This is a genomic window from Streptomyces sp. NPDC018019, assembly GCF_044327805.1.
In the GTDB taxonomy this organism is placed as follows: domain Bacteria; phylum Actinomycetota; class Actinomycetes; order Streptomycetales; family Streptomycetaceae; genus Streptomyces.
In genome coordinates this window covers 1-56,078 of record NZ_JBIRGD010000040.1, presented here as the reverse complement: position 1 = coordinate 56,078, position 56,078 = coordinate 1, and the positions used below count along the sequence as shown (strand labels likewise).

At 70.8% G+C, this 56,078-nt stretch carries 55 protein-coding genes and 2 CRISPR repeat arrays (1 of these 57 running past the window's edge); of the genes, 31 read left to right on the top strand and 24 right to left on the bottom strand.

What is annotated here, in order from left to right:
* Both ACH4FX_RS39330 and ACH4FX_RS39325 read right to left on the bottom strand, forming a co-directional pair.
* Positions 1–24, bottom strand: partial view of a type II toxin-antitoxin system Phd/YefM family antitoxin gene (locus tag ACH4FX_RS39330; RefSeq protein ID WP_398486315.1) — the 5' end (the start) only. Its footprint begins 321 nt before the window's first position; the window shows 24 of its 345 coding nt (coding positions 1–24); it begins with the start codon at positions 22–24; its stop codon lies beyond the left edge, outside the window.
* Positions 25–129: 105 nt separating this feature from the next.
* Positions 130–441, bottom strand: a complete 312-nt coding sequence (locus ACH4FX_RS39325; RefSeq protein ID WP_398486314.1) for a hypothetical protein — start codon at positions 439–441, stop codon at positions 130–132.
* A 492-nt stretch (positions 442–933) separates the two neighbouring features.
* Between ACH4FX_RS39325 and ACH4FX_RS39320 the strand changes: the two genes are divergently transcribed.
* The 5 genes from ACH4FX_RS39320 to ACH4FX_RS39300 all read left to right on the top strand — a co-directional run bounded on the left by ACH4FX_RS39320 (position 934) and on the right by ACH4FX_RS39300 (position 4,697).
* A complete protein-coding gene (locus tag ACH4FX_RS39320) occupies positions 934–1,566 on the top strand; it encodes an ATP-dependent Clp protease proteolytic subunit (RefSeq protein WP_398486313.1) in 633 nt (210 codons plus the stop codon).
* A 6-nt stretch (positions 1,567–1,572) separates the two neighbouring features.
* Positions 1,573–1,878, top strand: a complete 306-nt coding sequence (locus ACH4FX_RS39315) for a hypothetical protein (RefSeq protein ID WP_398486312.1) — start codon at positions 1,573–1,575, stop codon at positions 1,876–1,878.
* Between the two features lie 780 nt (positions 1,879–2,658).
* On the top strand, positions 2,659–3,132 hold the full coding sequence (locus ACH4FX_RS39310) for a C40 family peptidase (protein ID WP_398486311.1): 474 nt from the start codon (positions 2,659–2,661) through the stop codon (positions 3,130–3,132).
* A 204-nt stretch (positions 3,133–3,336) separates the two neighbouring features.
* Positions 3,337–3,867, top strand: coding sequence for a DUF6328 family protein (locus ACH4FX_RS39305; protein ID WP_398486310.1), 531 nt, complete (start codon positions 3,337–3,339; stop codon positions 3,865–3,867).
* Positions 3,868–4,475: 608 nt separating this feature from the next.
* Positions 4,476–4,697, top strand: a complete 222-nt coding sequence (locus ACH4FX_RS39300; protein ID WP_398486309.1) for a hypothetical protein — start codon at positions 4,476–4,478, stop codon at positions 4,695–4,697.
* Positions 4,698–4,797: 100 nt separating this feature from the next.
* Here the strand turns inward: ACH4FX_RS39300 and ACH4FX_RS39295 are convergent, their stop codons facing one another.
* Positions 4,798–5,226, bottom strand: coding sequence for an ATP-binding protein (locus ACH4FX_RS39295; protein ID WP_398486308.1), 429 nt, complete (start codon positions 5,224–5,226; stop codon positions 4,798–4,800).
* Between the two features lie 298 nt (positions 5,227–5,524).
* On the opposite strand from ACH4FX_RS39295, the gene ACH4FX_RS39290 reads away from it, so the two are divergent.
* Entirely contained in the window at positions 5,525–6,391 is an 867-nt protein-coding gene (locus tag ACH4FX_RS39290; RefSeq protein WP_398486307.1) for a helix-turn-helix domain-containing protein, read from the top strand.
* 27 nt (positions 6,392–6,418) lie between these two features.
* Entirely contained in the window at positions 6,419–6,655 is a 237-nt protein-coding gene (locus ACH4FX_RS39285; protein ID WP_398486306.1) for a DUF397 domain-containing protein, read from the top strand.
* A 137-nt stretch (positions 6,656–6,792) separates the two neighbouring features.
* On the opposite strand, the gene ACH4FX_RS39280 is transcribed toward ACH4FX_RS39285, so the two are convergent.
* Positions 6,793–8,046, bottom strand: a complete 1,254-nt coding sequence (locus tag ACH4FX_RS39280; RefSeq protein ID WP_398486305.1) for an 8-amino-7-oxononanoate synthase — start codon at positions 8,044–8,046, stop codon at positions 6,793–6,795.
* Between the two features lie 146 nt (positions 8,047–8,192).
* Between ACH4FX_RS39280 and bioB the strand changes: the two genes are divergently transcribed.
* The 13 genes from bioB to ACH4FX_RS39215 all read left to right on the top strand — a co-directional run bounded on the left by bioB (position 8,193) and on the right by ACH4FX_RS39215 (position 23,434).
* Positions 8,193–9,542, top strand: a complete 1,350-nt coding sequence (gene bioB, locus ACH4FX_RS39275) for a biotin synthase BioB (protein ID WP_398486304.1) — start codon at positions 8,193–8,195, stop codon at positions 9,540–9,542.
* Entirely contained in the window at positions 9,535–10,845 is a 1,311-nt protein-coding gene (locus ACH4FX_RS39270; RefSeq protein ID WP_398486303.1) for an adenosylmethionine--8-amino-7-oxononanoate transaminase, read from the top strand. Before bioB ends, ACH4FX_RS39270 begins: the two co-directional genes overlap by 8 nt.
* Before the next feature lie 148 nt (positions 10,846–10,993).
* On the top strand, positions 10,994–11,698 hold the full coding sequence (bioD, locus tag ACH4FX_RS39265) for a dethiobiotin synthase (RefSeq protein WP_398486302.1): 705 nt from the start codon (positions 10,994–10,996) through the stop codon (positions 11,696–11,698).
* A 160-nt stretch (positions 11,699–11,858) separates the two neighbouring features.
* Positions 11,859–12,518: a class I SAM-dependent methyltransferase gene (locus ACH4FX_RS39260; protein WP_398486301.1), complete on the top strand. Its 660-nt coding sequence runs from the start codon at positions 11,859–11,861 to the stop codon at positions 12,516–12,518.
* A 221-nt stretch (positions 12,519–12,739) separates the two neighbouring features.
* Positions 12,740–14,002, top strand: a complete 1,263-nt coding sequence (locus tag ACH4FX_RS39255; RefSeq protein WP_398486300.1) for an alpha/beta hydrolase family protein — start codon at positions 12,740–12,742, stop codon at positions 14,000–14,002.
* A 146-nt stretch (positions 14,003–14,148) separates the two neighbouring features.
* Positions 14,149–14,724: a TetR/AcrR family transcriptional regulator gene (locus tag ACH4FX_RS39250; RefSeq protein ID WP_398486299.1), complete on the top strand. Its 576-nt coding sequence runs from the start codon at positions 14,149–14,151 to the stop codon at positions 14,722–14,724.
* A 168-nt stretch (positions 14,725–14,892) separates the two neighbouring features.
* Positions 14,893–15,765: an ABC transporter ATP-binding protein gene (locus ACH4FX_RS39245; protein ID WP_398486298.1), complete on the top strand. Its 873-nt coding sequence runs from the start codon at positions 14,893–14,895 to the stop codon at positions 15,763–15,765.
* 6 nt (positions 15,766–15,771) lie between these two features.
* On the top strand, positions 15,772–18,348 hold the full coding sequence (locus ACH4FX_RS39240) for an ABC transporter permease (protein WP_398486297.1): 2,577 nt from the start codon (positions 15,772–15,774) through the stop codon (positions 18,346–18,348).
* A gap of 122 nt (positions 18,349–18,470) precedes the next feature.
* Positions 18,471–19,361, top strand: coding sequence for an LLM class F420-dependent oxidoreductase (locus ACH4FX_RS39235; protein WP_398486296.1), 891 nt, complete (start codon positions 18,471–18,473; stop codon positions 19,359–19,361).
* A gap of 176 nt (positions 19,362–19,537) precedes the next feature.
* A complete protein-coding gene (locus tag ACH4FX_RS39230) occupies positions 19,538–19,966 on the top strand; it encodes a GNAT family N-acetyltransferase (RefSeq protein WP_398486295.1) in 429 nt (142 codons plus the stop codon).
* A 220-nt stretch (positions 19,967–20,186) separates the two neighbouring features.
* Positions 20,187–21,527 carry a hemolysin family protein gene (locus ACH4FX_RS39225; protein WP_398486294.1) on the top strand — a complete coding sequence of 447 codons (1,341 nt, stop codon included), beginning with the start codon at positions 20,187–20,189 and terminating at the stop codon, positions 21,525–21,527.
* Entirely contained in the window at positions 21,524–22,576 is a 1,053-nt protein-coding gene (locus ACH4FX_RS39220) for a hemolysin family protein (protein ID WP_398486293.1), read from the top strand. The genes ACH4FX_RS39225 and ACH4FX_RS39220 overlap by 4 nt, the downstream gene beginning before the upstream one ends.
* Before the next feature lie 87 nt (positions 22,577–22,663).
* Positions 22,664–23,434 (top strand): SGNH/GDSL hydrolase family protein, encoded by a 771-nt coding sequence (locus ACH4FX_RS39215; protein WP_398486292.1) that lies wholly within the window; start codon positions 22,664–22,666, stop codon positions 23,432–23,434.
* A gap of 171 nt (positions 23,435–23,605) precedes the next feature.
* On the opposite strand, the gene ACH4FX_RS39210 is transcribed toward ACH4FX_RS39215, so the two are convergent.
* Entirely contained in the window at positions 23,606–24,058 is a 453-nt protein-coding gene (locus ACH4FX_RS39210; RefSeq protein WP_398486291.1) for a hypothetical protein, read from the bottom strand.
* A 152-nt stretch (positions 24,059–24,210) separates the two neighbouring features.
* On the opposite strand from ACH4FX_RS39210, the gene ACH4FX_RS39205 reads away from it, so the two are divergent.
* Positions 24,211–26,019 (top strand): thiamine pyrophosphate-dependent enzyme, encoded by a 1,809-nt coding sequence (locus ACH4FX_RS39205; RefSeq protein WP_398486290.1) that lies wholly within the window; start codon positions 24,211–24,213, stop codon positions 26,017–26,019.
* A gap of 42 nt (positions 26,020–26,061) precedes the next feature.
* Here the strand turns inward: ACH4FX_RS39205 and ACH4FX_RS39200 are convergent, their stop codons facing one another.
* Positions 26,062–26,634 (bottom strand): hypothetical protein, encoded by a 573-nt coding sequence (locus ACH4FX_RS39200; RefSeq protein ID WP_398486289.1) that lies wholly within the window; start codon positions 26,632–26,634, stop codon positions 26,062–26,064.
* 692 nt (positions 26,635–27,326) lie between these two features.
* On the opposite strand from ACH4FX_RS39200, the gene ACH4FX_RS39195 reads away from it, so the two are divergent.
* Complete coding sequence (locus ACH4FX_RS39195; RefSeq protein WP_398486288.1) at positions 27,327–29,069, top strand: thiol-activated cytolysin family protein; 1,743 nt, start codon at positions 27,327–27,329, stop codon at positions 29,067–29,069.
* 78 nt (positions 29,070–29,147) lie between these two features.
* Here the strand turns inward: ACH4FX_RS39195 and ACH4FX_RS39190 are convergent, their stop codons facing one another.
* Positions 29,148–29,996 carry a helix-turn-helix domain-containing protein gene (locus tag ACH4FX_RS39190; RefSeq protein ID WP_398486287.1) on the bottom strand — a complete coding sequence of 283 codons (849 nt, stop codon included), beginning with the start codon at positions 29,994–29,996 and terminating at the stop codon, positions 29,148–29,150.
* 75 nt (positions 29,997–30,071) lie between these two features.
* Between ACH4FX_RS39190 and ACH4FX_RS39185 the strand changes: the two genes are divergently transcribed.
* Positions 30,072–30,500, top strand: coding sequence for a nuclear transport factor 2 family protein (locus ACH4FX_RS39185; RefSeq protein WP_398486286.1), 429 nt, complete (start codon positions 30,072–30,074; stop codon positions 30,498–30,500).
* A gap of 422 nt (positions 30,501–30,922) precedes the next feature.
* Here ACH4FX_RS39185 and ACH4FX_RS39180 read toward each other — a convergent pair whose 3' ends face one another.
* The 3 genes from ACH4FX_RS39180 to ACH4FX_RS39170 form a co-directional block, all read right to left on the bottom strand.
* A complete protein-coding gene (locus ACH4FX_RS39180; protein ID WP_398486285.1) occupies positions 30,923–31,468 on the bottom strand; it encodes a site-specific integrase in 546 nt (181 codons plus the stop codon).
* The gene (locus tag ACH4FX_RS39175; protein WP_398486284.1) at positions 31,468–32,106 is read right to left on the bottom strand and encodes a hypothetical protein; all 639 of its coding nucleotides are present in this window, start codon (positions 32,104–32,106) and stop codon (positions 31,468–31,470) included. Before ACH4FX_RS39175 ends, ACH4FX_RS39180 begins: the two co-directional genes overlap by 1 nt.
* Positions 32,107–32,592: 486 nt before the next feature.
* Positions 32,593–32,859 (bottom strand): hypothetical protein, encoded by a 267-nt coding sequence (locus ACH4FX_RS39170; protein ID WP_398486283.1) that lies wholly within the window; start codon positions 32,857–32,859, stop codon positions 32,593–32,595.
* Positions 32,860–33,231: 372 nt separating this feature from the next.
* Positions 33,232–34,178: a CRISPR direct-repeat array (repeat unit 24 nt; unit sequence CATCTCCGCGTGCGCGGAGCGGAC).
* 362 nt (positions 34,179–34,540) lie between these two features.
* On the opposite strand from ACH4FX_RS39170, the gene casA reads away from it, so the two are divergent.
* Genes casA through cas6e form a run of 5 tightly spaced genes read left to right on the top strand, consistent with a single transcriptional unit; the run spans position 34,541 to position 39,559 of the window.
* Complete coding sequence (gene casA / locus ACH4FX_RS39165; RefSeq protein ID WP_398486282.1) at positions 34,541–36,250, top strand: type I-E CRISPR-associated protein Cse1/CasA; 1,710 nt, start codon at positions 34,541–34,543, stop codon at positions 36,248–36,250.
* Positions 36,247–36,852, top strand: coding sequence for a type I-E CRISPR-associated protein Cse2/CasB (casB, locus tag ACH4FX_RS39160; RefSeq protein ID WP_398486281.1), 606 nt, complete (start codon positions 36,247–36,249; stop codon positions 36,850–36,852). Before casA ends, casB begins: the two co-directional genes overlap by 4 nt.
* Positions 36,853–36,856: 4 nt before the next feature.
* Positions 36,857–38,038: a type I-E CRISPR-associated protein Cas7/Cse4/CasC gene (gene cas7e / locus ACH4FX_RS39155; protein ID WP_398486280.1), complete on the top strand. Its 1,182-nt coding sequence runs from the start codon at positions 36,857–36,859 to the stop codon at positions 38,036–38,038.
* On the top strand, positions 38,035–38,814 hold the full coding sequence (cas5e, locus tag ACH4FX_RS39150) for a type I-E CRISPR-associated protein Cas5/CasD (protein WP_398486279.1): 780 nt from the start codon (positions 38,035–38,037) through the stop codon (positions 38,812–38,814). The genes cas7e and cas5e overlap by 4 nt, the downstream gene beginning before the upstream one ends.
* A gap of 19 nt (positions 38,815–38,833) precedes the next feature.
* The gene (cas6e, locus tag ACH4FX_RS39145; protein ID WP_398486278.1) at positions 38,834–39,559 is read left to right on the top strand and encodes a type I-E CRISPR-associated protein Cas6/Cse3/CasE; all 726 of its coding nucleotides are present in this window, start codon (positions 38,834–38,836) and stop codon (positions 39,557–39,559) included.
* A gap of 40 nt (positions 39,560–39,599) precedes the next feature.
* A CRISPR array of direct repeats spans positions 39,600–40,846; the repeat unit is 29 nt; unit sequence GTCCGCTCCGCGCACGCGGAGGTGTTCCC.
* Positions 40,847–40,944: 98 nt separating this feature from the next.
* Here cas6e and cas3 read toward each other — a convergent pair.
* Positions 40,945–43,680, bottom strand: coding sequence for a CRISPR-associated helicase Cas3' (gene cas3, locus ACH4FX_RS39140; protein ID WP_398486277.1), 2,736 nt, complete (start codon positions 43,678–43,680; stop codon positions 40,945–40,947).
* Between the two features lie 245 nt (positions 43,681–43,925).
* Here cas3 and ACH4FX_RS39135 point away from each other — a divergent pair, with 245 nt between their 5' ends.
* Positions 43,926–45,542: a restriction endonuclease fold toxin-2 domain-containing protein gene (locus ACH4FX_RS39135; RefSeq protein ID WP_398486276.1), complete on the top strand. Its 1,617-nt coding sequence runs from the start codon at positions 43,926–43,928 to the stop codon at positions 45,540–45,542.
* A gap of 18 nt (positions 45,543–45,560) precedes the next feature.
* Positions 45,561–46,004 (top strand): hypothetical protein, encoded by a 444-nt coding sequence (locus tag ACH4FX_RS39130; RefSeq protein WP_398486275.1) that lies wholly within the window; start codon positions 45,561–45,563, stop codon positions 46,002–46,004.
* 859 nt (positions 46,005–46,863) lie between these two features.
* Here ACH4FX_RS39130 and ACH4FX_RS39125 read toward each other — a convergent pair.
* A complete protein-coding gene (locus ACH4FX_RS39125) occupies positions 46,864–47,361 on the bottom strand; it encodes a hypothetical protein (RefSeq protein ID WP_398486274.1) in 498 nt (165 codons plus the stop codon).
* A gap of 474 nt (positions 47,362–47,835) precedes the next feature.
* On the opposite strand from ACH4FX_RS39125, the gene ACH4FX_RS39120 reads away from it, so the two are divergent.
* Complete coding sequence (locus ACH4FX_RS39120; protein ID WP_398486273.1) at positions 47,836–48,342, top strand: DUF6083 domain-containing protein; 507 nt, start codon at positions 47,836–47,838, stop codon at positions 48,340–48,342.
* Between the two features lie 394 nt (positions 48,343–48,736).
* Here the strand turns inward: ACH4FX_RS39120 and ACH4FX_RS39115 are convergent, their stop codons facing one another.
* The 12 genes from ACH4FX_RS39115 to ACH4FX_RS39060 all read right to left on the bottom strand — a co-directional run.
* A complete protein-coding gene (locus ACH4FX_RS39115) occupies positions 48,737–49,084 on the bottom strand; it encodes a hypothetical protein (RefSeq protein ID WP_398486272.1) in 348 nt (115 codons plus the stop codon).
* Complete coding sequence (locus ACH4FX_RS39110) at positions 49,081–49,389, bottom strand: hypothetical protein (protein WP_398486271.1); 309 nt, start codon at positions 49,387–49,389, stop codon at positions 49,081–49,083. Before ACH4FX_RS39110 ends, ACH4FX_RS39115 begins: the two co-directional genes overlap by 4 nt.
* A gap of 9 nt (positions 49,390–49,398) precedes the next feature.
* Positions 49,399–49,878, bottom strand: a complete 480-nt coding sequence (locus tag ACH4FX_RS39105; protein WP_398486270.1) for a hypothetical protein — start codon at positions 49,876–49,878, stop codon at positions 49,399–49,401.
* A gap of 21 nt (positions 49,879–49,899) precedes the next feature.
* Complete coding sequence (locus ACH4FX_RS39100; RefSeq protein ID WP_398486269.1) at positions 49,900–50,130, bottom strand: hypothetical protein; 231 nt, start codon at positions 50,128–50,130, stop codon at positions 49,900–49,902.
* Positions 50,131–50,257: 127 nt separating this feature from the next.
* A complete protein-coding gene (locus tag ACH4FX_RS39095) occupies positions 50,258–50,659 on the bottom strand; it encodes a hypothetical protein (protein ID WP_398486268.1) in 402 nt (133 codons plus the stop codon).
* A gap of 347 nt (positions 50,660–51,006) precedes the next feature.
* Positions 51,007–53,010 carry a plasmid transfer protein TraB gene (gene traB / locus ACH4FX_RS39090; protein WP_398486267.1) on the bottom strand — a complete coding sequence of 668 codons (2,004 nt, stop codon included), beginning with the start codon at positions 53,008–53,010 and terminating at the stop codon, positions 51,007–51,009.
* Positions 53,011–53,046: 36 nt separating this feature from the next.
* Positions 53,047–53,193, bottom strand: coding sequence for a hypothetical protein (locus ACH4FX_RS39085; RefSeq protein ID WP_398486266.1), 147 nt, complete (start codon positions 53,191–53,193; stop codon positions 53,047–53,049).
* A complete protein-coding gene (gene traA / locus ACH4FX_RS39080; RefSeq protein ID WP_398486265.1) occupies positions 53,190–53,822 on the bottom strand; it encodes a plasmid transfer protein TraA in 633 nt (210 codons plus the stop codon). Before traA ends, ACH4FX_RS39085 begins: the two co-directional genes overlap by 4 nt.
* Before the next feature lie 92 nt (positions 53,823–53,914).
* Positions 53,915–54,694, bottom strand: coding sequence for a hypothetical protein (locus tag ACH4FX_RS39075; RefSeq protein ID WP_398486264.1), 780 nt, complete (start codon positions 54,692–54,694; stop codon positions 53,915–53,917).
* Between the two features lie 108 nt (positions 54,695–54,802).
* A complete protein-coding gene (locus ACH4FX_RS39070) occupies positions 54,803–55,270 on the bottom strand; it encodes a Pycsar system effector family protein (RefSeq protein WP_398486263.1) in 468 nt (155 codons plus the stop codon).
* Positions 55,267–55,674: a hypothetical protein gene (locus ACH4FX_RS39065; RefSeq protein ID WP_398486262.1), complete on the bottom strand. Its 408-nt coding sequence runs from the start codon at positions 55,672–55,674 to the stop codon at positions 55,267–55,269. The genes ACH4FX_RS39070 and ACH4FX_RS39065 overlap by 4 nt, the downstream gene beginning before the upstream one ends.
* Before the next feature lie 43 nt (positions 55,675–55,717).
* The coding region (locus tag ACH4FX_RS39060) for a hypothetical protein (RefSeq protein ID WP_398486261.1) at positions 55,718–56,078 on the bottom strand (361 nt) is incomplete at its 5' end.

Below are 56,078 nucleotides of genomic sequence, written 5' to 3'. Positions count from 1 at the left end.
TGTCACCGGAATCTCGTAAGCCATGGCTCCAGCTTAGGTCGCGTCCACGACATTCCGGCCAGGGCGGCAGGGGAACGGCCCGGCAGCACTGCCTGGCCGTGTGCGCCGGGCCGCGTACGCCGGGCGCGGTCAGGTGGTGGTCCGGTCGGTGGTGTCGGTGGATTCGCGGCTGCCGCACTTGGCCAGGCCGCGGCTGATCATGTAGCCGATGGTCAGCAGTGTGACGTAGAGCCACGCCTGGTCGGCGGGGAACCGGTCGATGTCGGCGGCGTCGTCGCCGACCACGGCGGAGGCGACCAGCACCGCCACGACGGCGGCGAGGTAGACGAAGAACTCGGTGCTCCGGAACGCGGGTTTGGTCTCCGCGCTCGAACGCCGCTCGGTACGGGCGGCCCGGGACCGGCCGGATTCCGGGTATCCGGCGGATGAAGCGGTAGCCATCGCGTCCTCCTGGACTCGACTCGGCCCGATGGACTCGGGTACGCCCGGCGGGTACCCGGGCGCCCGGGGCGGGAACGGCGGCGCGCGTCAGGGCGGAGACCGCAAGGGCCCCTTTGGCCAGGGGCTCGCGCGCCGGGTGTCACCTCCGTGGGCCGGCGGGGTTTTCCGAGGGACCGGCGGTGCGGTGGAGGCAATCCGGTGCGCCGCGCGCCGGGCCGGTGCCGGGCCGCGCCGGGGAGTTCGGCCGGAACGCTCCCCGGAGGGGAGCCGGTAGGGGAACCGGCCAGGCGGCGGAACACCCGTACCGCCTCACGAGCAGTCAAATCGACCGCTTTCCGCCGGCCCTGACACCCCATGAGGCGTTTCGCTCTCAGCGAGCGTCCGGCACTCCTCCGTCGAAAGCCATTGCCTTCCGCGACGGAAACGTGCTCCCATCAAGCTCTACGTACGTTCTGTACATTCTTTACAGGTGGACAGGGAAGAGGAGTACCCATGAACCGCCCCGAGGCCCGTTACGTCCTGCCGGAGTTCACCGAGCGCACCTCGTACGGGGCCAGGACCATGGACCCGTACTCCAAGCTGCTCAGCGAGCGGATCATCTTCCTCGGCACCCAGGTCGACGACACCGCGGCCAACGACGTGATCGCCCAGCTCATGCACCTGGACTACGACGCGCCCGACCGGGACATCTCCCTCTACATCAACTCCCCCGGCGGCTCGATCACCGCGATGACGGCGATCTACGACACGATGCAGTTCGTGGGGTGCGACATCGAAACCGTCTGCCTCGGCCAGGCGGCCTCCGCCGCCGCGGTGCTGCTGGCGGCGGGCACCCCCGGCAAGCGCCTCGCTCTGCCGGGTGCCCGGATCCTCATCCACCAGCCCTCGATCGACGAACCGGTGCAGGGTCAGACCGACGACCTCCGGATCCAGGCCGACGAACTCCTGCGCTGCCGGGCGCTGCTGGAGGAGCTGCTGGTGAAACACACCGGACGGCCCGCCCGGCAGATCACCGAAGACCTCGAACGCGACAAGATCTTCGACGCCACGGCCGCCGTCGAGTACGGCCTGATCGACGGACTCACCCGCAGCCGCAAGCACTCCACGGCACTGGGCGCGAGGTGAGCCGGGATGCTGCCGCCCGAACTCCCGCCGCTGCCCGCGCTGACACGAGCCGAGGGCGAGTTCATCGACAGCTATCTGGCGGTCCTGGACCTGCTGGGCCGGATCAACCCGGCCCGCGGCACGGACACCTACGGCGGGCTGCGGGCCGCGCAGGCCCTGGTCAGCAAGTCCGTCGCCCTGCGGGACGCGTTGACGCTGATGCACGACCGGGGTGAGAGCGAATTGCACGCCGGGACGCTGGCGCAGGCCCTGCGCGTCCTCGACGGCGAGCGCCGCGCACGCCTCGTCGCGGTACCTCCGCCGCGCAGTTGACGCACGGAGTTGACGCCGTACAAGCCGGTGGCGCGGGGCCGGTCGCGCCCCGGCAGCCGGTGACGTGTCCGGCAACCGGTGTGGCCCGTACCGAAAACGGTCGGCGGGGCGATGAACACGCGGCCTGCGAAGGCGTCGTGAGGAGTGACCGCACAGATCAGGGGGGCGCCCGTACGAGGGTCGGGCGCCCTCCTGACGCCATTTGAGGCTCATCCGCACCACCAGGCACACACCGCAAGGTATGGCGGAGTCCTACAGGAGGAGCCGGAGCGCTCCGCGAGCACGGCAGCGCGCCGACACGGAGCCCGATCGGGCTCGCCCGAACGGCGTATTCACGGAGACACGCGCTGCACCACACAGCTTGCGCCGCGCGCGCACGTGTCGCCCGGAACGCGCGGTTCCGGGCCTGGTACACGGGTCCTCATCCGTCGCGGCCCTCCCGCGAAACACCTGCCGTCCACCCGAACGGAGCAGGCGTGACCAACCTCACATACCGCCGTTTCTGCTCGGAATCCGGCCGCCGGATGCGCAACGATCGCTTCGACGACAAGCCCCCGCCACAGCGGTGGGGCGGTCCGGACGGACGCCCAATCCTGCCGCCGTACCGGACGTCTGGTCGATGTGTTTGGACCGGCAGGAGCGGAGGACCCGAGCACGACGGGCCCGCCGGCCGCCACGGCCGGACCGGCCCTTGGGGTGAAGTCGCCACCGCGACCGGGCATCTTCGCCTGCCCGAACCCGACAGGTACTCCTTCGCCGGCGCCTGACGAAGGGTTGCGCATGAGTGCGCGTACCACCACTTCCCCCCTGCTGGTGCGGGCCGGGATGATCTCCGTCGTCGCGCTCGCCACGGTCGGCGGAACACTGGTCGTTCCGGGAGCCTCCGCGGACGCCGAAGCCGCGACGACTTCGGCGGCAGCGCTGCGGATCGCCGCTTCCAAGAAGGGCTCGCCCTACAAGTACGGGGCCAGCGGGCCGCACCGTTTCGACTGCTCAGGACTGACGCTGTACTCGTTCAAGCGGGCCGGCAAGCGGCTGCCGCGCACCGCGGCGGCCCAGTACAACCGCACCCGGCACCTGTCCGCGTCCGCGCGCCGCCTCGGCGACCTGGTCTTCTTCCACTCCCGCCGGGGGATCTACCACGTGGGCATCTACGCGGGCAACGGCAAGATCTGGCACGCACCCAAGCCCGGCTCCGTGGTGCGCCTGGAGCGCATCTGGTCGCGCAGCGTCTCGTACGGCCGGGTCCGCTGACGCGGCCGTCCTGAAAGAGCGTGCGTACGGGGCCGGGTGCGGCCCCCGGTGCCCGCGCCGCGGTACGCGCACCGGCGCCCGTACGCACGCACACGCAGCGGGAGTGATCAACGCGCCGGTGGATACCCGGACACAATGGCCCCCTTCACCGACGACGACCGGAACGGACCGCCTGTACCGCCTGAAACAGTTGAATCGCCCGAAATGCCCCATCCGTCCGGGGCCGCTCGGTACACCGGGTGCGCGGACCGCAACGAGACGCCCCTGGAGCGCTACGACCGCAACTTCGGCGAACTGCTCCAGGAACTGCGCGTCCTGCAAACCGGTGTGCAGATCCTGTTCGCTTTCCTGCTGACGCTGGCCTTCACCCCGCGCTTCGTGTCTCTGGACACCACACAACGTGGCTTCTACGTCGGTACGTTGTTGCTGGCCGTGCTGGCGACGCTGCTGCTCACGGCGCCGGCCGCGGTGCACCGGGTACTGTTCCGGCGGCGCGCGAAGGGGCTGATCGTGGAGGTCTCGGCGCGTCTGACGGCGGCCGGCATGGCGGTGCTCGCGCTGGCGCTGGCCGGTGCCGTGCTGCTCGTCGTGGACGTCGTCCTGGGGCGCGGCGCGGGGGTGACGGCGGGGGCCGTGACACTGGCGACGTGCGGCGGCCTGTGGGCGCTGCTGCCCCGCGTACTGGGCCACCGGAAAGGGCACATCAAGCCGTCGGTCCGCGACTCGTCCTCCTGAGAGCCCTCCGCGGCCCTGGAGAACCGCGGCCGTCCTCGGGGAGGCCAAGCGGCGCCGCGCGGGAGAAATCTTTTGTGACCTGGTCGTCCTTGCTTTGGCGACGGCGAACCGATGAAGTCTCCTTAGCACGTGAGGAGACCCATGCACACGCACCTGCCCCAGCCCCCGCACACCGGGACCGAGTCGTGAACCTGCGCGGACTTCTGCGCCGCCGCTCCCCCGCCACCCCCTGCCCGGCCTGCGGCAGCACGGACGTGCTCTGGGAGGACGAAGGGGTCTACGGCGCGGGCGAGCTCCTGTGGTGGTGCGCGTCCTGCTTGCACCAGTGGCACCCGGGCGACCTGACGCCCGGCATGGTGGCGGGTCCGGCCGCAGCGGCCCCACCGGCGCCCGTCGGCCGTCCCGTGAGCACGGCTCCGCCCATCCCCGTCCCCGTGCCCCCGTCCGAGCCCCCGACGATCCCACCGCCTCCGCTCCGGCCGCCGGCGGCGGCGCCGGTCGCCGTGCCCCAGCAGGCGCCTGTGAACGGTTTCGGGCCCGGACATGCCCCCGCACCCGGGGCTCCGGCGGCCGACGGAGCCGGAGCCCCGGCCTTCGCTGGAGGCCCCATGGTCGCCCCCGGCCCGGCCACCGTCGCCGAACGCGTCATGCACGCCGCCGGCCTCATGCCGCTCGTCCCCTGCCCCGGCGCCTACGAGCCGTGGCCGTGCCGCTGTTCCCGCTGCGGCCGGGAGAGCAGTCCCACATACCGGCAGGTACGGGACGAGGGCGTGGGGTGTGCGTGCGGCGCGGGCCGCCGCCGCAAGTCGCGCTTCCTCAGCAGACCCTGAGGCGCCCCGCTGCTGACCGCTTCCGATCGGCCCGGGCCGCCAAGGCCCGAAAAGAACCGTCACCCACCCCTGCGGAAGAACCCCCCTGCGGAAGAACCCCCTACGGAAGAAACGCCTTCCACGGCAACGTGATCCACACGGTCTTCCCCCCGGTCTCGGTGGGTTCGACCGTCAACTGCCCGCCGGACTCGGCCGTGAGGCAGCGGACGATCACCATCCCCCGCCCGTTGTCCTGCTGCACGGCCGCCGGCAACCGCTTGGGCCAGCGCGGATGGTCGTCGGTGACGCCGATCCGCAGCCGCTCGTCACGGTCGAGCCGGACGTCGACGGTGAAGGCCGGCGACCGGCCGAAAGTGTGCTGCACAGCGTTGGTGGCCAGTTCCGAGACGATCAGGCGCACCGTGTCGGCCGTCTCCGTCCCGTCCGGCAGGCCCCACTCGGCCAGCACGCCCATGACGTACCTGCGGGCCTCGGCGACCGAAGCCGGTGTGCTGGGCAGAGTGAGTGAGGATTCCTGGTGGTCTGCCATCGCGACGCCGTCCCTTTCCCGCCGAGGCTCGACTCCGGAGCGCGACCGGAGGAAGCCGCCATCGCTTTCCGGTTCTTTTCGGCACCCTCGTCTCCGGCCTCGAAACGCTGCTGTGCGCCAGCCTGCCACCATGCTGCGACGGTGACGGGCCATCCACCAGGATGTGCATATATCTGTCGCCCGAAGCGGTGAACTCTGCTACGCGAGACCGTATTTGCGCGGCACACTGTCGGATCGGAATCGGCCATCGGCCGCACGCGCGCGCACGGTGCGCTCACCGGAGGACGGAGGAGTCGGCATGGGGCACGGGCCCGCGGTGCGCCGCCGCAAACTGGGCGCGGAACTACGGCGCCAGCGGACGCTCGCCGGCCTCACCAGCGGCGAGGCGGCCCGCCAGGTCGGGTGGCACCAGTCCAAGGTCAGCCGTATCGAGACCGGCCGCAGCGGGGTGAAGTCGGCCGATGTCGCCCTGCTGCTGGACGCGTACGGCGTCCGGGACGCGGAACTACGCGCCCTGCTGGCGGCGCTGTGCGGGGACGTCGCGCGGGACGGCACGGCGCGGCAGGGCTGGTGGCACACGCACCGGGACCTGCTGCCGCCGGCGTACCGGGACTTCATCAGCCTGGAGTTCGGCGCGTGCCTGGCGCGCACGCTGGAGACGACGGTGGTTCCGGGGCTGCTCCAGACGGCCGACTACGCGCGGACGGTGACCCGCACCACGCTGCCGGGCCTGTCGGCGCAACAGGTCGACGAACTGGTGGCGGTGCGCATGGCCCGCCAGGAGGTGCTGCACGGCGAGCGGCCGCTGGAGTTGCGCGCGGTGCTGGACGAGGCGGTGCTGCGGCGGGAGGTCGCCTCGCCCGGCGTGATGGCGGCCCAGCTCCGCCACATTCTGGACATGGGGCGCTTGCCGCATGTGCGCCTACAGGTGCTTCCTTTCGCGTCCGGTGTGCACATCGGTATCACCGGTCCTTTCGTTATCTTCTCCTTTCCGCTCACTTCTGACTTAGATGTGGTTGTTCTCGACCATTTGACGAGTAGCCTCTACTTGGAACGCAAAGAGGACCTCAGGGCGTACAGCGATGCGTTCGACACGCTGCGGGGGCGCGCCCTCTCCTGCGAGAAGTCAGCGGAATTCATCGCCCGGGTCGCCGATACCCCATGAGTCGGCACCGGCGTCTGAGGAGGAATCATGTCAGTCCCGTCCGGGCACGACCGGTCCCGTACCGCCCGGCTCGGTACCCGGTGGCGGCGCAGCAGCCGCAGCACCGGGATGAACAACTGTGTCGAGACCGCCCGCATCGGCTCCGGACTGCTCGCGGTGCGCGACTCGAAGAACACCGCGGGTCCGGCCCTGCTGTTCACCGCCGCGGCCTGGACGTCCTTCGTCGACGGACTGGCCGACCACCGCTTCACGAAGGTGGGCTGAACCGGCCCGCCGCACGCCGTGCGGTTCGCCGTACGGCAGTCGTCCCCTCGTACGGCCATCGCCCCTCCGTACGACAACTGATCCGCAGCACGGCGACTGATCCACCCACACCGTCGGGACCGCCGTCCGGCCCGCTCTCAGACGGCCGGCGCGGTCCGGACGATCGTACGGACCGCTTCCCGCGTCTGCCGTGGGGTCAGGTCCGCGCGGGCGGTCAGCCGGAGCCGGGAGATGCCGTCGGGTACGGACGGGGGCCGGAAGCAGCCGACCAGCAGGCCCGCGTCCCGGCAGTCCGCGGCCCACCGGACGGCCTGTTCGGGCGAAGGGGCCCGTACGGACACGACGGCGGCGTCCGGGCGGGCGACCGTCAGCCCGGCGGCGGTGAGCCGCTGGTGCAGTTCCGCAGCCACCGCGCGGGCCCGGCTGGCGCGCTCCGGTTCGCGGCGCAGCAGCCGCAGCGCCGTACGGGCGCCGCCGGCCGCCGCGGGGGCGAGTCCGGTGTCGAAGATGAAGGTCCGCGCCGTGTTGACCAGGTGTTCGATGACCCGGGCCGGTCCGAGGACCGCACCCCCTTGGCTGCCCAGGGACTTCGACAGGGTCGCGGTGGCGACCACGTCCGTGTCCCCGGCCAGCCCGGCCGCGTGCAGCGCGCCGCGTCCCCCGTCGCCGAGCACGCCCAGCCCGTGCGCGTCGTCGACGAGCAGGCCCGCACCGTGCGCCCGGCAGGCGTCGGCGAAGGCCCGCAGGGGCGCGGCATCGCCGTCCACCGAGAAGACCGCGTCGGTGACGGCGAGCGCCGGGCCGTCGTGCCCGTCCAGCGACTTGCGCACCGCCTCCGGGTCGGCGTGCGGGGCCACGACGGTCCGGGCCTTGGCGAGCCGGCAGCCGTCGATGAGCGAGGCGTGGTTGCCCGCGTCCGAGACGATCAGACCGCCGGGGCCGCTGAGGGCGGTGACGGCGGCGAGGTTGGCCGCGTAGCCGGACGACAGCACGAGGGCGGCCTCGAAGCCGCAGAAATCGGCGAGTTCGGCCTCCAGGCGGGCGTGCAGCTCGGTGCTGCCGGACACCAGCCGGGAGCCGGTGGCGCCGGCGCCCCAGCGGTGCGCGGCCTGCGCGGCGCCGCGGGTGACCTCGGGGTGCCGCGCCAGGCCGAGGTAGTCGTTGCTCGCCAGGTCCAGCAGGTGCGACTCGACCGGCCGGGGCCGCAGCGTACGGACCAGGCCCGCCCGGCGCCGCTGCTCGCGGGCCGCATCGATCCAGCCGAAGGCGGCGGCCCGCCCGCCGGTGTCCCGGCCGGTGCCGCGGCGCGTGGCGACCGGCTCCGCCGGGCCGTCGTGAGGTGGTGGCGGCACATCGCACAGCGGTGGCGGAGCAGGGTCGTCCTGATGCATCGGCTTCCTTCGCGTTTGTGGGCTGTCTATAGACGTTAGCGGTCGTTACACCGTCGTACGGTGTGGCCATGCACACACCCGGAATCAGCGCCCTTGTTGGGTTCCTCCATGGTCGTGGGTGGTGACCGTGCGCCAGGATCAGCGCCATGGATCTCCTGACAACGCTGGTGGACAAGGGGCTGCGGCGCGAATCGCCGACCCGCGAAGAGGCGCTCGCCGTACTGGCGACGTCCGACGACGACCTGCTCGACGTGGTGGCCGCGGCCGGAAAGGTGCGCCGCCGGTGGTTCGGGCGGCGGGTGAAGCTCAACTACCTGGTCAACCTGAAGTCCGGGCTGTGCCCCGAGGACTGCTCGTACTGTTCGCAGCGGCTCGGCTCCAAGGCGGAGATCCTCAAGTACACCTGGCTCAAGCCGGAGGAGGCGTCCAAGGCCGCCGCGGCCGGGGTGGCCGGCGGCGCCAAGCGGGTGTGCATCGTGGCCAGCGGCCGCGGGCCGACGGACCGGGACGTGGACCGGGTGTCGCAGACCATCGCCGCCATCAAGGAGCGGAACGAGGGCGTCGAGGTGTGCGCGTGCCTGGGCCTGCTCTCGGACGGCCAGGCGGCCCGGCTGCGGGCCGCGGGCGCGGACGCCTACAACCACAACCTCAACACCTCCGAGGCCACCTACGGGGACATCACCACCACCCACACCTACGCCGACCGGGTCGAAACGGTGCAACAGGCGCAGGCGGCGGGCCTGTCCGCCTGCTCCGGCCTGATCGCGGGCATGGGGGAGAGCGACGCGGACCTGGTGGACGTGGTCTTCGCGCTGCGCGAGCTGGACCCCGACTCGGTCCCGGTGAACTTCCTGATCCCGTTCGAGGGAACCCCTCTGGCCAAGGAGTGGAACCTCACGCCCCAGCGCGCGCTGCGCATTCTGGCGATGGTGCGGTTCGTCTGCCCGGACGTGGAGGTGCGGCTGGCCGGCGGACGCGAGGTGCACCTGCGCACGTTGCAGCCGCTCGCCCTGCACCTGGCCAACTCCATCTTCCTCGGGGACTACCTGACCAGCGAGGGCCAGGCCGGCAAGGACGACCTGGCGATGATCGCGGACGCGGGGTTCGAGGTGGAGGGCACGGACACCACCACGCTGCCGGAGCACCGCGCGGACGCGCTCGCGGGCGGCGGCTGCGGCGGGCACGGCGGCGGTGGCTGCGGGCCGTGCGGGGACGGTGACGGCGGGGCGGAACCGGCCGCGCAGGACGGCGCCGACGCGTCGGCCGCCGGTGCGGAAGGGGCCGCTGGTACGGAAAGGGTCGCCGGTACGGAAGTGGCCGTCGGCTCGGCGTCCCCGGCCGGTCCGGCATCCCAGGCCGGGTCGGCGCCGCAGGACGGCTCGGAGTCCCGGGCCGAAGTGCCTGCCGCCGCTGCCGTCCCCGCCGGTGAGGCGCGTACGGACCTGGTCGCCGTACGCCGCCGGGGCGCGGGTACGGAGCTGCCGCCGAATGCCTGAGTCCACCCCGCCGGCCGTCCAGGAACTGCGCGCGCTCGACCGGCAGCACGTCTGGCACCCGTACGGCCCGATGCCCGGCCGGGCCGATCCGCTGATCGTCGAGTCGGCCTCGGGCGTACGACTGCGCTTGGCCGAACCCGTCGAAGGCCGGACCGAATTGGTGGACGGAATGTCCTCCTGGTGGTCGGCGGTGCACGGATACAACCACCCCGTACTCAATGACGCCGCCCGCGGCCAGCTGGACCGGATGAGCCATGTGATGTTCGGCGGGCTCACCCACGAGCCCGCCGTACGGCTCGCCGCCCGGCTGGTGGAGATCACCCCGGACGGCCTGGAACACGTCTTCCTCGCCGACTCCGGGTCGGTGTCGGTGGAGGTGGCCGTGAAGATGTGCCTCCAGTACTGGCGTTCGGCCGGCCGGCCGCGCAAACAGCGGCTGATGACCTGGCGCGGCGGCTACCACGGTGACACGTGGCAGCCGATGTCGGTGTGCGACCCGGAGGGCGGCATGCACGGGCTGTGGCAGGGCGTCCTGCCGCAGCAGCTCTTCGCGGACGCACCGCCACCGGGCTTCGACGCCCCGCCGGACCCGGCCTACGAAGCGCATCTGCGCGAGTTGGTCGCCCGGCACGCCGACGAGCTGGCGGCGGTCATCGTGGAGCCGGTGGTCCAAGGGGCGGGCGGCATGTCGTTCCACTCCCCCGCCTGGCTACGGGTGCTGCGCGAGGCGTGCGACGAACACGGCGTCCTGCTCGTTTTCGACGAGATCGCGACCGGATTCGGCCGTACGGGATCGCTGTTCGCCGCCGGGCACGCGGGCGTCACCCCCGACGTGATGTGCGTCGGCAAGGCGCTGACCGGCGGGTACCTCACCATGGCGGCGACGTTGTGCACGGCCGCCGTGGCGGACGGGATCTCCCGCGGCGAGGTGCCGGTGCTCGCGCACGGGCCGACCTTCATGGGCAATCCGCTGGCCGCCGCGGTCGCCAATGCCTCCGTGGACCTGCTGCTCTCCCAGGACTGGGCGCGCGAGGTCAAGCGGATCGAGACCGGGCTGCGGGACGGGCTCGCCGCTGCGGCCGGCCTTGAGGGCGTACGGGACGTACGGGTGCTGGGCGCGATCGGTGTCGTCCAGCTCGATCACGCGGTGGACATGGCCGCCGCCACGCGGGCCGCGGCACGGGAGGGCGTGTGGCTGCGCCCGTTCCGCGACCTGGTGTACACGATGCCGCCGTACATCACCGGGGACGAGGACGTGGCGCGGATCTGCGCGGCGGTCTGCGCGGTGGCGCGCGGGAGCTGAGGGACGGGGCGCGGGGGCGGGGGGGTGGGGCCAAGGGGCAGGAGAGTTCGGGCGGCGCCCACCAGGGCACCCACCAGGGCGCCCGCTCGGGTGTCCACCAGAGCGCCCACCAGGGCGGCAACCATCCTCGACGACAGGAGAACCAGTCATGCCGGTGCTGTTCGTAACCGGAACCTGCACGGAGATCGGGAAGACCGTGACCACGGCGGCGCTCGCCGCCACGGCCCTCGGCCGGGGCCGCTCCGTAGCGGTGCTCAAACCCGCCCAGACCGGCGTCGCCGCGCAGGAACCGGGCGACACCGCGGATGTCGTACGGCTGGCGGGCCCGCGGGTCACCACCGCCGAACTCGCCCGCTATCCGGAACCGCTGGCCCCCGCGACCGCCGCGCGCCGCGCCGGCCTGCCGCCGGTACGCCCCGAGGAGATCGCCGAGACCGCGGCCAAACTGGCGGCCTCGCACGACCTCGTCCTGGTCGAAGGCGCGGGCGGCCTGCTCGTCCGGTTCGACGACGAGGGGGCGACCCTCGCCGACGCGGCGCGCCTGGCGGGGGCCCCCGTGCTGGTGGTGGCGCAGCCCGGCCTGGGGGCGCTCAACGCGGTGGCGCTCACCGCGCTCGCCCTGCGTTCGTACGGCATCGACTCTCCGGGGGTGGTGGTGGGCCGCTGGCCGGAAACTCCCGGTCTCGCCGCCCGCTGCAACCTCGACGACTTCCCCGCGGCGGCCGGCGCCCCGCTCCTGGGCCGTATCCCGGACGGAGCCGGGAGCCTCGCGCCCGAGGAGTTCCGTACGCGAGCGCCGGGCTGGCTGGCGCCCGCGCTCGGCGGTACGGCGCAGTCGCCGTCCGCCGCCTGACACCGCGTGACCGCGGCCCGGCACCCCATCCGCCCCTCGGCAGATCCACTCCTCGGTACCGGATGATCCACCGTTGACATCGCGTTCCCATGGTGGTCCCGCGGCACGGCCTTGGCGGACACTCGAACCGGCGAACGTCGTCCGGCGAAGGGATCCAGCCATGCCAGACCGCAGGAGAGCCGAACGGGCCATCGTGCACCATCCGGTCTTCGCCCACTGGTACGCGTGTTTCGCGGACCACCGCGCGGGACTCGCGGACCTGCGGCGCGACATGCTGGCCGGGCTCTCGGGCCGGGTCATCGAGATCGGCGCCGGTACGGGGACGAACTTCGCCCACTACCCGCATACCGTGGCGGAGGTGGTGGCGATCGAGCCGGAACGCACGTTACGGCGCCGGGCCCTGACCGAGGCGGCGCGCGCCGGCATACCGGTGGACGTCGTACCGGCCACCGCCGAGGCGCTGCCGGTCAAGAGCGAGGCGTTCGATGCCGCGGTGGTGTCCCTGGTGCTCTGCTCGGTACGTGACGTGCAGCGCTCGCTGGCGGAACTGCGGCGAGTACTGCGGCCCGGCGGTGAACTGCGCTTCTTCGAACACGGACGCTCGCGACGCCGCGGCCCCGCCATGGTGCAGCGGGCCCTGGACCGCACGGTGTGGCCCCTGCTGATGGGCAACTGTCACCTGGCCCGCGACCCGCTGGACGAGATGCGGACGGCGGGCTTCGAGATCGGCCCGTACCGGCGGGGCCGCCTTTCGAGGCGCGGCCCCGGACCCGCCCTGCCGTGGACGGTGGTGGGCGTGGCGCGGCGTGCGGAGGGGTAGCCCGCCGCCGAAGTGTGACGGCACGCGCAGCCCGATCGCCGCTCTCCTGACAGCCTGTGGTTGTACGCGTGGCCGACGGCAGCGGCGCACGCCAGGCCCCGTCGGCCCGGCGGTGGAGCAAACCGGCTGCTCAGCGCCGTCCGGGCCGTTCTGGGCCCGCGCTCCGGGACCAACCCTGAGGCTGACGCGCCGGACCGGTGCCGGGGCCTACCGTCATCTGCATGATCAGATTTCCGCGCACGGCCGGTGCACTCGCCCTCGCCGCCGCACTCAGCCTCCCACTGTCCCTTGCCGCCACGGCCAGTACGGCCCAGGCCGCCCCGTCGGTCCCTGCGCCGTCCGTGCTCCCGGCCGCCGATGCGGGCACGGAAGCCGCCACGCGGCTGCGGCTGCCCGCGCCCACCGGGCCGTACGCGGTCGGCCGTACGACCCTGCCGCTCACCGACCGCAGCCGCCCCGATCCCTGGGTGCCCGCGGCGAAGGCCCGTGAGCTGATGGTCGACATGTACTACCCGGCACGCCGCGGTACGGGCACACCCGCGCGGTACGCCACCACCGAGGAAGCCCGATTGCTGCTCAAGGAAGCGGGATTGGAGGGCGTGGTCGATCCCGAGACGCTGAGCGGCACGGCCGTCCACAGCCGCACGGACGCCCGTCCGGCGGCCGGCAAGCATCCGCTGCTCGTCCTCTCCCCCGGCTTCGGCGCGTCCCGCTACAGCCTCACCAGCCTCGCGGAGGATCTTGCCGGCCGCGGTTACGTCGTCGCCGCCGTGGACCACGCCTACGAGAGCGTCGGAACGGCCTTCCCCGGCGGCCGGACCCTGACCTGCGCCGCCTGCGAGAAGGTGCACGGCACGAAGGACGGCCCCCGGTACGCGACGCAAGGCCGCGCCAAGGACGTCGCGTTCGTGCTGGACCGGCTCACCGGCCGGCATCCCGCCTGGCGGTACGCCCACCTGATAGACCGGAAGCGCATCGGCATGGCCGGCCATTCCCTCGGCGGCGCGAGCGCCGCTTCCGCCATGGCGGGCGACCGCCGCATACGGGCCGGCGTCAACATGGACGGCTCGTTCGGGGACCCGATACCGGCCAACGGCCTCGACGGCCGCCCCTTCCTCATGCTGGGGGCCGACGACGAGATCCACCGCCCCGGCGGCAAGGACAGGACCTGGGACCTGGCGTGGAGCCGTCTGGACGGTTGGAAGCGCTGGCTGACGGTCGAGGGCGCCGACCACTACACCTTCAGCGACGCCCCCGCCATCGGCGACCAACTCGGCTTCCCGTTCCCCGGCGTGAGCGCCACGGCCCCGCAGTCCGCCCTGCCCGGCAAGCGCGCGATCGGCATCACCCGGGCCTACGTGAGCGCCTTCTTCGACCTGCACCTGCGTCACATACCCCAGCCCCTGCTCGACGGGCCGACCGAGGACAATCCGGAGGTGAAGTTCAACGACCCCGAGCGCGTCAGCGCCGGGAGAGACAGGTGATCGGGATGAACTGACCGCTCGGGCCTGTGATGCAGTTGTCGCGGGTGACAGCTACACAGCGGCCGAACCTGCGCAATACGGGTTCCCCTCGGGTAGTACTCTGGCCGAAGTGGTTCGACCGTAGTACTACGCTTGGGGTGGTCTGAATGGCGCGCAGGAACGACGAGCGGCGGGCCGCCCTGGTCGATGCCGCGATCGAGGTGCTGGCCAAGGAGGGCGCACGGGGGCTGACCTTCCGGGCGGTGGACACCGAGGCCGCCGTCCCGCCCGGCACCGCCTCCAACTACTTCGCCAACCGCGACGACCTGCTCACCCAGGCGGGCGCCCGGGTCTACGAACGGCTCCAGCCCGACGAGGCCACGATCGCCCGGCAGCGGGCGAGCACGCCGGACCGGGAGACGTACGCCGCGCTGATGCGGGAACTGATCGGCCGGATCAGTTCCTTCCGCACCGGCTACCTGGCCCTGCTCGAACTGCGCCTCGAAGCCACCCGGCGCCCCGGTCTGCGCGCGGTGCTGACCGAGCGCATCCGGGCCGACGTGGACGCGAACGTGGCCTACCACGAGGCGTCCGGCCTCCCCGGCGACGCGACCGCCGTGCGACTGCTGTACCTGGCGTTCAACTGGCTCATCGTCGAACAGCTCACGCTGCCCGGCGTCTTCTCGGAGGCCGAACGCGATCAGCTCGTCGAGGCCGCGGTCGCACGCATCGTGACGCCGTGAAGCCGGAGCGGGGCGGCACCAGGGCCGGTGGGCGCGGAGGTGCCAGGTCCGGTCGGCGGGGAGACGGCCCGCAGGGGGATACCGGGGCGACTGAACCTGGCCTACTGTCGAGGGCCACGCGGGAGTTGCCGCCCCGTGCCGGCACGGGGCCGACGTCGGGAGGCTGACGTGTCCACTTCGGTCGCGGATACGGGGCACGGCGCTGCGGGCGGGCCCGGAGCGGCTGCGCGGGCGGTGGCGCTGGTCAAGACGTACGGGATGGGCGAGACCCGGGTCGTGGCGCTGGACGGCGTCGACGTGTCGATCGGGCGGGGCCGGTTCACGGCGGTGATGGGCCCCTCCGGTTCGGGGAAGTCCACGCTGATGCACTGCCTGGCGGGCCTGGACACGGTGTCCGCGGGCCGGGTGTGGCTGGGCGAGCGGGAGATCACCGGCCTGGACGACCGGCAGCTGACCCGGCTGCGCAGGGATCACGTCGGCTTCATGTTCCAGTCGTTCAACCTGCTGCCGACGCTGACGGCCGAGGAGAACATCACGCTCCCCATGGACATCGCGGGCCGCAAACCGGACCGGGAGTGGCTGCACCAGGTGATCAGCACGCTCCGGCTGGGCGACCGCCTGCGGCACCGGCCCTCCCAGCTCTCCGGCGGGCAGCAGCAACGGGTGGCATGTGCACGCGCGCTGGCCGCCCGGCCCGACCTGGTCTTCGCGGACGAGCCGACCGGCAACCTGGACTCGCGCTCCGGCCTGGAGGTGCTCCAGTTCCTGCGCGAGGCGGTGGACGGGCTCGGGCAGACGGTCGTGATGGTCACCCACGACCCGAACGCCGCGGCCCACGCCGACCTGGCGCTCTACCTGGCGGACGGCCGGATCGTGGACGAGATGGCGCAGCCCACGGCGGAATCCGTACTGGAACGGATGCAGATCTTCGCGGCGGGCCCACAGCCCGCGCCCGCTCCTGCCCCACTCTCCCCGCCCGGCCGCGCCTCCGCACCCGAACCTGTCCCCGACCCCGATACCACCCCCCGGCAGAACGGCTGACCCGCCGTGTTACGGGCCACGCTCCGGAGCTTCTTCGCGCACAAAGGGCGGCTGTTGCTCTCCGCCCTCGCCGTGGTCCTCTCGGTGGCGTTCGCGGTGGGCGGTCTGATCTTCTCCGACACCACGGGCGCCACCTTCGACCGGCTCTTCGCCTCGACCGCCGCGGACGTACAGGTGGCACCGCGGCAGGACTTCGACGCACCGGGCGGGATCGGTTCGGCGGAAACCCCGACCGTGCCGGCCGCACTGCGGGGCCGGGTGGCCGGTGTCGAGGGGGTGGCGGCCGCGCACCTCGACGTATCGGTGGCACGGATCACCGTCACCGACGCCCGCAACCAGCCGGTGGGCCCGACGCGGAACGCCTCGTCGATCGTCGCCAACTGGTATGCGAGCGAGCACAAACCGGTGCGGGTGACCAGCGGCCGGCCGCCGCGCGGCCCGGGCGAGGCGCTGCTCGACCGCGACACCGCGGACCGCGACGACCTGGGGATCGGTGACACACTGCACGTCATCGCCCCGCCGGGCAGGTTCTCCGTACGCATCGTCGGCATCGCCACCTTCACCACCACCAACCCGGGCGCCTCGCTGGTCTTCCTGGAGACCGAGGCCGCCCAGCGCGGTCTGCTGGGCAGCGCGGACAAGGCGACCGGGATCTCCGTGGACGCCGCGCCCGGTGTGCCGGACAGCGTGCTCAAAAGCCGGATCGGTGCCGCGCTGGGCGCCGGGGCGTCCGCGTACGACGTCCGGACGCGCGACGAGCAGAAGAAGACCCAGGCGGAGCAGCTGGGCGACTTCCTCAGCATCCTCAAGTACATGATGGTGGGCTTCGCGGGTGTCGCCGTCCTCGTCGGCGTCTTCCTGATCGTCAACACCTTCTCGATGCTGATCGCGCAGCGCACCCGCGAACTGGGGCTGCTGCGGGCGCTCGGCGCGGACCGCCGCCAGGTGCGCCGCTCGGTGCTGCTGGAGGCGCTGTTGCTGGGCGTCTTCGGTGCCACGGTGGGGCTCGCGGCGGGCGTCGGGCTCGCGGTGCTGCTGGTCGTCGCGATGGGCTGGTTCGGGCTGCGGCTGGACACCGCCGACCTGGTGCTCGACTGGCCGACCGTGGTCGTCGCGTACGCCGTCGGCGTCGGCGTGACCTTCGTCGCCGCGCTGCTGCCCGCACTGCGGGCGGGCCGGGTCTCCCCGATGGCCGCCCTCGCCGACGTGGAAGTCCCGGGCGCCGGAAGGCCGTTGCGCGTCCGTGCGGTCACCGGCTCCCTGGTGGGCGCCGCGGGCGCGGCCGCGCTCGTGGGCTGCGCCCTGAGTGCCCGGACGGCGGTGGCCGGGACGCTGCTGGCGCTCGGCGTACTGCTGACGCTGGTGGCCATGGTGATCGTCGGTCCGCTGCTGGTGCGCCCGGTGATCCGGCTGCTCGGGCGTGGGCTGGAGCCGGCGTTCGGCGCGGTCGGCCGGATGAGCCGCCGCAACGCGCTGCGCAACCCCCGCCGTACGGGCGCCACCGCGTCGGCCCTGATGGTCGGACTGGCGCTGGTGGCCGGCCTGGCGGTCGCCGGGGCGTCGGCCGCCGCGTCGGTCACCCGGCAGATCGACCGGATGCTGGGTGCGGACTTCGTCATACAGAACGCCTCGTTCGCGCCGTTCTCCGGAGAGATCGCCGAGCGGCCGCGGGCGACGCCGGGGGCCGGCACGGTCGTACGCCAGCGGATCGTCCCCCTGAGGCTGAACCTGCCCGACGGCCGGTCCGTCACGACCGTGGCCGGGGCCTTCGACCGGGACCTCGACTCGGTGGGCAACGTGTCGTACACGGCGGGCGGCACCGCCGCGGCGCTGGCGCCCGGACGGGTCGCCGTACAGCGGAAGTTCGCGCAGGAGCACGGTCTGCGGGTGGGCGGCCGGCTGGACGCGGTGCTGCCGTCGGGGCGGCCCGCCCGGTTCACCGTCGGCGCGCTGACGGCGGATTCCGGCTCCGGACCCAGCGCTCAAGGGGGCGTCTTCATGGGGATGGCCACTCTGGAGAAGTACGTGCCGCGCGGCCAGGACTCCGTGGTGTACGTGAACGCCGCGCACGGGACCGACCCGCAGCGGCTGCGGGCGGGTCTGGAGCGGGCGCTCGCACCGTTCCCGCAGGTCCGGGTGAACGACCGGGCCGACTACAAGGAGCTGGTCAGCGGCCAGATCCAGGGCCTGCTCAACCTGTTGTACGGACTGCTGGGGCTGGCCATCGTGATCGCGGTGCTCGGGGTGGTCAACACCCTGGCCCTGGCCGTAGTGGAACGCACCCGTGAGATCGGGCTGCTACGGGCCGTCGGCCTGTCCAGGAAGCAGTTGCGCCGCATGATCCGGCTGGAGTCGGTGGTGATCGCCCTGTTCGGCGCGATTCTGGGCCTGGGGCTCGGCCTGGTCTGGGGAGCCGCCACCCAACGGGTACTGGCGCTGGAGGGGCTGACGGCGTTCGCGGTCCCGTGGTCCACGGTGGCCGCGGTGGTGGTCGGGTCCGTGGTCGTCGGGCTGCTGGCTGCACTGTTGCCCGCCCTGCGCGCGTCCCGGCTCAACGTACTGGCCGCCATCGCCCATGAGTGACGGGGCGTCGGCGCACACCCATGGTTCGATGAAAAGCGAACCTCCACTACACTCACCAGCCGTCCGCACCACGCGACCGCCGCGCGCCGGTCCACCGCCGCGCACGTCACCAAGGGGGCCCCATGCCACGTCCGTTCCGCTTCGGCGTCAACATGTTCACCATCGAATCCGGGGCCGGGTGGCGGCAGAGGTGCCGCCAGGCCGAGCAACTGGGGTACGACGTCCTCCTCGTACCGGACCACCTCGGCTTCCCCGCACCGTTCCCCCCGCTGATCGCCGCCGCCGAGGCGACCGAGCGCCCGCGCCTGGGCACCTTCGTCCTCAACGCGGGATTCTGGAACCCGGCACTGCTCGCCCGCGAGGTGGCCACCACCGACCTCCTCACCGACGGCCGGCTCGAACTGGGCCTGGGCACCGGCTATGTACGCGACGAGCACGACAGGGCGGGCCTGCCCTGGGGCTCTCCGCGCGAGCGGGTGGACCACCTCTTCCGTACGGTCGAGGAGCTGGACCGCCTCTTCGGCGACACCGAGCACGCGCCGCAGCCGGCCCAGCGGCCCCGGCCTCCGCTGCTCATCGGCGGCAACGGTCCGCGCATGCTGCGGTTCGCCGCCCGGCACGCGGACATCGTGGCCTTCACCGGCGCCCGGGCGGCCCCCGGCAAGCCGGAAGGCGTCCTCGAACTCCTGACGCCGGAAGCGCTCGACGACAGGCTCGCCGTCTACCGGATGGCCGCCGCGGACCGGGCGGCGCCGGCCGAGCTGAACGTCCTGGTCCAGCAGGTCCTGGTCACCGACGACCGGCGCAGCAAGGCGCGGGAGCTCGTCGGGAACCACATCGGCGTGGACGAGGAGCAGGCCCTGCGGGTGCCGACGCTCCTGATCGGCACGGCCGCGCAGATGGCCGAACAGCTCCGCGAACACCGCGAGCGCTACGGCTTCTCGTACATCACCGTGCTCGATCCCTTCATGGAGACGTTCGCGCCGGTCATCGAGGAGCTGAAGGGGAGCTGAGGGGAGCTGAGGGAAGCCGAGGGGGAGCCCGAGGGGGCACCCCAGGGTGCCCCTCCGCGCCTCGGCCGCGATCTCGGACCACGCCCCGGCTCACCTCTGGGATCACGCCCCGGCTCACGTCTCGGATCGCGAAAGCCGATGGCGACCCGGCGCCCTTCCGTGCTTGGCTGCCGGTCATGATCGACATAGCGATACGGACGGCCGTACCGGGCGACGCCGAGGACGTGCTCGCCTTCTGGCGCGAGGCGGCGGAGGGGACCTCCATCACGGACGACGTGGACGGCGTGACCCGCCTCGTCACACGCGACCCGCAGGCCCTCCTGCTCGCGGAGTCCGGCGGGCTCCTGGTCGGCTCGGTGATCGCCGGTTACGACGGCTGGCGGTGCTCGCTGTACCGGCTGGCGGTGCTCCCCTCGCACCGCCGGCAGGGGGTGGCGACCGCGCTGCTCGAAGCGGCCGAGCGGCGCTTCCGGGCCGTCGACGGGCGGCGCGGGGACGCCATGGTGCTGGAATCGAACGAGCGGGCCCAGCGGGCGTGGTCGGCTGCCGGGTACCACCGCGAGGACCACTGGCGGCGGTGGGTCAAGCCACTGGCACGACCCTGACCCCGAGCCGCCCCGGCCGCCCCCGGGCCTTCCCCGCCCGTTTCCCACACCGTCCGGCCCGCCGCACCCGCTTTGCCCATCCTTTACGATGGATGGTTCCCACGTCTTCCAGTGAAAGGAGTGAGCGTCCAGCCATGGGCGAGCCTCCCAGTTGTCATACCGCCTCCACCCGGAGCGCGAACCTCCCGGTCCTGTTCGATCATGGGACGGAGGTGACCCGATGACCGAGCTGCTCCTCCTGGCCGTGGCCCTGCTCCTGACCCTGGCCTGCGGCGTGTTCGTCGCGGCCGAGTTCTCGCTGACGACCGTCGAACGCAGCGATCTGGAACGCGCCGTGGAACGCGGCGAACGCGGCGCGGACAGCGCCCTCAAGGCCGTCCGCAGCCTGACCTTCCAGCTCTCCGGCGCCCAGCTCGGCATCACCGTGACCGGCCTGGTCATCGGCATGCTCGCCAAGCCGTCGATCGCCGCCCTGCTGGCCGGACCGCTGGACGCCCTCGGCCTGCCGCCGTCCGCGGCGGACTCGGTGGCCCTGGTCCTCGGTACGGCGGTCTCCACCGTCGTCCTGATGGTCATCGGCGAGCTGGTCCCGAAGAACTGGGCCATCTCCAGCCCGCTGCCCGTCGCCCGCCGGGTCGCCACCGCGCAGCGCGGCTTCAGCGCCGCCTTCAAGCCGCTCATCGGGCACCTGAACAACACCGCGAACCGCATGATCCGCCGGATGGGCATGGAGCCCGCCGAGGAGCTGGCCTCCGCCCGCGGCCCCCAGGAGCTGGTCGCGCTGGCCCGGCACTCCGCCAGGGAAGGCGCGCTGGAGCCGGACACCGCCGAGCTGTTCGTGCGTACCCTCGCACTCGCCGACCTGACCGCGGAGAACGTGATGACGCCGCGGGTGCAGGTCACCGCCCTGGACGTGCAGTCCACCGCCGAGGACGTGGCCACCGCGACGCGTGCCACCGGCCTGTCCCGCTTCCCCGTCTACCGCGGCAGCCTGGACGCCGTGGTGGGCGTCGCCCACATCAAGGACGTCCTGACCGTGCCCGCCGAGCGCCGCTCGCGCCACCCGGTCTCCGAGCTGCTGCGCGAACCGCTGCTCGTCCCGGAGACGCTGACCGTGGACAAACTGCTGGACCGGCTGTCCGGCAAGCAGACGATGGCCGTGGTCATCGACGAGTACGGCGGTACGGCGGGTGTCGTCACCCTGGAGGACATCGTCGAGGAGGTCGTCGGCGAGGTACGCGACGAGCACGACCCGATGGAGACGCCGGACCTGGCTCCGGCGGGTGACGACGCGGACGGCCGCGCCCGCTACGAGGCGGACGGCGCCGTACGCACCGACCAGCTGGAGCAGATCGGCCTGCGGCTGCCCGAGGGCCCGTACGAGACGCTGGCCGGCCTGATCGCCACCGAGCTGGGCCGGATCCCGGCCGCCGGGGACACCGTCGAGGCCGCGGGCTGGCGGATGGACGTCCTGGACGCCTCCGGCCACCGCGCGGCGCGGGTCCTGCTGCACGCGCCGCTGCCGGAGACCGCCGACGAGGCCGGGGAGAATGCCCGATGACCGCGCTCCAGCTGTTCATCGGCCTGCTCACGCTGGTCGTCAACGCGTTCTTCGTGGGCGCCGAGTTCGCGATGATCTCGGTGCGCCGCAGCCAGATCGAGCCGCACGCGGAGGACGGCGACCGCCGTGCCGACCGGGTCCTGTGGGGCCTCCAGCACGTCTCCGCGGTGATGGCGGCCGCGCAGCTGGGCATCACCCTGTGCACCCTGGTGCTCGGTGCCGTCGCCGAGCCCGCCATCGCCCACCTCCTGGAGCCGGCCTTCGACGCGGTCGGCGTGCCGGACGCCCTGGTCCACCCCATCTCCTTCGTCCTCGCGCTGGCCGTGGCGACGTACCTGCACATGCTCTTCGGCGAGATGGTGCCGAAGAACGTGGCGCTGGCCGAGCCGGTGCGCACGGCCCTGCTGCTGGGGCCGCCGCTGGTCGCGCTGGCCCGGGCGCTGCGCCCGGTGATCTTCGCGATCAACGCGTTCGCCAACACCCTGCTGCGGCTGCTGCGGGTGGAGGCCAAGGACGAGGTGGCCGCGACCTTCTCCGACGACCAGCTCGCGAAGATGGTCGAGGACTCGCAGGCCGCCGGGCTGCTGGACGACCGGGCGAAGGAACGCCTGCGGGACGCCCTGGAGCTGGGCCGCCGCCCGGTCGCCGATGTGGTCGTGCCGGTCGCGAAGGTGGTCACGGCCCGGCTCGGCATCACTCCCGAAGGCGTGGAGGAGCTGGCCGCCGCTTCCGGTTTCTCGCGCTTCCCGGTCGTCGACAGCACCCAGCGCATCCTCGGATACCTGCACGTCAAGGACGCTCTCAACGCCTCGCCGCGCGATCTGCCGTTCCCCCTTTCCGCCCTCCGGCCGATCGCCCGCGTACGGGCCGAGACCCCGCTCGACGACGTCCTGTCGGCGATGCGTGCCTCCCGTACGCACCTGGCGGCGGTGATCGGCAAGGACGGCCGGCTGGCGGGGCTGGTCACGATGGAGGACGTGCTGCGGGAACTGGTGCTCCAGCAGCAGCCCAAGAAGGTCGGGCCGGTCGGGGGCGCCTCGCGGGAGTAGGCGCGGGGCTCCGGGAGGCGCAGGGGCACGGGGCCCTCCCCAACCACAGATGGGGCGCCTCTCCCCACAGGTAGGATGCCTCCCGCCATGGAGATCAATGCCACCTACACCAGTTTCGTCGCGGTGGGCGACAGCTTCACCGAGGGCATGTCCGACGCCCGGCCGGACGGCTCGTACCGGGGCTGGGCGGATCTGCTGGCCGCACGGCTCGCGGCCCGCACTCCCGGCTTCCGCTACGCCAATCTCGCGGTGCGCGGCAAGCTGATCGGGCAGATCGTCGACGAGCAGACCGGCCCCGCTGCCGCGATGGGTGCCGACCTGGTCACCCTGGTGGGCGGGCTGAACGACGTGCTGCGGCCGAAGTGCGACGTGGACCGGGTCTGCGCCCTCCTGGAGGAAGCAGCAGGCCGGCTGGCCAAGGACTGCGGCCAGCTCGTGCTGATGCGCAGCCCCGGACGGCAGGGTCCGGTCCTGGAGCGGTTCCGGCCGCGCATGGAGCAGCTCTTCGCCCACATCGACGCGCTGGCCGAACGGCACGGCGCAATCGTGGTGGACCTCTTCTCCTCGCGCGCGCTGGCCGATCCGCGGATGTGGGCGGAGGACAGGCTCCACCTGAACACCGCCGGGCACGAACGGGTGGCCGAGGCCGTCTGGCAGGCCCTCGGCTATCCGGCCGAGTGCGACTGGGACGCGCCGCTGCCCACGTTCGTCCCACCACGGTGGACGGCACGGCGCACCGCGGACGTGCGCTTCGCGCGGCAGCACCTGGTGCCGTGGATCGGCAGGCGACTCACCGGCCGATCCAGCGGAGACGGCCGCCCACCCAAGCGCCCCGACCTGCTCCCGTACGAAAACTGACCCGGCCCCGACCAGCTGCGCTGGCAACCGCCCCCACGCCCTGAGCCCGGTGACGGGGGCCTCCGGAACCGATCCGCGTCGGGCGCCGGAACCTATAACCCGGCCGAGCCGGTGTCCGCCCCGGCACCGCCCCGGGCCGAGCGCCCAGGTCCGGTCTCCGGCGGCATGCCGCTAGCGGATGCTGCGAGCCTGCCAGGGCGTCAGGCCGGGGCCGACGATCAGTTCCTTGTACGTCTCGTCCCCGGGCAGTGGCACGACGAGCCACTGTCCCGGGGGAAACAGCCGGGCCTTGATGAAGGCGAGGCCGCCATAGACGGACCTGAGGAACGCGGGGACGGAGTCGCGGGGGACGTCGTGGAATTCCACGCCGTCAACGGTGATCTTCGCATCGTCCTCGGGGAAGAGCTGGACACTCACCGACGGTGAGCCCGCCAGCTCCACGAACGCCTCGTGCGGCAGCGACCCGTCGGGGTCGCACACCGTGAAGGGCGTGGCCGATGTACGGCGCGACGTCCGGTCCGCGCCGATGTCCTCGGTGACCGACATCGTCAGTTCCCGTTCCCGTGCGATGTCGCGTATCGCGGCGACTGCGGCCTCGGTGGTCGGCAGATGCGTGTTCTCCATGAAGATGATCATGCCCGAGCGCATGCACCCCGGATGGCACGTTCGGCGCGCGGCACTGTCGGGCGGGTCCCTACCGTGGTCTTCCATCGCCGTTGTGTATGTCGGCTTGTCGGCGCCGCCAGGCGCCCGGAGGGAACGGAAGGCTTGCTCCTATGGCCGAGACGGCGTCCAGGACCACCTCCGACTTGATCGTCGAGCGGCTCCTCGCCTGGGGGGTGGACACCTGTTTCGGCATCTGCGGTGACCAGATCAACGGCTTCTTCGAGGCTCTGCGCACGCATCCGGGAATGCGGCTGGTCCACGTACGGCACGAAGAGAACGCGGCGCTGGCCTGTGTGGGGTACGCCAAATTCACCGGCCGCCCCGCCGCCTGCGTGGCCACCGCGGGCCCCGGCGCGATCCATCTGCTCAACGGCCTGTACGACGCGCGGATCGACGGCGCCCCGGTGATCGCGATCACCGGCCTGTCCTACCACGACACGGTGGGCGCCCACTTCCTCCAGGACATCCCCTCGGACCGGCTGTTCGAGCAGGCGTGCATGTTCTCCGAACGGGTCATGGGCCCGGCCCACGCGGTCGCCGCGACCGATCTGGCGATGCGCAGCGCTCTGATGAACCGCACTCCCTCACACCTGGCCATCCCGATCGATGTGCAGTCCTGGACGGCGGAGCAGGACACGCCCTCGGACAAGAACGTACCCGGGCACACGTCACTGGCGGTGCAGCCGTTCGAGGTGGTGCCGCCCGCCGAGCAGATCCGCAAGGCGGCCGAAGTGCTCAATGCCTGCCGGCGGGTGACGATCTGCGCCGGTGCCGGGGCGCGCGGGGCCGGGCAGTCGCTGGAGCGGGTAGCCGAGGCCCTGGGCGCGCCCATCGTCAAGGCGGGCCTGGGCAAGGATTGCGTGCCCGATGACAGCCCGTACACCACCGGCGGCATGGGGCTGATCGGCACTCCGGCGTCTCATGAAGCATTCGACGACTGCGACGGCTTCCTGATCGTCGGCTCCTCCACCCCGTACTACGATTTCTGGCCGAAACCCGGGCAGGCGCGCGGCGTACAGATCGACCTGAATGCCGACCGCATCGGGCTGCGTTATCCCGTCGAGGTCGGGCTCGTCGGCCATGCCGCAGTGGTGCTGGAGGCGCTGCTGCCGGAGTTGGAGCCCAGGAGCGACCGCTCATTTCTGGAGCGGGCTCAGCAGACGTATCGCAAGTGGTGGAAGCTGATCGGGGAGCAGGCCGCTTCCTCCGGCACGCCGATGCGCCCACAGGTGGTCACCTGGGAATTGTCCAAAGCGCTGCCGGACCGCGCGATCGTCACCGGAGATGCCGGGAGCGTCACCGCCTGGGCCGGCCGGCTGATGCTGCGTGAGGGGATGAACTACTCCTTCTCCGGCACGCTGTGCACGATGGGCTCCGCCCTGCCGTACGCCATCGGTGCGCAACTCGCCCACCCCGGCCGGCCGGTCATCGCCTTCACCGGTGACGGATCGATGTCCATGGGCCTGGGCGAGCTCGCCACCCTCGCGCAGTACCGGCTTCCCGTCAAAGTCGTGGTGCTGCGCAACAATTCCCTCGCCCTGGAGGTGTGGGAGCAGACCGCACTGCTGGGCAACCCCCAGCACGGCTGCGAGCTTCACCCTGTCGACTTCAAGGCGGTCGCCGAGGCATGCGGACTGAGAGGTTTCCGTATCCAGGAACCCGCGGAGGCGGCAGCCGTCTTCCGGGAGGCGATGGCGCATGAGGGCCCTTGCCTGATCGAAGCGATCACCGACTCTTACGAAGCGCCGTTCGGCGAAAGTCTCAAACCCACGCATGCCGAGCACATCGCCCAGGCATTTGAAAAGGGAGAGAAGGCTGCGGACGCAATGGCCCGCAACCTTCTCGAAAAGGACCGTGTCGCCATGTCCCCCGCTCTCCAGCAGCACCATGACGCGCTCGTCCGGCGGGGTCGCGTTTGACCTTCCGTCTCCAGTGCCGCAGCAGTCCCGAGGTGTGTGGCGTCAGCTCTGGCCGCCACCTCCGCCCGAGCCGCCGCCCAGGTCGACATCGGTGGGGTCCTTGCGCTTGGGCCCGTTGTAGGGCAGGACGAAGTCGTGCGAGCAGTTCAGCGACGAGTCGTTGCCGTGGTGCAGGATGGGCCGGTCGCACCCGGGCTGGGGGCGGTTGTCCATGGGCCCCAGGCAGTAGTCGGGCCACAGCACGGGCACCAGCGAGTAGCCGCCGCAGCACATGGGCAGCACGTAGAAGCGCTGGGCCTCGGCGAGCTTGTTGTCCGTGGCGCCGGGCGGCTGGGGGTCGGTGAACTCCATGCCCGTCCGCGGATTGTCCTTGTTGACTGAAAGCCGTTTTCCGCTGGACTGGTTGGTCAGCGTGAAGACGGTGTTGTTCTTCAGGTAGCCGTCCAGCTGGACGACCCACAGGTGCCGTTTGTCCTTGATCTCATCGATCGGGTCGGAGCTGATCTGGAGGTCCCAGCCCTGGGTGAGGTAGCCGCCCGTCACCCGGTGAATGATCATGATCTCTTTCTTGTGGACCGCCGACCTGACGAACGTGTCCAGAGAATTCGCGTACATACTTCGCTCCCTTTCTTTCACGCAGGCACGGCGGAGGCCGTGCGCGCCTTCGCGCAGCGGCGGACACGGGAGGGGCCACGGAAACAGCATTTACGGCATGCCGGACCCCGCGACGGGGAAGAAACCTGCCGCCGGAGACCGACGCCGCCAGGCGAACACTTCGAATTCCCCGCTATCACTCATGGGCATGCCCGCGCTTTTGCGGCTCAAATCTCCGGCGAGCGGAGCAAAAGGAATATGACGCTGACGAGTGAACAAAGTGATGATATGGCCATATCATGACAGGCGGCCGGTCAGGAGTGCCCCACCATGGCGACACGCCGCCTCATGGAGACAGTCACGAGAGAAACAATCCGGGCCGCCGCGACATGAACCGGCTCAGCAATGACGGCACCTTTCCAGGCACCCACTGACATCGCCAACGTCTGGACGCGCACATCGCGGCGGGCCGTACGCCGACTGCACTACTACCAGTCCCGTCAAGGCCCCAACCCCTATGCGCGAAATGCCGGATTTCCCAGCATGGAGTCCCTACGGTGACCAACGTGGTCTGCAACCGGCGCCGAGGCGTGCGGACGGCCCGACCGCCAGCTGGTGCGCTGCGGTGCCCCGCCGGCCCGCTGGTGGTGTGGGCCAGCCCATTTCGCCTGCCCCGGACCGCATCTGCTCCACCAGCACCGCACGGAAAGGACATGACCATGCCCCACCGCCCTGCAAACCAGTCCGCCACCGCGGAGAACACGCCCGCTCCCGCCCGGAGTGTGCGGGATGCGGACGGCACATGGCGGGTGAAGTGGCAGCCCGGCGTCACCGCGGACACGTACAAGCTGGTTCGTCGGCCCGCCGAGGCCGCACAGACGCCTTCCGAGCCGCACGTGCTCGACCAGGCCGCCCGGGTCGAGGACCTGGTGGTGCCGGGAGGCGAACACGGCCCGGAGAAGGGCGCGTACCTGGTGTACGCCTTCCGCGACGGCGCGCCCGTCCGCTCCTCGGCGCTGGAGACCGGCATGCGCGGCGGCAAAGTCGACCTGCGGAAGCGGCTCGTCACCTGGGCGAAGTGGGACACCCTGGCTCCGCACGAGAAAGACGGGGACGAAGCAGAGGGCGACCCGGAGGACATCCACAGCGGCGGGGTGGACGGGACGCAACAGAAGATCACCTCGACCAGAACCCCTTACGAAATCCTCACCTTCACCCCGGACGCGAATACCATGTGGCCGGGTCAGATCGTCAGGTCGGACGAAGCCATCAAGAGCGGCAAGCTGGTACCGGTAGGAATCGGAGCCGACTGCCGCGGTACCCTGAAAATCGCCATCGACGCTCTTTCGGCCGGCGAGCATGCCGAAGTGGAGGAGCCGGACGGGGCAAAGGTGCTCGACGCCATCAAGAATGCCGTGGAAGGCAAGAAAAACCGCTCGCCTTCCATCGCCCTCCGGCAGACCACCGCCTATGCGAGCAAAGAACTCTCCCTCGACCTGGGCATCTCCGCGCAGTTCGGCGGCTTTTCGGCGAGTATCGCCACGGAGTTCCGCCGGAAAGAGACCAAGAACTGTGTCGCGCTCTACCTGCGCGAGCGCGCGTTCACAGCAACGTCAGTGTGGCAGGACGCCAACGACCTCTTCAGTGACGAGTTCACCGAGGAGGTGCTCGACCGACTGGAGAACGAATACAAGGCGATCGGTCCGGACAATCCGCCACTGCTCGTGTCGGACATCACCTACGGGTTCGTATTGACCGCTTTCATCCACAGTCGCACCAGTGAACTGGAGCTCAACGCCGCCATCGAAGCGAGCCGCGAGGGCTTCGCCAACCTGGACGCAAAGGTGAAGGAGCGGTACCAGCAGGTCCTGAGGCAGTCCGAGATCTCCATCCAAAGCCACGGCGGGAGCCCGGAAGTCGTGCACGAAGCGCTCGTCAACGGCACGATCTCCGACTACTTCAAGGGCCAGGAGCAGCCGCTGGAGGAATACGCCGTCATCGGCTACACCCTCAAGCAGCTGGAACCCAACAAGATCGCCCAGATGAGTGAGAAGACCACCTACGACAAAATCCAGTGGGAATTCGAAACCCCGGGCGCCTACAAGTACCGACTACAGGTCAAGCGGCTCGCCTGCGACGACCAACTTTACCTGTGGCACTACTACGACACTTTCACATGCAAGCTGGGCGGAGTAGAGACCAAGGTCCATTACGATGACGAGGACAAGTGGGCCTGCGCCGAGCGCGTATTCACCGCCGACGGAAAAGGGAAGCCGTTCACACTGAGCATCCGCGACTCCGGCTGGGAGGGCTGCGTGACCGAGCTGACGCCTTCCGGCGAGCAGTGGGGCGAGGACTTCCGAGGGTGGATCAAAAACCGGTACAACGTCTACAACAAGTGGCTTCCTTACAATTGGTCCGTGGAGGTCGAGGTCCAACAGCTGGGCGCGGTGTAAGCGGGAGGGACACTCTCGACACACTCCACGTAGGGACAAGAAAACATTTCAGCGCGGCGGGGTATCGGTCCGTCTCACCTACGCCGTGTCCGCCCACGCGATGTCGTCCACCGCCAGCCCTGGTTCGCGGGCCACGGCGGCCGGAGTCACCCCGGTGAATTCCAGGACATCGCGGTGCAGATGGGACTGGTCGACGTAGCCACCGTCCGCCGCGATCCGGGCCGCGCCCTCCCCCATCGCCAAGCGGCGGACGGCATGGTCGAAACGGACCAGCTTCGCGGCGCGCTTGGGCGGGAGACCGACCTGCGCCCGGAACCTGGACCACAGGCGTTTGCGGCTCCACCCGACCTCGTCCGCCAGTTCGTCGATCCGGACCCGGCCGCGGCTCCCGACGATCCGGTGCCAGGACCAGGCCACCTGGGGATCCACGGAGGGCCCCGTCTCCGCCCGGCAGGCGAGCAAGGCGTCCGTCAAGGCGAAACGCTCCTGCCACGACCGGGCTTCGCTGAGTTGCTCCCGGATCCGTGGCGCTCCCCGGCCCCACAGGTCATCGAGATTCACCGCCGTGTGCTCCAGCTCCGCCGGGGAGGTGCCCAGCACCGCGTACGCGACCACCGGGGACAGACGTACCTCCACGCACTCGATGTTCTCGCCCCGCACGTGAAGAGCGCCGTGCAGCAACCCGGTGACAAGGCTGCTCATCTGCTGCCGGCGCATGGCGGTGTCCACGACGAGCGGACCGTCACCGAACTCCAGAACCAGCGTGACGGCCGGATGCGGGATCACCCGCATCTCGACCGGGCCCGCGTTGCGGTCACGGAATCCGGCCAGACCGACGCCGACTGTCCGGCTGGGCCACGGCGGTCTCGCAACATCCCACCTGGCCACCGCCTCATGCTCGCGCGCGGGTAATCGCGTGGATCGCACCACCCCATTCTATGCGGGGACCGCAAGGAACATTTGTCCAATACGCCGACACACACTCGAGACGACAGTGGTTTCATGAACCACAACATCATCGAGAATGCTTTCCAGGCGTTCGCCAGTAACGACCCGGACCGGATCTCCGCCGTCCTCACCGAGGACGCCGAATGGCTGTCTCCCCCTGGGAACGCCACCGCCGTCGCACTCGGGGGAACCCATCACATGGTCGGCAGGGAGGCGATCGTCCGCTTCTTCGCCCAGGACTTCCCCCGCTTGTACGCGCGTGACCTCGCGGTCACCTTCCGCGGGGTTCACATCGACGGCGAGCGGGCAGCCGTGGAAGCAGCCATGACGGCAACGCTCGCCAACGGCAACCACTACAGCAACGACTACTGCTTCGTCATCGAACTGCGGGACAGCCTGGTCCACCGGGTCCGCGAGTACGTGGACACTGCCCGCGGTCTCCGCATGGTCTTCGGCGAAATCCCACGGCAGGACGCCGAGTGATCACCAGCGGCCAGATACCTCCCCACCAACTGACCGCCAGGGGAGTTCCAACTGGCCACTGAGACGTATTCGGCTCGCGGACCAGATGCCCCACCACCCCCGAGCGCCCGGGTGGACCCTCACACCCTCCCGGACAAGTACGAGCAGGGCCTTGGGCTGCTGGTGGGCGGTGGCCGGCAAGTCGCAGCCCGGCGGGAGCAGTGGGGCAGTTCTCGCTGGGCCGCTGGTGGTCTCTGGATGATCCCGTCCCCCACCGCTCTCCCGGTTGATCAAGAGACGCCGTCGTTTTCGCAGGTCAGAGGGGTGGCCTTGGTGGGTGTCAGGTGACCAGTAGACTCTCGTCACTGTTCTACGTGCTTCACTAACTGCCCTGGTCAGGGGCCATGTGAGGCATCTCCAGAGAGATCAACTCTCACAATTTCTCACACACCAGCTTTTGGATCTCCGCCGTGGAAGGTGTCCCACGCCGCCGCAGCGGCCCGCATGTCCTCGGGCGCCACGTGCACGTACTTACGCTTGGTGAAATTCGCGTTCGTGTGCCCCGCCCACGCGGCCAGCACGATGTCCGGCACGCCGTTCACCGCGAGGTAGGTCAGGCACGAGTGCCGGGCGTCGTACAGCCGCACGCGGCGCAGCCCCAGCTCCTCCATGAGCCGGTAAGCGTGCTCCCGCAGATGCCGCGTGTTCAGTGCCAGCCCGAGTTCATCGACCACGACGTACCCGGTGTCGGTGTACCCCGCGCCCGCGGCCAGCTTCTCCCGCGCCTGCTGAGCACGGAACCTCTTCAGCGCCTCCCACGGCCACTTCGGCAGCGGCAGCGCACGCTCGCCGGACACCGTCTTGGTGTCCTTCTCCAGCACCTTCATGTTGCCGACCATCGTCCGCGTGTTGGTGATATCCAGCGTGCCCAGATTCAGATCGATGTCCGCCCAGCGCTGGCCGCACACCTCCGCCGGCCGCAGCCCCATCAATGAGAGCAGAAGCGGCGCGTACAGACGGTCGGACTCGATGCCCCGGATGAACGTCTGCACCTCATCGACGGACCACGGCTTGACCTTGGGGCGCTCCCGCTTGTCGGTTTGTCCACCAGCGCCACCCGCACGTGCTGCGCCGGACTCACCGCGATCAGCTTGCGGACGATCGCCCGGCTCAACGCCTCCTTGAGGCGGGTCAGAATGCCCTCGGCCGTGGACACCGCCATGCGCGTACCCGGCTCGCCGCCACGCCGTCGGCCCTGGCGGACGATGTCGTCGGTGGCGTCCTGAATCTGGTCCTCGGTCAGCTCTTGCAGGCGTACATGCCCGAGCCGGTCGTAGAAGTGCACCAGGGCCATCCGGTAGTTGCGGATCGTCGTCTCTTCGACATCGCGCCGCTTGTACTCCAGCCACTGGTCAAGCCACTCCCCCAGCGTGATCTTGCTGGGGACGATGAAGGTGCCCGCGGCTCGCTGCGCGACGATGCGCCCCGCTTCCGCCTCGACTTCCTTCCGCAGGTCCCGCGTGATGGTCACCTGGATGCGCTTGCCATTCTCGTCACGTCCGGCGTCGATCACCGACCGGTACCGGACCTTGCCGTTCTTCAGCGTGACCTTCTTGATCTCCGCCATGCCTCGCCCCCGCATCCCTCACCGAAGAACGTAACTCCCTGCTGTTCCAGACTACTTGCCGGTGCTGACAAATAGGCAGGCCACAGCTACTGCAGGGGATCGCTTGGAGATTTTCACGGCGCCGCGAAGATCAGCGATTGCGTCCGTCAGTACGACGGACGCACCGGTTGCGAGGTCCCGGTAGGACCCGGCAGTGCGGTTGACGGACGGTAGCCGGGCCCGGCCTCTTCGCGCGCGTGCGCGCAGGCACGCGCGGCCACACGGGTCGAAGGAACCGGGCGGTCACAACGGCTTGTCACAGCTCTGGTCACAGCGGCCGTCACAGTGTGCGTGTCGCTCCGCGTGACTGCGGTCCTTCCGGGACCTCAGTGCCCCGGCGCTCTTGGGGTTCTGCCCCAAGATTGCTTGGCCGGGGTGCCGCGCGGCCAACCGCTGCCCAGAGAGCCAAGGTTGCCGGGCAACCGTGGTCATATCGCCACGGTTGCGCTACTCGGGATCGCCCCCGGCCTTCCCGTTGTCCTCGTTGTCGGCGTAGGTGGGCAGCTCCCCGGTCCCGCCGCACGCGTCGCACCGCACGGTGGTCTGGTTGCCCTGGTCGTCCACGACGGTGGTCTGGCCGCCCGTACAGCTGCACTTCGGCACCGGCTGCTCCCGCTCGCGTTCTTCGAGGAGCCGCTGAGTCAGGTTGAGCAGCCGCACATACCGGCCGTCGCGCTGCAACACCGGAATCCACTGCGGGTCCACCCATCCCATGACGCCTACCTCCCGAGCCCGCCGGCCAGCCGTGCCGCCATCGTCCACCCAGCGGCGGACGCGACGCCACCACCCGAAGGGGCCCGGGCCGCCGTAACAGAGGCCCAGCAGACCCCCTATCGCCGATTCTGAGCAGCACGCCGCCACGCTGACGCGGTGGGCCCCACACGGGCCGCTCAGCGGCTCCGGCTCCCCTCCGTCCGAGATATTTCGACCCGCGTCCTCCTCCCGCAACGTCCACTACGCTGCGCGTGCACCGCCGTCAGGTGCCCTGAGCGCTCCGTCTGCGCCCGCAGCGTTCGCGATCGCTGATGACGCGCCTTGCATCACCGGTCCGAACAGAACCGCCGCGGATGGTCACACTTCCGAGCCGGGCACATTTCCGCGTGCGCAGCGTTCACGCATAGCGCAGGAACGTGCCTGCATCGCGGCTGGGAACACCTCCGCGTGCGCGGAGCGGACCGCGTCGGCACCGAGCAGGGGCAAAGCGTGCAGGGATCATCTCCGCGTGCGCGGAGCGGACAATCCTGGGATTACTCCGGCCCGGCCGGGGCCGGGAACACCTCCGCGTGCGCGGAGCGGACTTGCGGGCCGCGCTTGCGCTGGCATAGCCCAGGGGAACACCTCCGCGTGCGCGGAGCGGACCAGGTTCTTCTCCTCCAGCTCTTTCAGCACCGGGGAACACCTCCGCGTGCGCGGAGCGGACGCCACAATGCCGTCCTGGTAGGACCCATAGAAGGGAACATCTCCGCGTGCGCGGAGCGGACTCGGTGGGGATGACGTACTCGGGGTAGCGCGGGGGAACACCTCCGCGTGCGCGGAGCGGACACCATCACCGACCACATCCCCACCCATGACAAGGGGAACACCTCCGCGTGCGCGGAGCGGACGATGACGGCGCCGTGCGGCCGTGGGCGAGCCAGGGCTCATCTCCGCGTGCGCGGAGCGGACGGACGCCATCGACTCGACCGGCGCCGGCGCCGCGGGCTCATCTCCGCGTGCGCGGAGCGGACGTGTCGAAGGTGCAGTCGCTCGCGGCGTGGCAGGGCTCATCTCCGCGTGCGCGGAGCGGACCCAGCCGCTGTGGATCAGCGGACTGCTCACCGCGGGCTCATCTCCGCGTGCGCGGAGCGGACTGGCGCCCCTCCAGCCGGGCCTGCATGGCGAGGGGCTCATCTCCGCGTGCGCGGAGCGGACCACTGGCTGTGATTTGCGGTAGCGGGCGGCGAGGGCTCATCTCCGCGTGCGCGGAGCGGACCGAGTGTCTGGACAGCGGGCAACAGGTCCCGCGGGCTCATCTCCGCGTGCGCGGAGCGGACAGTTCGTGACCTGCGACGTTACAGTCCGAGGTTGCTGATTTTACTTACTTTACACAGGAGAGAGTGAACAGCTCAGAGCTGCGGCTCGGGACCGACCGACGCCGACATGACGCAGCTCATGCGGTGATGGGCTGGCCCGGCAGTCGTCCCTGTGGTGATCGGCTTGCTGCTGTGGCATCCCATGCCCCACCTGTCTCGCCGTTTCCCTCACCGAAGACGGACCCGCAGCGCGAACTTCGCGGGTACCCCCGGGTCCGGGCCGCCGTTGTCAGTGGCGTCGTGTAGATATGACGAACACCCGGCGACCGCCTGCAAGATGTGGCCGTCCGGATTCCGGCCCGTGCTGAGAACGGTGGCGGTTTGTGCACTTCAACTTGGTCGATGAGGGCTGGCTGCCGGTCGTTCTGGAGGACGGCAGCCGTGCAGAGCTGTCCGTGCGCCAGGTGCTGCTGCGCGCTCATCAGGTGCGCACCCTGGACTTGGACACGCCGTCGCAAGTCCCGCCGGTGCTCCGCTTGTTGCTCGCGGTGGTCCACCGGGCTTTGCGGGGGCCGGCAGACGGGCGGCAGTGGGGCGCCTGGTGGCAGCAGGGCGCTTTCGACGCATCGGCGATCACCACGTATCTGGAGGAGCAGCGGTCGCGGTTCGACCTGTTCGACGCGCGGGCGCCGTTCCTGCAGGCCGGCGGGCTGCGGGCGCAGAACGGTGCGACGAAGACCGTCGCGTTGCTGGTGCCGCATGTGGCCAGCGGTAACAATGTGCCGCTGTTTTCCGCGCAACGCGACGACCGGCCGGATGCGTTGAGCCCGGCACAGGCGGCCCGGTGGCTGCTGCACGCCCACGCCTGGGACACCGCGGCAATCAAAACCGGTGCGGCCGACGACCCGAAGGTGAAGGCAGGCAAAACGACGGGCAACCCCGTCGGTTCGCTGGGCCTGCTGGGTGTGGTCATGCCCTTGGGGCCGACGCTGTGGCACACCCTGATGTGCAACCTGCTGCCGATGCCAGCCTTCGAAACTGGCGTGGAGGACCTGCCGGTGTGGGAGCGTGCGCCGCTGACCGGGCAATGGGAGGAGCGGGCACCGCGGGGGCCGGTGGAGCTGTACACCTGGCCGGCGCGCCGTATCCGTCTCGAGCCGGAACCGGGCCCGGCGGGCGGGGTGGTGGTGCGGCAGGTGGTCGTGTGCGCCGGGGACCGGATTGCCCTGGAGACGGGCCAAGACCTGCGGGGCTGGATGAGCTGCGAGCCGCACTCGGCGTGGAAGCGCAGCCCGAATCTGGAGCGCAAGCGCAGCTTCCCGCTGGTGTACTGGCCCGTGCGCCACCGCGTGGAGCGGCAGTTGTGGCGCGGGCTGGGGCCGCTGCTGGCCCACGCGGAGTCGACCACCGCCGCGGGCGCCAAGGACGCCCCCGCCATGCGGGGGCCGGCGGTGCTGGCCCGGCTCGGAAGCCGGGAGCGGGCGGCGGCACTGAAGGGGATGCCGCTGCGGGTGCTGGCGGTCGGCTTCGAGTACGGCACGCAGAGTTCGGTGATCGAGGAAGCCTACGGGGACGTGCTGCCGCTGCCGGTGGCAGCGCTCTCGGCCCAGGACAGCGACTGGCGCGATGCCGTCCTGACCGCCGTCGAGGCCAGCGAGCAGGCGGTGCGTGCCCTGGCCCACCTGGCGGAGAACCTGATCGTGGCCGCGGGCTGCCGCCGCTCGGAGGAAGCCCTGTTGGCCGGACACCGCGAGCGGGCCCGCGAGAACGCGTATGCGGCCCTGGATGCGCCGTTTCGGCGCTGGCTGGCCACCGCGGCCCAGGACGAGGACGCCGACCCGGACGAGGCCCTGGACCGCTGGGCCCACCAGGCCCGGCGCATCCTGCGCGCCCAGGCCCAAGCGCTGCTGGACGGAGCGCCGCCGGCCGCCTTCCGGGGGCAGCAAGAAGGCGACGGCGACCAGGCCCAGCACATAGACGCCGCCCTGGCCTCCCTGTACTTCCACCATGCCCTGGCCAAGGCCCTCAGCGAGCTGTTCCTCACCCCGCCCGACGACCCTGCCGACGTCAACGATCCGGAGACCGCCGCATGACCGCACCACCCGGCCGAAGCGCCCCGCCGCCCTGGCATCCTCGGCTCGCCGAGAAGCTCCGTGAGATCGGCCGCGATCCCGGGCTGGCGGCGGCATGCCGCCGCGGCCGCAGCACCGAACCGTTCACCGATTTCGACATGTCCAGTCCCCTGATCTACGTCCTGGAAGGAGACGAGACCACCGAGCCCGGGGCCTACGTGCCGCGCTGGCAGCGGGAGGCCGTCGCCGTCGCCACACACCATGTGCTGGCCCTGTACGCCTGCCATATCCAGTCCAAGGACGCCGGCATGCACCGCTACGGCGTCTCCCTCGGTACGGCCACCCGCCAGCTGCAGGCCGCGATGCCGTCCAAGGACGGCGCGGCCAACCGCCTGCGCGCTGCGCTGAACAGCGACACCGTCAGCGAACTGGCTGAGCACCTGCGCTTTTTGTCCTCGCTGATGCGCACCTACGCCATTGCCGTGGACTACATCTCCCTCGCCGACGCCCTCGCCTGCTGGGAGGACCCCGACCAGCGCACCCGGCTGCGCATGCGCTGGAACATGGACTTCCGCCGCACCCCGCCCAAGACCCCCGCCGATCCGGCCGCACCCCAGGAGTAGCGCCATGGCCTTCCTCGACATCCACATCCTGCAGAACGTGCCCCCTTCCAACATCAACCGCGATCAGGACGGCAGCCCCAAGACCGCGCGGTTCGGCGGCGTCAAGCGGGCCCGCGTCTCTTCCCAGGCGTGGAAGCGGGCCACCCGCACCGCCTTCGAGGCCGACCCGGCGCTGGCCGGCGAGGACGCGGTGCGCACCCGCCAGCTCCCCCAGGTGATCGCTGACCGGCTTGCCGAGCGCGTCCCGGCCCTGAAGGACAAGGCCGACGCCATCGGCATGGCCGCCGCCTCCGCCATGTTCAAGGTCGCCGCCAAAAAGCCCCGCAAGGCCAAAGCTGGGCAGGACGAGGCGGCCGAGGAGCGCCCGGTCACCGAATACCTGCTTTTCCTGGGCCGCACGCAGCTCACGCGCGTGGTCGACGCCCTCGCCGGCCACGCCCCGGCGCTGGCGGGCGCGGACGAAAAGGACCTGCCCGCGGTCGTGGCCGGGCTGAAGCTGAAGGAGCTGGGGACGAGCGGGCATCCGGGAGCGGTGGCGCTGTTCGGCCGGATGGTCACCAACTCCCCCGAGACCGGCGTCGACGCCGGCTGCCAGGTCGCCCACGCCCTGTCCACCCACCAGGCCGTCACCGAATTCGACTACTTCACCGCCGTCGACGACGAGCAGCAGGATGACAACAAGGGCGCTGGCATGATCGGCTCGGTGGAGTTCAACTCCGCCACCCTCTACCGCTACGCCACCGTGGACGTGCTCACCCTGCACGCCAACCTCGACGGCCAGTGCGAGGCCACCCTGAGGTGTGCCCTGGGCTTCGTGCGGGCTTTCGCCACGAGCATGCCCACCGGCAAGGCCAACACCTTCGCCCACCACACCCGCCCCGAGGTGATCGTGCTGAGCCTGCGCGAGGACCGCCCGGTCAGCCACGTCAGCGCCTTCGAACGCCCCGTGGCCCCCGGCGCCCACGGCTACCTCGCCGCCTCCGCCACCGCCCTCTTCGAGCACATCGCCGGCCAGGACGAGCAGTGGGGCGACGCCCCGCGCTGGTCCGCCGCCGTCTACCCCTCCACGCTCGCCTCCATCACCGACGGCGAATCGGCCCTGCCCGCCCGCCTCACCTGGAAGACCGCCCTGGAGCAGGCCGAGCAGGCCCTGGCGGCCGTGCTGCCCAAGGACGCGACGGCGTGAGTGTGCTGATCCTGCGCCTGGCCGCGCCGCTGCAGTCCTGGGCCGTGACCGGCAAGCACTCCCGGCGCACGTCCCTGCCGTATCCCAGCAAGTCCGGCGTCGTGGGTCTGCTGGCCGCCGCCTGCGGCATCCCCCGCGACGCCCCCTGCTCCCCGACCACCGGCGTCACCTTCGCCGAGCTTGCCGCCCTGCGCCTGGCTGTGCGGGTGGACCGCCCCGGCGAGGCCCTGACCGACTACCACACCGTCAGCGGCGCCTCCCATTCCCCCACCGATCCCGACCAGCAGCGCCTGCCCACCGCCGACGGCGGGCGCCTGCCGGTGGAGAAGTCCACCAAAGCGACACGGCGGCAGTACCGCAGCGACGCCGCCTACACCGCCTACCTCGACGGCAACCCCCACCTGCTGCACCGGGCCGCCCAGGCGCTGCGCCGCCCCCGCTACCCCCTCTACCTCGGCCGCCGCTCCTGCCCGCCGGGCAAACCCGTCCTCATCGCCCTGGACAACGAAGCCGACCTCGACCACGCCCTGCGCACCACCCCCTGGCAGGCCACCGACCGCGACCTGGCCCGCCACCTCGCCCGCGGCCACACCCACGTCACCCTGGAAACCGTCACCGAGGACCAAACCGGCCCGGAATCCCTCCCGGATCAGCCCGATCCGACCGCACCGCCCTACCGCCCCCGCTACATCGAACGCCGCATCCGCCACGGGCACATCACCCTGCCCCTCGCCCCGGACACCACCGCCCACGCCCCCTTCGAGCTGCTCGGCTGACAGGACCCAGGACCTGCCCATGTATCTCACCCGCGCCTACATCAACCCCCGCCGCCACGGCGCCCTCAAGCTCCTCGGCAACCCCCGAGCGCTCCACGCCCTGATCGTGGGCTGTTTCCCCGACCAGCCCCCCACCCCGCCCGGCGAAAAGGCCCCGCGCGTTCTGTGGCGCCTGGACGGTGACGACCCTCACCGCCCCATCCTGTGGACGGTCTCCCCCAGCCGCCCCGACTACACCCAGCTCATCGAAGACGCCGGCTGGCCCGCCGCCCAGAGCCCGCAGTGGCAGACCAAGCCCTACGCCCCCCTCCTGGACCGGCTCACAGCCGGCCAGCGCTACGCCTTCCGCCTCACCGCCTCCCCCACCTACCGCGAACCCTCCCCCGCCCGCAACCAGCGCGGCCAGCGCCGCGCCCACACCACCGCCCGCCACCAACTGCGCTGGCTCATCGACAAAGCCCCCCGCTACGGCTTCACCATCGCCCCCGCAGGAGGTCCCGGCGACCTCGGCCCCGACGGCGAACCCCCACTCCAGCTCCAACTCCGCCACCGGGGCAAGACCACCTTCGGCAAACACGACCACCAGGACCGGCCCATCCGCGTCGCCCTCACCACCGCCACCTACGAAGGAGCCCTCGATGTCACCGACCCCCACGCCTTGCGTACCCTCCTCACCACCGGCATCGGCCAAAGCCGCGCCTACGGCTGCGGACTCCTCACCCTCGCCCCCATGCAAAGTAAGTAAAAACAGCAGCCTCGGACCGTAACGGCGCAGGTCGCGGCCTGTCCGCTCCGCGCACGCGGAGGTGTTCCCTGGCCGCGGAGAACGGCGGAGCCCACAACCTGGTCCGCTCCGCGCACGCGGAGGTGTTCCCCCGATCGAGCCGGCCACGCAGGACAGGCTTATGTCCGCTCCGCGCACGCGGAGGTGTTCCCGCAGCTTGCCCCGCTTGGGCGGGGCGAACACCGTCCGCTCCGCGCACGCGGAGGTGTTCCCTCGGCGACTGGGAGCAGACAGACCTGCGGGCCGTCCGCTCCGCGCACGCGGAGGTGTTCCCTCGCGGTCGTTCTTCTGCGCGGTCTCCTCGAAGTCCGCTCCGCGCACGCGGAGGTGTTCCCGGCCGGGTGGACGGCCGGTACGCGGAAATCCAGTCCGCTCCGCGCACGCGGAGGTGTTCCCTGGCCATCAGCAGCGAGCAGTTGTGCGCGAAGGTCCGCTCCGCGCACGCGAAGGTGTTCCCGCTCCGACGTGATGGCAGGTCACTTCTTGCTGGTCCGCTCCGCGCACGCGGAGGTGTTCCCACGTCTTCCGTCACCCAGGCGATGATCAGAGAGTCCGCTCCGCGCACGCGGAGGTGTTCCTTTCGCGCCAGACTGGCTTTGTCGCAGTGCGAGGTCCGCTCCGCGCACGCGGAGGTGTTCCCAAGTGGGGTGGCCTCAACCAGGGTGACCCGAAGTCCGCTCCGCGCACGCGGAGGTGTTCCCGGCCGGCCGGTCTCCGCCCGTATGTCGAGCAGGTCCGCTCCGCGCACGCGGAGGTGTTCCCTGGCCGCGGAGAACGGCGGAGCCCACAACCTGGTCCGCTCCGCGCACGCGGAGGTGTTCCCTTGCTGGTCGTCAAGAACCTGACGAACAGTCTGTCCGCTCCGCGCACGCGGAGGTGTTCCCATCTACGCCGGCATCCGCTACGCACGCTCGCGGTCCGCTCCGCGCACGCGGAGGTGTTCCCGCCCAGACCATGGCCGACGCCGGTCAGCCGCTGTCCGCTCCGCACGCGGAGGTGTTCCCCGCAAATAGAAGCGAAATCCCGAAGCGCTCCGGTCCGCTCCGCGCACGCGGAGGTGTTCCCCACCACATTCACTGTGTGCGCTCATGCTGGGAGTCCGCTCCGCGCACGCGGAGATGAGCCCCGGCCGGAGTTCCGCGCCAAAGCCCACCTGTAGTCCGCTCCGCGCACGCGGAGGTGTTCCCGCGGCATGTCGTCACGGGCCAGCTCGGGCTCGGTCCGCTCCGCGCACGCGGAGATGTTCCCGAGGCACGCAGCTGGCGCAGTGCCTCTATCGGGCCCGCTCTGCACCCGCGGAGATATCGATCGCCCCGGTCGACCGCCACCTGTTGCGCCTCCGATGGTCAACTGACCGTCAGGCCATCACGCGAGCAGTAGGTGAGTCGCTGGCCGCCAAGCCGCAGCGGGCTGCCGTCGGCCGGCAGCAGCAAGATCCGACCCGAGGACAGCCATGCGGAGTCCCGCCAAGCCTCCGGCGTGACAGCCCTCTCCTGGGCGGCCTCGGTGAGCGCGTCGGACCACCCCGGCAGTCGGATCGCCTGGTCCAGCACCACCTCGATCTGCTCCGCGTCCGGCAGCCGGTCCAGCGGCACGGGATCGTGGAAGCCTTCGGAGACCGGCCACGCGATCGTCCGTCGGGCACCGTCGGCCCGGAGCAAGATGACCTCCAATGACGGCTTCCCCAGCCGCACCAGGGCCTGCACCCGAGGGGAATTCTCGTCGTCTCCGCTCAGTGCCGGCTCATCGTGCAGTTCCGCCAGCGTCTCCACCGCCGACGGGTGTTTCAACGCCACCCTGAGTGCCTGCTCCTGCATCCGCTGCCGCTGTTCTTGCGACTCCTGGGCGGCGACGGCCATCTGTTCCTGCCAGGAGTCCGGGCCGACCGGGTCCGGGCCGTAGACATCGTCGACGAGTTCGGGGATCGCGGCGGGCAGGTGCAGGACCGGGCGTGTGCTCAGTACGGCCGCGGTGCGCCACAGCAGGTGATCACCGTAGACCGTGCGCAAGCCGCCCGGCAGTACCGGCGGCCCCTGCGGACGGTCCTCGAAGCCGGTCACCACCACCTGAGCGTCTTGCAGCCGCTGCGGCCGGTCGTCGGCCGGGTGGCGGTGCATCCGGCCGATGCGCTGGAACAGTAGGTCCATGGGGCACAGGTCGGTGACCAGTGCATCGAAGGATACGTCCAGCGACTGCTCGGCCACCTGGGTCGCCACCACCACGTGCCGTGTCGCCGGCCGGGTCCCGTCGCGCCCGAAGCGGTGCTCCAGATCGGTTTCCAGACGGCGCCGGTCGGCCACCGTGAAGCGGGCGTGCATCAGCGTGACCGCCTCCGCCCCCAGGCGGCGCCGCAACTCGGTGGCCAGGGCCTGGGCACGGGCCACCGTGTTGCGGATCACCAGCAGGCAGCCCCCGCCAGCCAGAAGTTCCTCGATGCGGTCGGGCACCGTAGCCTCGGTCGGCTCCGGCAGGAGGGACACGGTCACCGGCAGCCCGCGCCCTGTACCCGCCGGCATCACCCGCGTCTCCCGTTCCCCGGGCGTGGCGTCCGGTGCCCCGGTCCAGGTCAGACGCGGATACATCGAGCCCCGGTCCGTGTCGACGGGACGGCCTGCGTAAGCCTGGGCGAGTTCGCGACGCTGCCCGGCTGGCAGGGTCGCCGACAGCAGCACCACCGGCACCCCCAGGGCCCCCAGCCACGCCAGAACACCGTGCAGCAGACCCGACATGTAGGCGTCGTAGGCGTGGACTTCGTCCAGCACCACGACCTTTCCCGCCAGGCCCAGCATCCGCACCGACACGTACCGGGAGGCCAGCCCGGCCAACAGCAGCTGATCCACGGTGGCCACCACCACCGGCGCCAGCAGCGACCGGAACCGCCCCGTGATCCACTGCGAGGCCACCACACCCGCCCCACACTCATCCACGCCCACCGCCCTGTGCAGCAGCGCCCGGTAGTCCTGCTGACGGGCCGCCTTGCCGTGAGCCAGCGCCACCGTCGTATCGGCACCCTGGCCCTTGAGCCACTCCAGGATGCGGCCGAACATCTGATTGGCGGTGGCCTGCGTGGGCAGCCCGAAAAACACCCCGTTGGCGCCCAGACGGGCCGCCAGCACTTCCGCCGCCGCCAGGGCGGCCTCCGTCTTGCCCTCCCCCATCGGTGCCTCGATCACAAACAGCCCCGGCCCCGTCACCGAGCAGGCCAGGTCGTAGGCCGCCTCCTGCACCGCCCGCGCCGTCCCGATCCCGAAACGGGAGCGGTACAGCGCCGCCGCCCCCGTGCGCGGGCTGCGGGGATCCGGCGTCCAGGCCGCCCGCACCCCCATGACCTCGCCCGCCCGCTCGACCCGCTGTGCCGAGGTCGTCAGATAGCCGTCCGGCAACGCCCCTTCGTAGGCGAACAAGTCCTCGTTACTGGCCAGCCAGTCCGCCAGCGTCACCACACCGGCCTGCACCAACTGCGCCGGGACCGACGGCACCCGCTCCCGCCACCGCTCCAGGTACGGGGCCGCTCCGCTGCCGGACACCGCGGCGTCCAGCACCTCGGCCTGGACCTGCTGCCACGGGCCGGTTCCCCGGCGCTTCGGACGAAGCCGTTCACCGAGCCACCCCACCCCGGGAAACACCCCGTGGTGGCCCGCCAGCACCAGCGCCACGTACTCGGCGGTCTCCTCCTGCCAGCCCTGTTCGCACAGCGCGTCATAGACCAGACGGCCCGAGAGCCATCCGTGCGGCAGAGTTCCCTTCACCGACAGGTCGACCGGCAGTCCCGCAGCCACCAGTTCGGCCCGCCGCTGTCCGTCCAGGCCCGCGAACGGGGGCGTCGCCTTGCCCAGATCGTGCGCGGCGGCCAGCCACCTCACCCGGGCCCGCGCCGACGCATCCCCTCCTTCCAGGTCTGCGGCCAGGACTTGCCGTACCCGGTGCGCCAGCAGGTGATCCCACAGCCACCCGGCCGCATGCCCGCTGTCCCACACGTGAGCAATCAGCGAATGCCACAACGCGCCGGGCGGCGTCTCGCGGCCCCACCCCGGACGCCAGGTCTTCGCCCACACCAGGCGACCCAACTCCGTTACCTTCACCGCGACCTCCTCCGCGACCGCTCCCGAGTTCCTTCCTACCTCCCGCCACTGACAACCTGCGGAATTGCCACCAGCTCGAAAGTGGTCGGCCACTGGCCCGCGGCAGCCAGCGCCGCGGTCTCACCGACCGCAGCCTCGCCCGTCGCCGTCACCGTAGTGACCGGTTAGCGCCCCCCATACGCGCCTCTCTTGATCACCTGCGATAGAACTGGACCTGCTCAGCAACTACGGGCCCAGGAGCAGGTGTGGGTAGCTTCGAAGTGCACACCGGAGACATGATCAAGGCGTCGATGGCGATGATGGACGTCATGCGCGGCGTCCGCGACACCGCCATCGGCCTCGCCGGCGAGCTGCAGGACCAGCACGGCATGGCCGGAGACGACGACGCCGGCCACGCCTTCGCCAAGGTCTACAAACCGGCCGCAGCCACCACCCTGGACCAGATCGGGTACAGCTCCTACATCATGGGCGCCACCGGCGCCGGCCTGATGCGCAGCGCCCGCGCCTACATGGCCACCGAAAGCCAGATCAGCGCCGACCTGCTCGGGAAGCAGGAAGACGCGACCAACGGCATGGGAGACCCGTCCAAGAACTGCACCTCCCGCTTCCTGGGCCTGGGCCAGGAACTGCCCGAGGTTGTCGGCGACACCGCGTGGTACGACCAGTTCGCGCCCGGTGGCGGCGACCGCTACCGGGGTTCCGCCGAGAAGGCCCAAGGCGCTGCCGCCTCATGGCGGCACGCCGGGAAACTGATGGAACGGTTCCTCGGCGAGGCCCAGGCGTGTGCGACCACAGTGCGGGCCAGCCATGCCGGGGCAGCCGCGGACAGCTTCCAGCGCTACTTCAAGCGCTGCATCGGAACAGGCTCCCCGCCTTCCCAGGCGCAGGCGGACGAGCCCCTGATCGCGAACCTGGTCGGTGCGTGCACCCAGCTGGCCAATGCGTGCGAAGCCTACGCTGGGCACATCAAGACCGCGCTTGCGGACATCGCCGCCCACAATGCGGATTTCTTCCGTATCGACCTTCCCTGGGAGCAGCCGATCCTGGGCGGCAACGGCTACGACGGAGGGCTCAACGACGCTGTACTCGGCGACCCCCGGATACAGCAGCTCGGCACCGTCGCCCACAGCCTGGACGCCGCCCAGGCCCGAGTGCGTCTCCCAGGCGGGAACAACGCCCCCCGGCCGCCTCTGCTGCCCGGCGGAGGCATCAGGCTGCCGGTACCGGTGTTGCTGGCCTCGGCTTCCGGAGCGGCCTCGATCCAGCAGATCATGGCGCAGGGCACCGACCCCGGCATCCCGCATCGCGACCCCATCCCCCCGGCCCACCCCAACCTCCTCACCCCGGCCGAACAAGCGCACTTCCGCTCCTGGATGCACTCACTCCCCGCCGGGGGCTTCGCCGGCGGCGGGAACGCCAGCAACCCGGACAACGCCTACCAGCTCCGCGTGGCCGGCTACCCCGAACGGGAAGTCCCCCTGCCGCCCGAAGCCACCGGCAGGAGCGGCAAGGGCCTCATGGTCGACGGCCTGCGCCCCGCCGACGGCTACGCGGTGGAAGCCAAGTACGTCCGAGAACCCGACTGCAAGAAGACCTTCCGCAGCCTGGATGCGGTCGACGCCACCCTCGGCACCCCCGTCAAGACCGATGACCGCGGTAACGTCAAGTTCGACCCCCGCCGCGACGCCATGTACCCCAAGGACGAAAACGAACTCGTCCGCTACCACGAAGCCATGAACGACCCGCGCAACACCCAGCTGCGCGGCCTTGAGATCATTACAAACGACCAGGAATCATCCGCGTACTGGCAGAGCATGATGGCCATGAGCGGCGTGAAAGGAACCACACGGTACGTACCGTAGGACCGCAGGGACTTGAAGATGAGCAACGACCGCCGCGCCACCTTCCTCTTCTACCCGCCCACCGACCGGGCCAACGCCTGGCACATGACCTTCGACGGCTTCCGGACCGCCCTGGAACAAGCCTTCCCCGACGCCTTCACGCGCCTCATGCCCACCAGCTTCCGGGGAGGCAGCTACCTCGAATTCGAAGTAGCGACCCCGGACAACCCCGGCCTGCGCGGCATCGCCACCCTTCCCGTCGAAGAGTGCGGCTGCGTCACCCTCACCGAGGCATCGCCCACCGACGCCGCCCACATCGCCCACTGGCTGCGTGACACCTTCATCCCTTCACCGGACCTCATCCGCTTCAGCAGCGAAGCCGCCCTGGAAACCGGGGACGAATCCCACTGGGAACTCCCAGCCGCCGGCGACACCGCGGCCATCGAAGCAGCCCTGCGTGAGCACCTGGAAGCCGTCGGGTAACAGAGATCCGGAACCGCTTGCGTACCGCAACCCGGGAAGCGCGTATCACCCACGGGCATGAAGCGGGGCAATGCGGCATGCCCTGCGGCATCGTGTACACTTTCGGCCACCCCAGCTCCGGGGTACGCGGCTCTTCTTCCAGTCTCGCGACTCGCTGAAGCGCCGCCCACTTCTTTCTTCCCGCAGAAGTCTTGCGGAGCCGCCCTGGGCAGCGAGGCCATGGAAGCCCTCAGGCTGTCGGCCAACAAGCAGGGCGCCGCTCTCCTTCTCGCGGGGGCCGCCTCGGTGGCCCAGCTCGTCACCGAACTGCCCCCGGTAGCCCCGTCTCCCGGCGAAGGCAGCGTCCAGCACGACGGCGAATCCAACGCGGTCGCACAGGTCCTCGTCCGCCGCGAACAGCAGAAGCTGCGGCGCCGGCTCCTCGGCAGCCACCCGCACGCGACGTGCGTGCTGTGCGGCCGGACCCTGCCCACCCGCATGATCAGGGCCGCGCACATCAAGCGCCGCAGCGAAGCCACCCACGAAGAACAGCTCCGGATGGTCAACGTCATGCCCGCCTGCCTCCTGGGCTGCGACGAACTCTTCGAACACGGCTTCGTCTACGTCGACGCCGACGGGACCATCGCTGCCGGCCCGCGTAGCAACGACACCGCGACTTGGCAGCCGCCGCAGCCCATATCACCGGACGGACCGTGGCCGGCTACGACGAACACCGGGCCCCGTTCTTCACCTGGCACCGCCAGCACACCGCCAGTTGACCCCGCATCCGCAGCCACCGACCAACAGCGCACCGCACAACAGGCGATGCACTTCCCTTTCGCGACAGGCATCCGGTGGAGGGTGAGACAAGCAATGCCCGTCAAGCAGCGGTGTTCAGCTGGTCACGGTGTTCGTGGACGCCAAAGACAGCATCAAAGGGCACAGCAATCGCAGTACTGATCAGGTAGTAGGCCGCGCCCGACCCCCGTGCAGTCCGCGGTCCGTTCCGGCCGTATACCAGCACGTCGTGAGCGCTGAGCACGCCCAGATCGTCGAACACATAAAAGACAGGGAGGTAGGACCACGCGGTGAGCTGGAGGTGAGCGCGCACCGCCGCGCGCTCCACCGCATGCCGGTGCGTTGTGCCGCTGGTCATGCGGCTCTTGCAGTCGACCAGAGCAAGGTCTTCGCCCCGCACGGCAATCAGGTCGGGCATCCACCGGATCGAACTGTCTGTTGTCCGCAGGACCCGGCGGACGTTCGCGGTCAGAGTGCCCTGCCCCCACGGGCTGACGTCCCAGCCGCGAAGGGTGAGTTCGTGCGTGACGTGTTCTTCGTGTGCGTCGCCGATGGCTTTCCGCTGCTGGTAGCTCGCCATGCCTGGAGTGTGCCGCACTCATCTGAGCAGTGCGCGGGCCGCGGATGCGCCTCGGCCAGGCGCGACGCACCTGCTGCTCGTCCAGGGGCGTTCATTGGTGTTCACCGGTGTCCCAGTGTGGGTCACTAACGGTCGTTGTTGGTTGTCATTGAATGGCTAAATCTCGTACCAGTGATGCGAACTGTAAGGCGGCCAGCAGGCAACCACGTGCTCGGAAGGGCTCTTCGCCCTGAACCGGGGGCGACCTAGGCCACGATAGTGAGACTAAAGATCCACTTCAGGGAGACCCGCCGCCCCATCACGCCAGGGTGAACGGCAGCCAGCAGAACGGGCTTTCCGGCCGCTCCAGGGGCGCTTTGCGGGCCGAAACACGGCGCACGGGGCACGGCCCTCACCACCAGGCGCCACCACACTCCGGCGCACCTGGCCAACAGCCACCTGGCAGCCCCGGTGCGCCCCCGTCACCCTGCGGACATGGGGGACACTTCCGAAGCGCGCACCTGCGGACGATGCGGCACCGCCGACGACAGCACAGCCTGGCGCGGTGACCATTTCGGCACGCTGTGCAGCAGCTGCATGGCCGTCGCCGAAGCCGAGACCGACCACGAGCAGGCCCGGGACGAAGGCGCTGACGCCCCCGCCCCGCCCGACCCGCCTGTCTGTCAGGCGTGCGGACGCGAACAGGACCGCTTCCCGACCGGGTATGGACACTGGATTCTCCTCGAACCTGGCATCAAGCCGGCGGCGCACGACATCCCCGAAGGCCAGCGCTGGGTCGTCTGCGACGACGGGACGGCCGTCAACTGGATCGGCGGCCGGCTCCCGCCGTACTGCCGCATCGCCCATCGCCCCGTCTGCGAAAGAAGCCCGCGACCCGAGAAGCTGCCCCGCATCTTCCTCGCCGTGTGGGAACTCAACGCCAGCTACGAACGCCGCATCTACCAACAGGACACGCTGTTCACTGACGAGGAGGAGACTTGAGGCGCGCATTGCACGCCGAACAGTCCCGCCCACGGTCCGGGATGAACAGCTGATACGTGTGATCCCCGGCGTCGTACACCACCACCGCCCTCACCCCACCCAGCCGCAGCCCCGACGCCAGACGCTCCAGACCCTCCCGGCTCTCCGTGTTGTCCGCCGGCCACTTGCACGAAAACGGCTTCACCGCCATGCCCTGCCTCCTGCCAGATCACGCAACCACAGCACGGCCCAGGCCACCCGCGGACCGGAACCACCGATCCCGCACGCCCCGGCCGCCAATGCCCTACGGGCCAGGCGGCGAGACGCCACCTCACCCGAGCTGTCGACGTCCACGGAGGTACCTCCGTCGCCGTCAGCGCGCCGGCCGTCGGATGCAGAACCAGCCCCCCACCGGTCACGAGCCCACCATCCGCCACGGGAACGTGACCTCCTGCACGTCGCGAACGTCCGGGTCCCAGAACCAGCGGAACGGGAAGGTGGGCAGCCGCAGTTCCAGGGCGATGACGGCCCGGTGGTGGCCCTCGTAGACGAACACATGCCGGTCGCGCTCGCGTACCCCGAGCAGTAGGGGCTCCTCGATGCCCCGCTCCGGGACGGTGGCCCGCAGGTGTGCCAGCGTCTCGCGGTCACGCCGGTACCGCTCGTGATAGCGCCGGGCGCCCTCCCAGGTGGCGAACTCCGCGGGGCGGACCCTGCCATCGCGCAGCAGCGCCGTGCGCATGCGCCCCGTCCAGCGGGTCACCCGGGTACTCCGCTGCCGAAGGTGACGACCATGGCGTCCGGCGAGTGCGTCAGCGGAGCGGCGCCCTTGTCGTGGCACCGGAGGCAGCGCTCTCCATGCTGGCCCTCTGGGGCGAAGTGCAGGTGCTCGCCGCAGAAGTAGCCGCCGCAGCCGTACTCATCGCCGCCCGGCGTCTCGCCGCACAGGTAGGCAAGGCCTCGGTCGATCTGCTCCTCACAGCCAGGCTCCTCGCACTCGGCCTCGACGCTGTACCCGGCCTGGATCTTCTCTCCGCCGCGGTAGATCTCGTAGTACGCGTAGCCCATAGCTCCTCCTCAGTGGATGTCGATGTCGGTCCGGCCGAACCAGCGGCTGGTGTTGTGCACGGTCGTCGTGACGTTGTACGTGTCGCCGCCGCGGCGCCCGCCGGGCAGCTTCGCGATGACGAGGACGATGGCGAGCCACGCCAGGAAGCCAGACCCGAGGCCGACGGCGGCATCAACAACCTGGCCGACACCCCAGCCGACCCCGGCGGCGAGTATCCCGCCGCCGATACCGCCGCCGAGCAGGCGCTGCGCGACCGGGTCGAACAGGGGCTGCGGGCTCAAGTCCCGCGGCGGGGTGGGCTGGACGGGCGCCGGGGCCTGGGAGCGGCGCATGGGCACCATCTGCCCGTAGGCGTCCGGCACCCACACGACCGGATCACGCTCGCCGTACAGCTCCACCGGGCCGCGGAGGGGTGCTTCGGCGGGCCAGCCGGGCAGCTGCTGCCCGCCGTGCTGGTGCTGCGGGTCGGGCAGCGGCTGCGGGTCCATGGCGGTGCGGCTCCTCTCGGGTCAGCCGGCGGGCTGGGTCAGTGCGTCGATGGCGGCCTGGTGTTCGGTGTTGATCCAGCCGCTGAGGTTGCACACAATCCGGTCACCGCCGGTGGTCCATGCGGGGTCGGCGCTGACGGCCTTGTACGCCTCGTCGGCGGTGGTGAAGTGCTGGGTGAAGTTGTCGTCGCCCCAGCCGCCGCCGCAGACATCGCAGCGGGCCACGTAGCAGGTGTCGGTGGTGACGGGCATGGCAGGCTCCCTACTGCTCGTCGTCGGTGTCGTCGGTCTCGTAGGCCCACCGCATGGGGCGGTGCTGCGCCGTCTCCTCGGCGGCGTCTTCCGGGGTGCTGGTCTCTTCGGGCATCGCGGTCTCCTCTCAGGCGGCGGCAGGGATGGCGTCGGCCAGGCGGGACAGGTGTCCGGGGACGGCGCCGAACCTCACGATCGAGACGTGACGGCCTCCGAGGTTCCAGCGGAACAAGCCCATGACGATGTCGGTCACGACCTGCTGCGCCAGCTGCTTGTGGCCCACCGGTGCACCGGTGGTCGTGACGTCGAGCGGGCCGACGACGGTGACGGCACGGTCACCGTGGCAGGCGACTGCCTCCCGCAGGTCGGGGACGGCGTCGGCCGGGCATTCCAGTTCCACCTCGACGGTGTACTTGCCGGGCGGGTAGACGGCCTGCCGGTCGGCGGTCTGCTGCCGCATCTCCTGCAGCAGTTCGTCGTCCTCCGGGGTGCGGGTGCCGTCAACCGGCAGGCTCAGGTGTACGGACACGAGGGTCTCCTTCGGGGTTCGGTGTCGGGCGGGCTGCCCGGCGTCCCCCTCACCGCCGGTGCGCGACCGGCGGATCGGGGGCCGTCGGTCAGGCTGCGGCGATGCGCGCGTTGTTGATCTGCTCGGCGGTGTCGGCGGTCCAGGAGTAGCGGGGCGGTTCGAAGGTCATCACGGTCTCCGTTTCACGGCGGTTTGTCCTCGCTGTCAGCCAAGGGGGTGCCAGCGGGTGTCAGGGTTGGGTGTCAGCTCGCGCGCGCACGCGCATTACCTAAGGCGGGGAGGGGTGCCAGAACCGGCTGACACCCCTCCTGACACCTCGTCCAGGTGTCAGCCGGTGTCAGTGCAGGTCAGGCAGGTGGCAGCTCGGGATCAAGCAGCTTGTACACGCCCGGCTCGTCGGTCTCTTCGAGGTACACGCCCTCGTCGGCAAGGTCGGTGAGCTTCCCGGAGATCCAGGCCCGCGAGCGGCCGATGCGCGTGCCCTTGCCGTAGGGCGCGAAGTCCTTCGGCCCCACCGTCTCGCGGCCTTCGGCGCGGGCTTCGGCGAGCATGGCCAGCAGCTCAGCCAGCGCCTCCTTCGGACCGCGGTCGTCGCCTTGAACGGGCGGCTGGTTGGGGAACTTCCACGGCTTGGCCACGGGCGGGATCTCCGCGTCCGGGTCGACGGCCGGCTCGGGCGTGCTGTCGTCGTCGCCGACGGCCGCGGTGATGTCGCGTTCGACCTGGCGCTCCAGGCGGATCTCCTCCTCTCGCTCGGCGTCCTGCTTGCTCATCACGGTCTCCTTCGGGTTGATGCTGGTCAGGGACTGGCCGGGCGTGTAGATGGCGCGGTTGGCGTAGGCCTCACCGGCGGCGACGGTGGTGGTGGTTCCGGCTTGGGTGTGGACGGCGTAGCGCTCCAGCACCTGCCGGATCTCGTCGTCCGTGATCGGGTCCCAGTGGCGGGCCTTCATCGAATAGCGTTCTTCGTCCACGCCGGGCGCGACCAAGTAGTGATAGCCCGGCTTGCGGTTCTCCCAGGCTTCGGGCCGGGCGCCGGCGTCGCGGACGTCGTCGGGCAGAGCCATGTCGGCGGTGGTAGCGCCCTTGACGCCGTAGCAGCGGACGCCGCCGAGCTGTTCGCGCACGTCAGTGGGCATCGACGTGGACGACGGTCGCTGCTGGCTGACCTCGACGCTGATGCCCGCCGAGCGTGCCGCTTCGACGACCGGCTCCAGCTCGCTGCCGTTGCGGAAGAGCTTCGCGGACTCCTCAAGAACAACGACCATGTACGGCATGCCGAGCTTGTGAAACGCCTCGGGCGTCCAGTTCTTGAAGCCATGGCGGCCCAGCTCGTCGGCGCGGGCGGTGATGACGTGCGGAAGTGCGTCGACCATCGCTTCGCAGCCCGCCTGGGTGATCTCCACCCAGTCCATGTAGGGCAGCAGGGGGCCGAAGGTCTGCATGCCTTTCGCCGGGTCGCCGCCCCACACGATGGCGTTGTACCTGGTCAGTACCTCGACGAGGGCGTAGACCGTGCCGGTGGACTTGGCGGAGCCGTTCATGCCGAACACGCCGAAGTGGCACGCGTTGCGGCGAGCCTTCTCGTCGGCCGGGTACCAGAACCGCTCTGGTTCGCCGTCTTCGTAGATGCCGTTGATGATCGGTTCGGTGATGCAGCCGCCGGGCGAGGACGGTCCGGGGTACGGGACGCCGCCCGCGAGCATGTCCTTGGGTACGAACACGAACTCGCCCTCGGCGGCGTTCTCGGTGTTCATCACGTTGCGGATCGCGTTAGCGGAGATGCCCAGCTCACCGGCGATGTTGTCGATGCGGCGGCCGATCTCGGCGTTGGTGAGCGCCCCCGGATCGGTGATCTTGTAGGGGGCGGTGACCTTGTTCGGTTCGACCTTCGGCTCTCCCCGCAGCGCCAGCTTCGCCTTGCCGAGGCTCTTGACCAGCAGCCCGGTCTCCCCCGCCGCCTGTTCACCGGTCTTCGCGTCCGGGTTGGTACGCAGGGCCTGGCGGATGTTCCAGCCGCCCGCCGCCACCGCCCCGCCGATCGCCCAGGTGGAGGCGAGGAACGGGTCCAGCGGATCGGTGACGGTGGCCACGACCAGGTACGAGGTGCCCGCGGCGGTGGACAGGGTGGCGTGCAGGCGGCGGGCATCGCTGGTGCCCTTGCCCGCCCACCACGTCGAGACGGTGAGGAGGCCGGCGGCCAGGGTCAGGCCGACCCCGGCGGCCGGGGAGCTGCCCCACAGGGCGTGTGTGCCGACACTGGCCGGCAGGGTCGCGGCCACGGCGATCCACGGCCGCATACGGGGGTGCTTCACGGCCTTTCGCAGGTCGCCTTTCACGGTGTCAGCCACGGTGTCACTCCAGGTATCAGTGCAGGTGAGGGGGTGTCAGCGCGCGAGGGCGGCGATGAAAACGTAGAGGACGAAGAGGACGGCCGCGGCGGTCAGGCCGTCGCCGATCAGGACGTAGTAGCGGACCCGCAGCCACAGGGCGAACAGCAGCCCTGCGACCGCGGCTACCACGAGGTCGATCACCAGTTCTTCCAGACCGTGCCGCCGCGCCGGTCGTGCCGGTAGCGCGGCTCACCGCGCCGCCGTCCGCTGCTGATCTGCGCCAGTTCGGCCTCGAACTCGCGAGTGAACGTAGCCCAGAGCCTGGCCGCCTCCTTGCCGATCAGCTTCTCCGCTGCGGCGATCTTCTTCAGCGGCCGGGCCACACGCCGGGCGCGGGCCCGGGAGGACGACATCGATCCGTGCACGTCAGGGATCGTCCGCAGCACCGCCTCCAGAGTCTCGGCGTCCAGGGCCCGCTCGACGGCCCGGGGCCGGGCCTCCTTGCGCAGGGCTTCGGAGAAGGCGCGAATGTCCTCGTCGCTGGTGAAGCCGGAGCCGGGCAGCGACCTGCGCGCACCGCCGGCCTTGCCTCCGCCGTTGACGACGGTCTTGCTGAAGCTCAGCGACACCGGCGGCAGCATGCTCCCGTCGGGCATCAGGCTGACCTTGTTGATTTCAACCTTGGTGTTGCGGTTGCGCTGCGGCGGAGCGTAGGGCTGCTGAGCCGAGGCCCTCGCGGCGGCGCGGAGCGGGGAGGCTGGCCCGTTGCTGGGCGGGTAGTTGGGCGGCGGCGGAACCTGCCGGCCGTTGGAGCCGTTGGCGGCTGCCATGGTCATCTCCTGTCGGTGAAGTGGTCTTGGGGCCGGTACCGGGTGCCGGTCCGGTGCGCGCGGCCACGGGCCGCAGTAGCGGTACTGGACGGTCAGGATGCGAGGGCGGCGCGGCGTACACGCCGGCCGTAGGAGTCGCCGGTACCGAGCCGGTTGCCGATGTCGGTACCGGTCATCTCCGGGTTGTCGGCGAGCCACTGGCGGGCGGTACTGACGTGCTCGTCGAAGCTGCCGGTGACCTTCTTGCGGGCGGTACTGGACCGGGTGGTGCGACGTGCCCGCCGTACCGGTACCGCTGTCTCGTGCTGCGGCTCCGGCTCCGGTACGGCCTGCAGTTCCGGGCGCGGTACCGCCTCGTTCAGTACCGGCAGTTCGCGGGGCGTATCGGCGGTACCGGCGGGCGGTACCGGGCTGGTCTCCGGTACCGGTACCGGCTGCTGCTCGACCGTGACGCGCACGGCCGCCTCTGACTTGCCGTCGCCCGGCACCGGTACCGCTTCACGGGCCGGTACTGGTACCGCCGTGGTGGCCGGCCCGGCGAGGGTGTGCACACGCCAGATCACGAGCGGTACCAGAAGCGACACCGCGGCGACGAGCGGTACCGACACGGTCGCCACGCGGGCCTCCAGCATGTGCGCGGCGATCTGGGCGGTACCCATCAGCACGAGAGAGAGAGCGATGTCCCGGCCGCGGGACCGGCGGATCGCCGCGACGACGTACACGTCGATGGCGAGCGGCAGCAGGACCGCCACCGGTACCGCCGCCCCGATGGCCCGGGCGAGCTGGTACTCGGCGTAGGCGGTGAAGCCGACGCCGGCCGCGAGCGACACCGCGACGAGCGGGTCCCAGCGGTGACGGGTCGTCTTCGACACGGGTGGTTCCTTCCGGTCAGTGGATGTGGCCGGTGATGAGGCCAGCGACGTACAGGGCGAGCAGGACGGCCGGGACGATGAGCCCGAAGACGAGGGAGAAGGTGCGCATCACGCCCACCCCCCGATCGCCAGCCCGGCGGCGATGACCGCGGGTGCAGCGGCGGCCTTGAGCAGCAGTCCGGCGGTGCGCAGGCGTCGCATCTTGGTGTCGGCGATCCGCGACAGGTTGATCAGCTCGGTGTGAGGGTCGGCGCCGACGTGCAGGGCATCGATCAGCCGCTCGCGGTCGCACGTCGCGTAGTGGACGAAGTTGTTCGGGCCGCCACCGTTCAGGCGGGGCAGGACCACATCCAGCAGCAGCCACGCAGCGACGCCAGCCAGGAGCGCGGTGAGGACGGTGAAGACGGCGGCCGGCCATCCGCGGTGGAACAGCGCCCCGGCGTTCGACGCGAGGGGCCCCGCGACGATCGCCAAGGCGGCCAGCAGGATCGACGCCTTCGTGTCCGTGCGGGCGATCTCACCGCGCACGACCGCGAGTTCCGCCTCGACACGCGTGGTGGGTGCGGCGGTCGTCATGCCGCCTCCGGCCCGTACCGGCGGGCAAAGGCCGCGACGTCGTGGTACATCTCCCGTGCTTCGTCGGCGGTGAGGCCGGGCTGCAGGTACCAGGCCCACGCGTCGGCGTAGGGCGCGCCGGCCTCGGCCCGCAGCAGCAGTTCGATGATGGCGCCGACGACGTAGCGGGTGGACTCGGTGTGGGTCTGCTCGTCGGCGGCTGCGCCGGGGGTGCCGCGGCGGAAGGGGTCGGGCACCTTCCAGTCGACTTCGGCGATGTACTCGGCGGCGGCGTCGGCGTGCACAGCGACCTGCTCGCCGGTCAGCGACTCGCCCACGCCGCCCCGCCACAGGCGGCCCTCGGGGTACTTCTCCTCATACAGGCTGTGGGCCCGGTCGAGCAGGGCCTGCTTGGTCGTGGTCACTTCTGGGTCCTCGTTTCAGGTGCGGGTGTGGACGGGGTGGTGGTCACGACGGTCGGGGCAGGGCGCGGCACGTCTCGGCGTGCTCCTGGGCGTCCCGGCGGGCGAAGGCGACGTCCATCCAGGGGAGGTGGAAGCCGCAGCCGGTGCAGTCGACGCTGTCGACGTAGCTGCTGTCGGGTCGGGCCACCTTGAAGTCGACGGTGGCCCCGGCGACGGTGAGGTAGCGGGCGATGATGCTCTTGTGCCAAACGGAGGTCCACGCGGCCTGCTGGTTCATCGGGTACTCCCGTGCTTGCTGTGGTCGGTGGCTGTTGAGCGGCATTCCCGATGCCCATGTCGCGGGCACGACTCCGGCGTTGAACATGCCGACGAGTTCGGTTGCATGCCGGCGGGGCCGGGGTGTT

Coding starts and splice junctions, on each gene's coding strand:
- ACH4FX_RS39325 (WP_398486314.1), bottom strand. CDS start 441: ATGGCTACCGCTTCATCCGCCGGATACCCGGAATCCGGCCGGTCCCGG.
- ACH4FX_RS39320 (WP_398486313.1), top strand. CDS start 934: ATGAACCGCCCCGAGGCCCGTTACGTCCTGCCGGAGTTCACCGAGCGC.
- ACH4FX_RS39315 (WP_398486312.1), top strand. CDS start 1,573: ATGCTGCCGCCCGAACTCCCGCCGCTGCCCGCGCTGACACGAGCCGAG.
- ACH4FX_RS39310 (WP_398486311.1), top strand. CDS start 2,659: ATGAGTGCGCGTACCACCACTTCCCCCCTGCTGGTGCGGGCCGGGATG.
- ACH4FX_RS39305 (WP_398486310.1), top strand. CDS start 3,337: ATGCCCCATCCGTCCGGGGCCGCTCGGTACACCGGGTGCGCGGACCGC.
- ACH4FX_RS39300 (WP_398486309.1), top strand. CDS start 4,476: ATGGTCGCCCCCGGCCCGGCCACCGTCGCCGAACGCGTCATGCACGCC.
- ACH4FX_RS39295 (WP_398486308.1), bottom strand. CDS start 5,226: ATGGCAGACCACCAGGAATCCTCACTCACTCTGCCCAGCACACCGGCT.
- ACH4FX_RS39290 (WP_398486307.1), top strand. CDS start 5,525: ATGGGGCACGGGCCCGCGGTGCGCCGCCGCAAACTGGGCGCGGAACTA.
- ACH4FX_RS39285 (WP_398486306.1), top strand. CDS start 6,419: ATGTCAGTCCCGTCCGGGCACGACCGGTCCCGTACCGCCCGGCTCGGT.
- ACH4FX_RS39280 (WP_398486305.1), bottom strand. CDS start 8,046: ATGCATCAGGACGACCCTGCTCCGCCACCGCTGTGCGATGTGCCGCCA.
- bioB (WP_398486304.1), top strand. CDS start 8,193: ATGGATCTCCTGACAACGCTGGTGGACAAGGGGCTGCGGCGCGAATCG.
- ACH4FX_RS39270 (WP_398486303.1), top strand. CDS start 9,535: ATGCCTGAGTCCACCCCGCCGGCCGTCCAGGAACTGCGCGCGCTCGAC.
- bioD (WP_398486302.1), top strand. CDS start 10,994: ATGCCGGTGCTGTTCGTAACCGGAACCTGCACGGAGATCGGGAAGACC.
- ACH4FX_RS39260 (WP_398486301.1), top strand. CDS start 11,859: ATGCCAGACCGCAGGAGAGCCGAACGGGCCATCGTGCACCATCCGGTC.
- ACH4FX_RS39255 (WP_398486300.1), top strand. CDS start 12,740: ATGATCAGATTTCCGCGCACGGCCGGTGCACTCGCCCTCGCCGCCGCA.
- ACH4FX_RS39250 (WP_398486299.1), top strand. CDS start 14,149: ATGGCGCGCAGGAACGACGAGCGGCGGGCCGCCCTGGTCGATGCCGCG.
- ACH4FX_RS39235 (WP_398486296.1), top strand. CDS start 18,471: ATGCCACGTCCGTTCCGCTTCGGCGTCAACATGTTCACCATCGAATCC.
- ACH4FX_RS39230 (WP_398486295.1), top strand. CDS start 19,538: ATGATCGACATAGCGATACGGACGGCCGTACCGGGCGACGCCGAGGAC.
- ACH4FX_RS39225 (WP_398486294.1), top strand. CDS start 20,187: ATGACCGAGCTGCTCCTCCTGGCCGTGGCCCTGCTCCTGACCCTGGCC.
- ACH4FX_RS39220 (WP_398486293.1), top strand. CDS start 21,524: ATGACCGCGCTCCAGCTGTTCATCGGCCTGCTCACGCTGGTCGTCAAC.
- ACH4FX_RS39215 (WP_398486292.1), top strand. CDS start 22,664: ATGGAGATCAATGCCACCTACACCAGTTTCGTCGCGGTGGGCGACAGC.
- ACH4FX_RS39210 (WP_398486291.1), bottom strand. CDS start 24,058: ATGGAGAACACGCATCTGCCGACCACCGAGGCCGCAGTCGCCGCGATA.
- ACH4FX_RS39205 (WP_398486290.1), top strand. CDS start 24,211: ATGGCCGAGACGGCGTCCAGGACCACCTCCGACTTGATCGTCGAGCGG.
- ACH4FX_RS39200 (WP_398486289.1), bottom strand. CDS start 26,634: ATGTACGCGAATTCTCTGGACACGTTCGTCAGGTCGGCGGTCCACAAG.
- ACH4FX_RS39195 (WP_398486288.1), top strand. CDS start 27,327: ATGACCATGCCCCACCGCCCTGCAAACCAGTCCGCCACCGCGGAGAAC.
- ACH4FX_RS39185 (WP_398486286.1), top strand. CDS start 30,072: ATGAACCACAACATCATCGAGAATGCTTTCCAGGCGTTCGCCAGTAAC.
- ACH4FX_RS39180 (WP_398486285.1), bottom strand. CDS start 31,468: ATGGGGCTGCGGCCGGCGGAGGTGTGCGGCCAGCGCTGGGCGGACATC.
- ACH4FX_RS39175 (WP_398486284.1), bottom strand. CDS start 32,106: ATGGCGGAGATCAAGAAGGTCACGCTGAAGAACGGCAAGGTCCGGTAC.
- ACH4FX_RS39170 (WP_398486283.1), bottom strand. CDS start 32,859: ATGGGATGGGTGGACCCGCAGTGGATTCCGGTGTTGCAGCGCGACGGC.
- casB (WP_398486281.1), top strand. CDS start 36,247: ATGACCGCACCACCCGGCCGAAGCGCCCCGCCGCCCTGGCATCCTCGG.
- cas7e (WP_398486280.1), top strand. CDS start 36,857: ATGGCCTTCCTCGACATCCACATCCTGCAGAACGTGCCCCCTTCCAAC.
- cas6e (WP_398486278.1), top strand. CDS start 38,834: ATGTATCTCACCCGCGCCTACATCAACCCCCGCCGCCACGGCGCCCTC.
- ACH4FX_RS39130 (WP_398486275.1), top strand. CDS start 45,561: ATGAGCAACGACCGCCGCGCCACCTTCCTCTTCTACCCGCCCACCGAC.
- ACH4FX_RS39125 (WP_398486274.1), bottom strand. CDS start 47,361: ATGGCGAGCTACCAGCAGCGGAAAGCCATCGGCGACGCACACGAAGAA.
- ACH4FX_RS39120 (WP_398486273.1), top strand. CDS start 47,836: ATGGGGGACACTTCCGAAGCGCGCACCTGCGGACGATGCGGCACCGCC.
- ACH4FX_RS39110 (WP_398486271.1), bottom strand. CDS start 49,389: ATGGGCTACGCGTACTACGAGATCTACCGCGGCGGAGAGAAGATCCAG.
- ACH4FX_RS39105 (WP_398486270.1), bottom strand. CDS start 49,878: ATGGACCCGCAGCCGCTGCCCGACCCGCAGCACCAGCACGGCGGGCAG.
- ACH4FX_RS39100 (WP_398486269.1), bottom strand. CDS start 50,130: ATGCCCGTCACCACCGACACCTGCTACGTGGCCCGCTGCGATGTCTGC.
- traA (WP_398486265.1), bottom strand. CDS start 53,822: ATGGCAGCCGCCAACGGCTCCAACGGCCGGCAGGTTCCGCCGCCGCCC.
- ACH4FX_RS39070 (WP_398486263.1), bottom strand. CDS start 55,270: ATGACGACCGCCGCACCCACCACGCGTGTCGAGGCGGAACTCGCGGTC.